We start from the raw sequence: 56265 nt of genomic DNA, 5'->3' as shown, positions 1-56265 counted from the left end.
GGACGGCGTCGTCCCGGCCGGAGCCTCGTTCGAGTCGTTGAGCTTGCCGTCGTCGGTGAGGTCCTTGACCTCGCTCTTGAAGATCTTGAGCGACTGGCCGACGCTGCGGGCCAGGTCGGGCAGCCGGCGCGCCCCGAACAGCAGCAGGATCACGACCACCAGCACGATGATGTGCCAGGGCTTGAGCATGCCCATGAGATTGGCTCCTCGTCCTCGTCAGTCCCACGGTTCGCGGGTCCGTCGAATCCCACCCTACGCGGTCGGGATGGACGCGGAGGTGACCTGCGGGTGACGTCCAGGTGTCCGAGGTGTACCAGGTGCACCAGGTGTCCGAGGTGTCCCGGCGCCGGTCAGGACCGGGCGCGCTGCGCGGCGCGGGCCGCGCGGCGCCCGGCGAGCCAGCCGTCGAGGGACCAGGTCTGCGCGACGGCGCGGTGGCGCGCGCGCCGCGCCTCGGCCCGCTCCGCCCGCGCCAGGCGCAGGTCGGCGACCCGGTCGTGCAGGTCGGTCGGGTCGTCGAACATCGTCGCGCGGATCTCGGGCGCGGCGGCCTCCGCCTCGGCGACCGCCTGGGAGATGCGCGCGGAGGCGGCGTCGAGCGCCGCGGACGCCCGGGACAGCTCGGCCCCGAGCCGCCTCGCCCTGCGCCACAGGTCGCGGCCCAGGAGGGCGGCGCCCACCAGGGTGGCGACCACGAGCACCGACCACACCGCGAACCACATGGCGGTCAGCCTACGGTCTCGTCGCCGCCGGACCCGTCAGCGGCGGGCCCGGCGGTCCGCTCGTCGCCGGCCGGCGGGGCGAGCACCGCCGCCGACACGGCGGCGTAGGCGTCGAGCGCCTCGCGGGCGGCGCCGGCGACGTCCCGGGCGACCTCCGACGGCTCCACCGAGCGCACGTGCGCGGCGTTGGCGAGCAGCAGGCCGCGCAGCCACGCGGGGTTGGTGACGCGCACCCGCACCTCGAACGACCCGTCGGGCAGGTCGCGCACCGACTCGGTGGGCACCTCCTCGGCGACCCAGCGCGCGGGCGAGGCGAGCACCACGGTCGCGGTCGTGGTGGCGGTCGCGGGGTCCGCCACGGACTGGGCGATGTCCAGGCCGACCTCGGGCTCGGCGGCCAGCGCGCGCCCGGCCGCGGACACCGGGGCCTCGAGCACCTCGGCGGCCAGGATGCGGTCCATGCGGAACGTGCGCCGCCCCTGGGCGCGGTGGCACCACGCCACGAGGTAGGAGGACTCGTCCTGGGTGAGCAGCCGCACGGGGTCGACCTCCCGCTCCCCCGTGACGTCCGCGGCGTTGACGTAGCGGATGCGCAGCCGACGCCCCTGGGCCAGCGCGGCGGTCACGGCCCGCAGCACCTCCGGGTCGCCGTCGGGCGCCAGGCGCACGTCCACGGCGTGCGCGGCCTCGCCCGTCGCCGTCGTGAGCTTCTCCAGCGCGGAGGCGACGAGCTCGCGGCGCTCGCGGTCGGCCTGGACGACCGGCGACTCGAGCATCGCTCGCAGCGCGGCCACGAGGGCCACGGCCTCGCGGGTGCCCAGCCGCAGGGGCCGGGTCATGCCGCGGGCGTTGGTCAGGTGCACCATGCCGCGCTCGGCGGCGTCGGCGTCGAAGTCGATGAGGTCGTGGGGCCAGTACCCGGGCGTGCCGGTGACCCACAGCTGGTCGACGTCGTCGCGGATCTGCGCCTCGCTCACCCCGAAGTGCTGCGCGAGCTGCGCCACGGGCACCGGGCCGCGCGCGTCGAGGTAGGCCACGAGGCCCAGCAGCCGCACCAGGCGGTCGTCCGCGCGCTCAGCCACGGTCCTGCTCCTTCCCTGCGCCGGCGCCTGCGTCCGTGGCAGCGTCGCTGTCCGTGGGGGGGTCCGCCAGGGCGGCGGCCGCGTGCAGGCGCCGCAGCACCTCGGTGCGCAGCTCCGGCGGGTCGAGCACGACGACGGCGGAGCCGTAGCCGGCCAGCTCCTCGGCGGCGGTGGTCAGCGACGTGAACGGCACGGCCAGCAGGTCCCGGTCCGGCGGGGGCGGCGGCACCGGCGCGGGCAGGTCCCCGGCCCCCAGCACGCGCGCCCGGGCCCGCACGGCCGAGGCGCGCTCCGGCACGACGGCGAGCACCGCGGTGCGCTCGCGGCCCGTGCGCGCCCCGAGCAGCGCGTCGACGTCGAGGTCCTCGGGGATCTGGAACGCCCCGGCCGCGGCGGTCAGGCGCACGCGCCCCTCGATGCGGGACAGGCGGAACACCCGCGGCGCCTGCCGGCCGCGGTCCCAGCCCACCAGGTACCACCCGCCGCGCCGCGCGGCGATCCGCCACGGCTCCACCTCGCGCGAGCTGATCTGGCCCGTGCTCGCCGCCCGGTACCGGAAGTGCACGGGACGCCGCTCGGTCACGGCGTCGAGCAGCGGCCCGTAGGCGTCGCCCACGGCCCGCACACGCGGGGTCAGGCCGGCCATCGCGTCCGACGCCGCCTCCCCCGCCCCGGCCGCGCGCAGCTTCGTCATCGCACGCGAGATGTCGGTGCGCAGCGTCTTGTCGGACCACAGCTGCGCGGCCAGCGCCAGCACGCCGAGCTCCGCGGGCGTGAGGTCGACCGGCGGCAGCGCGTAGGCGTCGTTGTCGATCCGGTAGCCGACCTCCTCGCTGTGCCCGCCCGGGTCGACAGTCACGATGGGCACGCCCAGCGCGCGCAGCGCGTCCTTGTCGCGCTCGAACATCCGTTCGAAGGCGTCCACGGACGGCGCGTCGCCGTACCCGGCCACCCCGCGGCGGATCTGCTGCTTGGTCATGGCCGCGCTGGTGTTCACCAGGGCGATGACGAGGTTGAGGAGGCGCTCGGCGGGGGGCGTCGACGACGACGCGCCCAGAGCGCCGGAGGGCTGGTCGGAGGGGTTCGCGGGCATCAGGGAACACGGTATCCGCCGGTAGCCTTCCTGGCGTGATCACTTGGCGGACCGGCACCGTGGTGTCGCAGGGCAGGACCTGGGGTGACGGCGCGGCGGGCGCCCGCGAGCTGGAGACGGTGCTCGACGCCGTCCTGCCGGGGCGCGAGACCGCCGGCGCGGAGGGGCTGCGCGTGCGGGCGCTCGCGTACACCGCGCTCGTCGGCGACTACGCCGCCGGCGACCGCCTGCTCCTCAACTGCTCGGCGCTCGCCCGCGGCCTGGGCACCGGGGGCTACGCCCTCGTCGTCGGCCCCGCCGGCGACACCCCCCTGCCGCCCGACCCTCCCGCGGGGCCCGGCCACCTCGTCAAGGCCCGCTACACCCCGCTGCAGGCGATGGTGCTCGGCGTCGACGAGCAGGAGTCCGCCCACCACCACCTGCTGGCCGAGGCCGACGACCTCGACGGCATGCCCGTCGTCGTCGCCGACCTGCACTCCGCCCTGCCGGCCGTCGTCGCCGGCACGCGGCACGCCGCCCACCTCGCCGGGCGGCCCGCGCCCCGGGTCGCCTACGTCATGACCGACGGCGGGGCCCTGCCCGCGGCCTTCTCCCGCACCGTCGCCACCCTGCGCGAGCGCGGCTGGCTCGAGGCCACCGTCACCGTCGGGCAGGCCTTCGGCGGCGACCTCGAGGCCGTCACCGTGCACACCGGCCTCCTCGCCGCCCGCCACGTCGTCGGCGCCGACATCGCCGTCGTCGCCCAGGGACCCGGCAACCTCGGCACCGGCACCCGCTGGGGCTACTCCGGCGTCGCCGCGGGCGAGGCCGTCAACGCCGCCGCCGCCCTGCGCGGCCGGCCCGTCGCCTCCCTGCGCGTCTCCGGCGCCGACCCCCGCGACCGCCACCTCGGCGTCTCCCACCACTCCCTGACCGCCTACGGCCGCGTGGCGCTCGCGGCCGCCGACGTCGTCGTCCCCCGGCCCGCGCCCGAGCTCGAGGGGCTGCCCGGATGGGGCGCCGCCCTCACCACCCGGGTGCGCGACCAGGCCGCGGGCCTCGTCGGCCTCGACCAGGTCCACCGCCTCGTCGAGGTCGCCGCCGGCCCGGACCTCCTGGCCGCCCTGCGCGACTCGCCCGCGCGCCTGTCGACGATGGGCCGCGGCCTCGAGGACGACCCTGCCGCCTTCGTCGCGGCCGCCGTCGCCGGCGTCCACGCCGCGGCGCTCGCGGACGAGGCCCCCGGCGGGCGCTGAGGCGGGCGTCGGCGCAGGCCCCGAGACGGCGCGGTCGCGAACCGCGGCTGCCGGGACCAGGATGGTTCGGTCAGCCGAAGCCGATCGAGGGAGGAATCGATGCCGGTCCCCCGTTACACCGTCCCGTCGCTCACCCCGGAGCAGGGCGGCCAGGTCGCCGAGATCCTGCAGGGCCGCCTGCACTCGCTGAACGACCTGCACCTGACGCTCAAGCACATCCACTGGAACGTGGTGGGCCCGAACTTCATCGGGGTGCACGAGATGCTCGACCCCCAGGTGGACGCCGTCCGGGCGATGGTGGACGAGATCGCCGAGCGCATCGCGACCCTGGGCGTCGCCCCGCAGGGCACCCCGGGCGCGCTGGTCGCCGCACGGACCTGGGAGGACTACCACCTGGGCCGCGCCACCGCGATCGAGCACCTCGGGGCGCTCGACGAGGTCTACCAGGGCGTCATCACCGACCACCGGAAGGCCGCCGCGGACACGGAGGAGCTCGACGCCGTCACCAACGACATGCTGATCGGGCACCTCAGCGACCTCGAGCAGTTCCACTGGTTCGTGCGCGCGCACCTCGAGTCCGCGTCCGGTGAGCTCGCCACGGGCGACGCGACCAGCGAGCTCGAGGCGGCGCGGCGCGCCAAGAAGGCGGGCTGAGCCGCCGCGGCGGGCGCTATCGTCCGGCCATGCCCGACGACGTGCCCGCCGCCTTCACGATCCGCGCGTACGACGTGGGCGACCGCGACGCGGTCGCCCACGTCTGCGTCTGCACCGCCGCGGGCGGCCAGGACGCCCGCGGGCTCTACTCCGACGACGCGCTGATGCCCGACGTGTACGCCCTGCCGTACGTCGAGCACTCCCCTGACCTGGCGTTCGTCGTCACGACGGACGACGCCGGCGACGACGCCGGTGGCCGGGTGGTCGGCTACGTGCTGGGGGTGGCGGACACCGCGGCGTTCGTCGCGTGGTGGGAGCGCGTCTGGACGCCCCGCTTCCGGGCGGCGCACCCCGCCGTCGGCGCCCCGACCGGGCGGAGCCCGAGGTACGCGGAGGCCGACCTGCTGCGCGACGGCGCCGACCCGCAGCGCATGCTCCGGAGCCTCACCGCCGCGGAGCTGCAGGCCTTCCCCGCGCACCTGCACATCGACCTGCTGCCCGAGGCGCAGCGCCAGGGCCTCGGGCGCCGGCTGCTCGACACGCTCCGGCAGGCGCTGGCCGCACGCGGCGTGCCCGGCGTGCACCTCGGGTACGACCCGGCCAACACCTCGGCCCGGGCGTTCTACGACCGCTACGGGTTCGTCGAGCTGCCCTCGCACCGCCCGGACGCCCCGCTGCTGGGGATCGCGACGAGCTGAGGCCCCCGCTCGTCGGGGCTGGTGTTCCCGACCGCGGCGGGACTCCTGTGCGGTGGGATCGCTTGGCACACTATTTATCGCGAGTCAGCGGACGGACGGCCGGGGTCGCCGGAGCGGTCGGCGGCGCGCCCCGCTCAGGAGCCCCCCGCGCCGGCGCCCCCGGTGCCGTGCGTGTCCGCCGCCGGCACGACGTCCCGCCCGGGGGCGGGCACCCCCGCCTCGGTCCACGCCCGGCGCACCTGCTCGAACCGGGTCGGCAGGGGTGGCCGCAGGGCGCCGTAGCGGGCGTTCGTGCGGTACGCGAACCGCCGCCAGGAGAGCACCAGCCCCTGCTTGGTGATGGGCAGCCCGCTGGCGACCGTCGTGCCGTTGTCGTGGGTGTGGTGGACCGTCAGCAGCAGCGCCCGGGGCACCGAGCCCTCGAGCTCCGCGGCGAGCTCCTCGCGGACGTCCATCCAGTGCCGCAGCACCAGCACCACCTCGGGCGGGACCCGGTGCAGGCGCGGCGCGCGGTGCTTGCCGTGCCGCACCAGCACGCTCCCCTCCCCCGGGCGCGGCCCGGCGGGCCCGAGGTCGAGGTCCTCGACCCGCACGCGCAGCAGGTCCCCGTAGCGGGCCCCCGTGGCGCGCACCAGGCCGGCCACCACGGCGAGGCGGACGGTCTCCGGCTTCGACCCCGTCCGCAGCGCCTCGACGCCCAGCTCGCGCCAGACCCACTCCGCCTCGTCGAGCGACACCGGCGGGCGCGGGTACCGGGCGCCGGCGTCGCCGCCAGGGGCGGGCCCCCCGCCCTCCGGGGCCGCCTGCGGGTGCTCGTCGCGCGTCGCCATGGACCCCATTCTGCGCTTGGCACACTTTTTCGTCCAGTGCAGCCCCATGCGGTGCCGCCGCGCCGATAGGCTCGACGGGTGAGCCAGGCAGCCCTCCCGTCGACGATCGCCGCCGCCGTGGACCACGAGCTGGTGATCAAGAAGTCGCGGTTCCTGGCCCACCTCGCGCCGGTGTCCTCCGTGGCGGAGGCCGACGCCGTGGTCGCCCGGGTCCGCAAGGGGTCGTGGGACGCGCGGCACCACTGCGTCGCCCTGGTCGTGGGCCCGCACGCGGAGCAGCAGCGCTCCACGGACGACGGCGAGCCGTCGGGCACGGCCGGCGTGCCGATGCTCGAGGTGCTGCGCCACCGGGCCGTGACCGACGTGGTGGCCGTCGTGACCCGCTACTTCGGCGGCGTCCTGCTCGGTGCCGGCGGGCTCGTGCGCGCCTACTCCTCCGCGGTCTCCGAGACCCTCGACCGGGCGCGGGTCGTGCGCCGGCAGGTGCTCACCGAGGTCATGCTCGAGGTGCCGCACGCCGACGCCGGCCGCCTCGACAACGTGCTGCGGGAATGGGCCGCCCAGCACGGCGCCGTGCTGGGCGGCACCGAGTACGGCGCGGCCGCCCGGTTCACCCTGCTCGTGCCGCCGGACGCGGTGGCGCGGCTCGCCGACGACGTCGCGGCGGCGACGGCGGGCGCGCTGGTGCCGCGGCCCGGTGCGAGCCGCGTCGTCGACGTGCCCGCCTGACCCGCTCCCCAAGTGCCTTGTGGGTACAGGACACGCCGTGCGGATCGCGATCCGCACGGCGTGTCCTGTACCCACAGAGCGAGGGCGTCAGGCCTGGACGCCCTCCCCCGTGACGCGGGCGCCGTCGGGCACGGTCGCCGGCTCGTCGGCGTCCGGCAGGGCGGCGTCGCCCTCGACCACGACGCCGGACCCGAACGTCCAGTCACCCTCGACGGTCAGCGAGCGGGCGCCCACCAGCGACGGGGCGCCGGACGGGAACCGCTCGTCGAACCGCCCGATGGTCTTGTAGGCGCCCGACAGCCTGACCAGCGGCGCGGGCACGCGGGCGACGAGGCGGAAGGCGTCGGTGAGCTCGTAGACGTCGGAGCGCAGCACGAGCAGGTCGTTGGTCGTCTTGACCGGCAGGAACCGCTCGCGGCCCACCTCGATCGCCGTCGCCCCCTCGAACACGGCCACCGCCGCGCCCATGGCGGACTCGATCTGCACGACCTTCGGCGTCGCGGGGTCGGCCGGGTCGGCGGTCTTCTCGTTGCGGATCAGCGGCAGCTCGAGCACGCCGCCGGTACGCTCGAGCTCGGCCGCCAGCGCCTCGAGGTCGAACCAGAGGTTGTTGGTGTGGAAGTACGGGTGCCGCTCGGGGTCGAGCGAGACGTCCAGGTCGTCCGGGTGCGTCTGAGCGGTCTCGCGCTGCACGATCCGCCCGTCGGCCTTGCGCACCACCAGCTGGCCGCCCTTGACGTCGGCCGGGGTCTTGCGGCTCATCTCCGCGGCGTACGGCGCGCCGGACGCGGCGAACCAGCCGGCGATGGCGGCGTCGGGCGCCGCGCCGAGGTTGTCCGAGTTCGACACGCTGGCGTACCGGAAGCCCGCGTCGAGCAGCGCGCGCACGACGCCCGCCGCGTGCAGCGCCGGGTACAGGTCGCCGTGGCCGGGCGGGCACCACTCGAGCTCCGGGTCGTCCGGCCACTCCAGCGGCTCGAGGGTGTCGGCGAGCAGCCGCGGCTCGCGGTTCTGCAGGAAGTCCAGCGGCAGGCCGTCGACGGCGAGGTCGTCGTAGCGGCCGAGCGCCGCCAGCGAGTCGTCCTGGGTGCGGAAGGAGTTCATCAGGATCAGCGGCAGCCGGGCGCCCGTGGCCGCCCGGGCCGCGCGGACCTGGCCCACGAGGACGTCGAGGAACGTGAGCCGCTCGCCGTCGCGCTCGCGCACCGGCAGCAGCGACTTGGCCCTGTCCATGCCCATGGACGTCCCGAGGCCGCCGTTGAGCTTGATGATCGCGGTCTTCGCGAGCGCCGCGGCGGCCTCGTCGGGGTCGATGTCGAGGTCGGCGTGCCGGGGCAGGTCGCGCAGCGGCTCGACGTCGTCCTCCCTGACCAGGCCGCTGGCGCCCGACTCCAGCAGCCGGTAGAAGCGGGAGAAGGTGTCGATCGCGGCGGGCGCGACGCCCGCGTCGGTCATCTTCTGGCGTGCCAGCTCGAGTCCACGGTCGCTCATGTCCCGCACCCTATCGGCGCAGGCCGGGACGCACCGGACGACCGGGCGGCCGGCGCGGGCCGGTGGTGCGCGGCCGGGCGGCGCTCACGCGAACCGGGACGGGTCTCCCGCGCCGACGCGGACCACCTCGGGGTAGCCCTCGGACCAGTCGACCACCGTCGTGGGAGCGGCGAGCACCTCCCCCGCGTCGACGACGGCGTCGAGCACGTGGTCGAGCTCCTCCTTGATCCGCCACCCGTCGGCGAGGGGCTCCTCCTGCCCGGGCAGCAGGAGCGTGGACGACAGCAGCGGCTCGCCCAGCTCCCGCAGCACGGCCTGGGCGACGGCGTTGTCGGTGATGCGCACGCCCACGGTCTTCTTCTTCGGGTGCGCCAGGCGCCGCGGCACCTCCTCGGTGGCGGGCAGGACGAAGGTGTACGGCCCGGGCGTGGCCGCCTTGATCGCGCGGAACGCGGCGGTGTCGAGGCGCACGAGGGGGCCGAGCTGGGCGAAGTCCGCGCACACCAGGGTGAAGTGGTGGCGCGCGTCGAGCCGCCGCACCTGCCGGATCCGGTCGGTGCCGTCGTGGTAGTCCATGCGGCACCCGAGGGCGTAGCCGGAGTCGGTGGGGTACGCCACGAGGGCGCCCTCGCGCAGCATCGCGGTGACCTGGCCGACGGCGCGGGCCTGCGGGTTGACGGGGTGGACGTCGAAGTAGCGGGCCATCTCCCGGAGCCTAGGGGCGGGCGGTCACGCCCGCAGCGCCCGCACCAGCTCGGCCTCGGCGGCGTTGCCGCCGCTGCACACGACGCCCACGGTGCGGCCGGCGAACCGGTCCGGGTGGGCCAGGACGGCCGCGAGCGCCGCGGCGCCGGCGCCCTCCGCGACGGTGCGCGCGCCGGTGAGGTACAGCCGCTGCGCGGCGGCGATCTCGTCGTCGCTCACCAGCAGGAAGTCCGCCAGCGCGGCACGCATCACGTGCTGGGTCAGCGCGAATCCCGTGCCGACCGCCAGGCCCTCGGCCCGCGTGGCGTTGGGCCGGGCGAGCAGCTCGCCCGCGGCCCAGGAGTCGTGCGCGGCCGGCGAGGCCGCCGACTGCACGCCGACGACCTGGACCTGCGGCGCGAGCGCCCGGGCCACCAGGCAGGCGGCCGCCGCGCCCGACCCGCCGCCCACGGGCACCACGAGCACGTCCAGGTCCGGCGCCTGCTGCAGCAGCTCCCACGTGGCCGTGGCGACGCCCGCCACGAGCGCCGGCTCGTTGGCGGCCCCGACCAGCCGCGCGCCCGTCTCCCCCGCCACGGCCTCGGCGCGGACGCGGGCGTCGTCGAACGTCGCCCCGTGCAGCAGCACCCGGGCGCCGAGCGCCCGCACGGCGCGCTCCTTGACGGGGTTGGGCCGCTCGGGCATGACGATCGTGCAACCCGTGCCGGTGCGCCGGGCCGCGTAGGCCAGCGCCTGGGCGTGGTTGCCCGTGGAGTAGGCGACGATGCCCCGCGCCCGCGCCGCGGCGTCGAAGCCGAGCAGCAGGTTGAGGGCGCCGCGGACCTTGAACGCCCCGGTGTGCTGGAGGTTCTCGTGCTTGACGACGACGGCGGTGCCCGCCGTCGCGTCCACCTCCGCGTAGCGGGCGACCGGGGTCCGCACGACGAGGCCCTCGAGCCGGGCCTGCGCCGCAAGGACGTCGCGCAGCGTCGGCGGCCGGAGCCCGGGTGCCGGACCGGGCGACGGGGCGGCGGACGGGGCGACGGAGGAGGCGGAGGAGGAGGCGGCGGCCGGGCCGGGCGACGGGGTGGCGCTGCTCATGTCCTCCACGATCCTCGCGCCCGACCCATAGGTCCAATACCTTTCCTGCGCCGGATGCATCGGCACTGCTGATGGATCGCTAGCCTGGGGGCATGGCAGCCGATCTCGACCTCACCCGCCTGCGCGTCCTGGCGGCCGTGGCGCGCACCGGGTCGGTGACCGCCGCCGCCCGCGAGCTGCACTACGCCCAGCCGTCGGTGAGCCATCACCTGGCCCGGCTCGAGGCCGAGGCCGGGATCCCGCTGCTGCAGCGTGTGGGCCGCGGGGTGCGGCTCACCGAGGCCGGCCGGCTGCTCGCCGCTCGCGCCGACGAGATCCTCGGGCGCGTGGAGGGGGCTCGGCGTGAGCTCGACGCGCTGGCCGGCCTGCGGGCCGGCCGGGCCCGGCTGGCCGCGTTCCCCTCCGCGCTCGCCACCCTCGTGCCCGCGGCGATGGCGGCCCTGGTGCGCGACCACCCGGGGCTGGGCGTCGGCCTGGTCGAGGCGGAGCCGCCCGAGGCGGTGGAGGCGCTGGCCGCCGGCGACGTCGACGTCGCACTCGTCTTCGAGCACACCGACGCCGTGCAGGCCCGCGGCATCGAGGACCTCTCCCGGTTCGAGGTCACCCCCGTGCTCGACGAGCCGGTGCACCTGGTGCGCCCGGCCGCGGGCCTCGCCGGCGGCGGGCGGCCGGCCGACGGGGTGCTCGCCGGCGGGACCCCCGGCGACGGCCGCGCCGCCCTCGCCGCCCTCGCCGACGCCGACTGGATCGCCGGGTGCGCCCGCTGCCGCGCCGACCTCGTCGCCCGCTGCGCCGCCGCCGGGTTCGCCCCGCGCATCGCGTTCGAGACCGACGACTACGTGGCCGTGCAGGCCCTCGTCGCCGCCGGCACCGGGATCAGCCTGCTGCCCGAGCTCGCGGTGCGCGCCCACCGGCACCCCGGCGTCGTCACCGAGCCGCTGCCCGGGGCGACGCGGCGCGTGCTCGCGCTCACCGTCGGGGCGCCCACGCCCCCCGCCCGCGAGCTCGTGGCGCGCCTCGTCGTCGCCGGCGCCCACGCCACCCCCGCGGCGGCCTGACCCCGGCCGCCGTCCCGGCGGCGCGCGCCCGCTCTCACCCGGGGCGGTCCGATCCCGCACCCGGCGGGTGCGCCGCACCGCCCTACCGTGGGTGGCATGCTCCTGGACCGGCCGGCCTGGCCCGTCGCCTGGCTCGCGTGGTGGGCCACCGACGACTACGACGTCGCGCGCGAGGTGCTGCAGCGCGGCGTCGCCGCCCTGCTGCTGCTGGCCTTCGTCCAGGCGCTGCTGCAGTTCCGCCCGCTGCTGGGCGACCACGGCCTGCTGCCGGTGCCCCGCTTCACCGCCCAGGTGCGGTTCTGGGACGCGCCGTCGCTGTTCCACCTGCGCTACAGCGACCGGCTGCTCGTCGTCGTGGCGTGGCTCGGCGTGGCCGGCTCGGCGAGCGTCGTCGTCGGCCTGCCGCAGGCCGGCCCGTGGTGGGTGCCCGCGATCGTCTTCCTCCTGCTGTGGGCCGCCTACCTCTCGATCGTCAACGTGGGACAGCGGTTCTACGGCTTCGGCTGGGAGATGCTGCTGTGCGAGATGGCGTTCCTGGTCGCCTGGCTCGGCGCGCCCGGGGTGCCCGTGGCGCTCGGGGCGGTGCTGGCCGCCCGCTGGCTGCTGTTCCGCCTCGAGCTGGGCGCCGGGCTCATCAAGTGGCGCGGCGACCGCGCCTGGCGCGACCTGACCGCCCTCGACTACCACCACGAGACCCAGCCCATGCCCGGTCCGCTCAGCTGGCACGCCCACCACCTGCCGCGCTGGTGGCACCGCACCGAGGTGGTGGGCAACCACGTCACCCAGCTGCTCGTGCCGTGGCTGCTGTGGCTGCCGCAGCCGCTGCCCTCCGTCGCGGGGATCGTGGTCGTGCTCACCCAGGGCTGGCTGGTGCTGACCGGCAACTTCGCCTGGCTCAACTGGGCGGCGATCGTGCTCGGCGCCGCCATGGTGTCCGACGGCGTGTGGCGGGCGCTGCTCGGCCGGCTGCCGGTCGTGCCCGACGCCGCGGGCTCCGCGGGCGGCGCCGCGGCCCCCGGGCCGGGGGCGGACGTCACCGCCGGCGTGCCGGGCGCCTACGTCGTCGCCGTCTCGCTCGTGCTCCTGGTGCTGCTGGCGCTGTCCGTGCGGCCCGCGCGCAACCTCGCCTCACGACGGCAGAAGATGAACGCCAGCTTCGAGCCGCTGCGCCTGGTCAACGCCTACGGGGCGTTCGGGTCCGTGACGCGGCGCCGCGACGAGGTGGTGGTCGAGGGCTCCGCCGCCGTGCGCCCCGGCCCGGACGACTGGCAGGAGTACGACTTCCGCGGCAAGCCGGGCGACGTGCACCGGCGCCCGCCGCAGGTGGCGCCGTACCACCTGCGGCTGGACTGGCTGATGTGGTTCATCCCGCTCGGCTCGGGCGGCCTGCTGTGGTTCGAGCGGTTCCTGGTCCGGCTGCTCGAGGCCGACCCCGCGACGCTGCGGCTGCTGCGCCGCGACCCGTTCGACGGGCAGCCGCCGCGGTGGGTGCGCGTGCGGCTGTTCCGCTACCGGTTCACCACGCCCGACGAGCGGCGCCGCGGCGGCGGGTGGTGGGTGCGCCACGAGATCACCACGCTCGTCGACCCGGTCAGCCTCGCGACGCTCGGCGCGGCCGCCCGCCGCTGACGACCGGGACGCGTCACACGAGCGAGTCGCGCCACGCGGCGTGCAGCCGCGCGAACCGCCCGTCGAGCGCCACGAGCTCGTCCGGCGTGCCGTCCTCGACCACGCGCCCGTGCTCCATCACCAGCACCCGGTCGGCGATGGCCACCGTGGACAGCCGGTGGGCGATGATGATCGCCGTCCGGTCGGCCAGCAGCGTCTGCAGGCCGCGCTGCACCAGCCGCTCGCCGGGGATGTCGAGCGAGCTGGTGGCCTCGTCGAGGACCAGCACCGCCGGGTCGGCGAGGAACGCCCGCGCGAACGACAGCAGCTGCCGCTGCCCCGCCGAGACCCGGCCGCCGCGCTTGTTGACGTCCGTGTCGTAGCCCTCGGGCAGGGCCGTGACGAACTCGTGCGCGCCGACGGCGCGCGCCGCGGCCTCGACCTGCGCCTGCGAGGCGCCCGGGCGGCCCAGAGCGATGTTGTCCCGCACCGACCCGCTGAACAGGTACGCCTCCTGCGTCACCATGACCACGGCACGGCGCAGGTCCGGCGTCGACAGGTCCCGCACGTCGACGCCGTCGAGCAGCACGCGGCCCTCGCTGGCGTCGTAGAACCGCGTGACGAGCTTGGCGAGCGTCGACTTGCCGGCGCCGGTGGTGCCGACCAGGGCGACGGTCTGCCCGGCCGGGATCGTCAGGTCGAGGTCGGGCAGCACCACGGGCCCGTCGCCGTACCGGAAGGTCACGTGGTCGAGCCGCAGCTCGCCGCGCGCGGCGCGCAGCCCCACGGGCCGCGCGGGCTCGACGACGGTGGGCTCCTCGGCCAGCAGCGCCGACACCTTCTCCAGCGCCGCCGCGGCGGACTGGAAGGCGTTGTAGAACATCCCGACCTGCTGGATCGGCTGGAAGAAGCGCTTGACGTACAGCAGCGCCGCGACCAGCACGCCGACGTCGAGGCTGCCCTCGAGCACCCGCCAGCCGCCGTAGGCCAGCGCCGCGACGACGGTGAGGTTGCCGATGAGCACCAGGCCCGGCTGGAAGCGGCCGTTGAGCGAGAACGTGGCGAGGTTCGCCTCGCGGTAGTCCTCGGCCAGCGCGCCGTAGTCGCGGTCCGTCGTCGCCTCGCGGCGGAAGGCCTGCACGGCGCGCATCCCGGTCATCGTCTCGACGAACTTCACGATGACCCGCGCCGAGGCCGTGCGTTGGCGGCGGTAGAACACCTGCGAGCGCTTCTGGAACCACCGCGTCAGCGCCAGCGCGGGCAGGAACGACACCGCCAGCACCAGGCCGGAGCGCCAGTCCAGCAGCGCCAGGCTCACCGCGGTGAACACCATGACCAGCAGCGACGACACCACGCCGGTCAGGCCGCCGTCGAGCAGCTCGCGCAGCGCCTCGAGGTCCGACGTCTGCCGCGAGATGATCCGGCCCGAGGTGTAGCTCTCGTGGAACTCCAGGCTCAGGCGCTGCGTCTGGCGGAACACCCGCCGGCGCAGCTCCAGCAGCACCGCCTGGGAGATCGCGGCGGCCTGGCGCACGTACGCGCCGTTCGCGAGCCCGCCCACCACCGCGGCGAGCAGGAACAGCCCGCCGTAGACGGCCAGCGGTGCCGGGTCGCCGTCGTCGAGCGCCGGCAGCGCGTGGTCGATCGTCACGGCGACGAGCGCGGGGCCGGCCACCTGGCCGAGCGTCGAGGCCACGACGAGCGCGCCCGCCCAGCCCAGCCGGCCCCGGTGCGGGCGCAGCAGGTCGCCGAGCAGGCGCAGCGACCGCGAGCGCGCCTCCCGGGACTCCTCGCCGGTCAGCGGCGCGTCCGGGGACCCGTCCTGCGGGCCGTCCTGCGGGCCGTCCTGCGGGCCGTCCTTGTGCCCCGTGGCGGTCGTGCTCACAGCCGTGCTCCCGTCGCCTCGTCGTCGAGCGTGGTCTCGCGGGTCGTCGCCGCGTCCCCGCCGTCGCCGTCCACCCCGTCGCCCGGCGCGTCCAGCGCGCCCACGCCGTGCTCGGCGGCGTCGTCCTCGAGGCTGGAGATGACGTAGCGGTAGTGCGGGTCGGTGGCCAGCAGGTGCGAGTGCGTGCCGACGGCGGTGACGCGCCCGTCCCGCAGGACGGCCACGCGGTCGGCCAGCGCCACCGTGGACGGCCGGTGGGCGATGATCAGCGAGGTGGTGCCGGCGAGCACGTCCCGCAGCCGCGCGGTGACCGCCTCCTCCGTCGCGACGTCCAGCGCCGACAGCGGGTCGTCCAGCACCAGCACGCGCGGGCGGGCGGCGATGGCGCGGGCCAGGGCCAGGCGCTGGCGCTGGCCGCCCGACAGCGACAGCCCCTCCTCGCCGATCCGGGTGTCGAGACCGTGCGGCAGGTCGTCGACGAACCCGGCCTGCGCCACCTCCAGCGCCTCGCGCAGCCGCCGCTCGCGCTCCGCCGCGGGCAGCGCGTCGTCGACCCCGAGCAGCACGTTCTCGCGCACCGAGGCGGAGAACAGGGTCGGGTCCTCGAAGGCCACCGCCACGGCGCGGCGCACGTCGGCGCGGCGCATCCGGCGCACGTCGACGCCGTCGAGCTCGACCGCGCCGCCGGTCACGTCGTACAGGCGCGGGACGAGCATGGCGAGCGTGGACTTGCCCGAGCCGGTGAGGCCGACCAGGGCCGTGGTGGTGCCCGCCGGCAGCTCGAGGTCCAGGTGGTCCAGGACGGGCGCGCCGTCGTCGTCGTGGCGGAACGTCACGTCGCGCAGCACGACCCGGCCCGCGGGGCGGTCCGGCACCTGCGGGTCCGGCGGGTCGGTCAGCGGGTTGGCCGTGTCGACGACCTCGAAGAACCGGTCGACGGCGGTGCGCGCGTTGAGGGTCATCGACAGGGTCATGCCCAGGTCGACGACCGGGCCGTTGATCACGGCGGCGGTGGCGAAGAACGCCGTCAGGGCGCCCACGGTGATCTGGTCGGTGTGCGCCAGCCAGGCGCCGAGGACCAGGCAGACCGCCAGGGTCGCCTCGGGGATGAGCGTGAGGGACACGTTGATGCGCGCCTGCTGCCCGGCCTTGGCCAGCTCGGTGCGCCGCAGCTCCTCCGCCTGGCCGGTGAACTGGTCCAGCGCGTCACGGCCGCGGCCGAACGCCTTGAGCACCCGGATGCCGTGCACGGACTCCTCGACGGCGGTGGCGAGGTCGCCCGCCTGGTCCTGGGAGCGGCGCGAGATGGCGCGGAAGCGCCGCGAGAAGCGGAACACGATCACCGTCACGGGGACCGCGCCCACGAGGTACACCAGGCCCAGCCACCCGGTCGTGGCCACGAGCAGCGCCACGCCCACGACGACGGTGGCGGTGCTGACCACCAGCTGCAGCAGGCCGAACACGAGCCACCGGCGCAGCAGGCCGAGGTCGCTCATGGAGCGCGACAGCAGCTGCCCGCCCGCCCAGCGGTCGTGGAACGCCACGGGCAGGTCCTGCAGGTGGCGGAACAGCACGCCGCGCATCACGGCCTCGACCCGCGTCCCGGGGAGCATCACGAGGCTGCGGCGCAGCAGGATGAGCCCGGCCTCGGCGAGGCCCAGGGCCAGCACGAGCGCCAGCGCGGACCACAGCGCCCCGGTGTCGTGGGCCTCGGCCCCCGCGGCGAGCGGCCCGTCGACGACGTGCTGCAGCACGCGCGGGATGGCCAGCGCGGCGAGCGAGGCGCCGAGCGCGGAGACCCCGCCGGCGACCAGGCGCGGCAGCGCGGGCCGGACGAACGGCAGCAGGCGGGCCAGGGCGCGGACCGTGGAGGCGTCGGCGCCGGGCGCGCCCGAACCTCGGAACGATTCGACGGTGGGCCGGGGACTCGGGTCTGCGGTATCCGGTGGCATCCCTCACATTCTGCACCCGACCGCCGACGTCCGTTGCCCGGGTCACACCGGCGACCTCCCCCGGACGCGCGACGGCCCCTCCCGCCGGGTGGCGGGAGGGGCCGTCGCGCGGGCCAGGTCGCGGCCCGGCTGCAGGGCGAGCCGCTGCCGGGGCCGTGGGCCCGGCGGCGGGCTCAGTGCGCCGCGGCGAGCCGGTCGAACGGCAGCGCGTCGAGGTCCAGGCGCGGGTTCTGCTCCTGGGTGGCGACGAGGCGCTGGGCCTCGGCGCGCGACTCCACGGCCGGCATCGCGCCGGGCAGCGGCCGCGCCGCGGACTCGCGCAGCAGGGCCACGGCGACCGCGCCGACGACGGCGGTGCCGACGAGGTACCACGCGGGCGTGAGGCTGTTGCCGGTGGCCTGCAGCAGCGCCTCGATGATCAGCGGCGAGGTGCCGCCGAAGACGGCGACCGCGACGTTGTAGCTCAGGCCCATCGAGCCGTACCGCACCGCGGTGGGGAACTGCGCGGGCAGCGACGAGGCGAGCGTGCCGACCAGGAAGGTCACCGGGACGGCCATGAGGGCCAGGCCGGCGAGCGTCGACCAGACCGAGCCGACCGCCAGCAGCAGGAAGGCCGGGACGGCGAGCACGGCGAGCGCGCCGCTGCCGATCCACAGCACGGGGCGCCGGCCGATGCGGTCGGAGAGGCGCCCGGTGAGCGGGATGCACAGGGCCATGGCGACCAGCACGGGGATGGTCAGCAGCGTGCCGTGCACGGCGTCGTAGCCCAGGGTGTCGGTGAGGTACGTCGGCATGTACGAGGTGAGCGCGTAGCCGGCGGTGTTCGCGGCGGCCACGAGCAGCATCGCCACGAGGATCGGCTTCCACTGCGCGCGCAGCGTGTCCTCGGGGCGGGCCGGCAGCTCGCGCGAGGCCTGCTCGGCGATCTCCTGCGCCTCGCGCTGGGCCTGGAACGCCGGGGTCTCCTCGATGCGCATGCGGAACCAGATCGCGACGGCGCCGAGCGGCCCGGCGATCAGGAACGGGATGCGCCACGCGCCGTCGAGCATGGCCTGCTGGCCGAGCGTGAGCTGCAGCGCCGACACCACGGCCGCACCGATGGCGAAGCCGAGGTAGGAGCCGAGGTCGAGGAACGACGCGAAGTAGCCGCGGCGGCGGTCGGGGGCGTGCTCCGAGACGAAGGTCGTCACGCCGGCGTACTCGCCGCCGGTGGAGAAGCCCTGCAGCAGCTTCAGCACGACGAGCAGGACCGGGGCGACGGCGCCGATCTGCGCGTAGGTGGGCAGCAGGCCGATGGCGAACGTCGAGGCGGCCATCAGCACCAGCGTCACGGCCAGCACCTTCTGGCGCCCGACCCGGTCGCCGATGCGGCCGCAGACGATGCCGCCGAGCGGGCGGGCCACGTACGTGGCGGCGAACACGCCGAGGGAGAACAGCACCTGCACGCCGGAGGCGGCCTCGGGCAGGAACACCGCGCCCATGGTCACGGCGAGGTAGCCGTACACGCCGACGTCGTACCACTCCATGGTGTTGCCGACGACGGTGCCGCCGACGGCGCGGCGGAGCATCGAGCCGTCGACGACGGTGACGTCGTCGACGCGCAGGCGGCGGCGCCGCCCGGGGCGGCCGGCCGGGGTGCGGGCCTCGCGGACGGGGCCGCGGGACGGCCGGCCGTCGGTGAGGCTGGGGTCCGTGACAGAGGTCATGGTTCCTTCCGTGGCGGGTCGGGCGGCGCGTGCTCGCACCACGGACATCCGCACGTGACAGGGGGCGGGCGGGGCCCACCAGGGCACCGACCTCGGACAACGGGCGTCTACGTTACCGTCGCTTGACCGAAGCACCATGAATCGGCCATGGCTGTGACGGTTTTCTGACGCGGTGTCCGGCGCGCTGACCTGCGGCGGAGCGCGCCGGAGGGCCCGGTTCCGTGGCATGGGACACACCGGTCCGGCACGCGCGCTGGGCGGCCCGGTCGCGGCGCCGCGGCCCGTAGGCTCGTGACGTGCACCGACGCATCTCGGCCCCCGCAGGAACGCCCTCCGGACCGCCCGCACCGACCCCCGCCGCGACGCCCGCCGCGACCCCTCCTGCGGCCGCCGCCGCGGGCCTCCCGGCGCCGGCCGGCGGGTGGCCGCCGGCCGCCGTGCTGCGCGCCGCGGCGGGGTGGACGTGGGAGCCCGAGGGCGCCGAGGTCGTGGCCGGCGACGTGCGGGTGGTCCGCTACCCCGAGTGGTTCGCGGCGGGCGTGCTCGCCACGCAGGTCGACTCCGACCGCTCCCCCGCCGATCTCGTCGACGAGGTCGTCGGGCGCACGCGCGCGTGGGGCGCGCGGCGCCTGGGCTGGTGGGTGACCGCCGGCGACCGGCCCGCCGTGGAGGACGAGCTGCGCCGCCGCGGCGCCGTGCACGCGGACACGGTCGCCGTCCTCGCCCTGCCGCTCGCCGGCCCCGCGCACGACCCTGCCGAGGACCTCGCCGACGACGCCGCCGAAGGCCTCGCCGCTACCCTCGCCGCGACCCTCGCCGCGACCCTCGCCGCGACCCTCGCCGCGACCCTCGCCGCGACCCTCGCCGTGCCCGACGGCGTCTCGGCCGAGCTGGTCCGGACCGCCGCCCAGCTGCAGGAGGTGGACGCCGTCAACGTGCCCGTGTGGGACCAGCAGCCCCTCACCCCCGAGCGCCTCGACGCGGACCTCGACGAGGTGCGCCGCGGCCTGGCCGACGGCACCGGGTTCCGGGTGCTCGCGCGCCTCGACGGCCGCGCGGTCGCCACGGGTGGCGTGACGCTGGCCGACCCGCCGGCCGGCTGGCCGCGGCTCGGGCGGGTGGCACGGCTGTGGGGCGCGGCGACCCTGCCCGCGGCGCGCGGGCGCGGCGCGTACCGCGCCGTGCTCGCGGCGCGCCTGGCGCGCGCCCGGGCGCTCGGCGCCTCGATGGCGCTGGTCAAGGGCCGGACGGGCACCTCCGCACCCATCCTGACCCGCGCGGGATTCCGCCGGTACGGCGAGGAGCGCCTCTACCGCCTCACCGTCTGAGCGCCCGGGCCGAGCGCCTCCCCGTCCGGGCGCCTCGCCGTCCGAGCGCCTCGTCCCAGCGCACCGGCGGGCGACGTCCCTACGATGCCCTCATGGAGCTCATCGTGGGTCTCGTGGCGGTCGTCGTCGTGGCGGGCACCGTCACGGCCGGCATGGTGTTCGGACGGGGGCGCCGCAAGGAGCGCCGGCTGGCGCAGGCGGCCGAGCTCGAGCGGCTCGCCACGGAGGCGGGCTCCGCCCTCGTGCGCACGGACGAGCGGGTGCGCCTCGCCGAGGACGAGCTCGGCTTCGCCGTCGCGCAGCTCGGCGAGCGGGAGGCGCAGGACCTCGCGGCCGCGCTGCAGAAGGCCCGGGCCCGGCTGTCCGAGGCGTTCCACCTCAACCAGCTGCTCCACGACCACGTGCCCGACACCGACGCCCAGCGCCGCGAGTGGAACTCGCGGATCATCGACCTGTGCCGCTCGGCGGACGCGGCGGTGAGCGAGCAGACCGCCGCGCTGGCCGAGCGCCGCGCCACGGTGCGGCGCACGCCGACGGCGATCGAGCAGGTGCGCGCGGAGGCCGAGCGGGTCCGCGGCCTGGTCCCGGAGGCCCGCGCCACGCTCGCGGCGCTCACGGAGCGCTACACCGACGCGGCGCTGCAGCCGGTCGCCGCCAACCCGGAGCAGGCCGAGCGGCTGCTGCAGTTCGCCGAGCGCAGCGCCACGGTGGCGGGCAAGAAGCTGGCCGGCGACCGCGGCCGCGACGCCGACGCCGCGGTGCAGGCCGCCGCGGAGACCGTCCGCCGCGCCGAGGGGCTCCTCGAGGCCGTGGAGCAGTTCGAGATGGAGGCGCTGCGCGCCGAGGCGACCCTCGGCGCGATGATCGCCGAGTCCCGCACGGAGCTCGCCGCCGCCCGCGCGCTGCCCGCCACCACGCGCGCCGGGCGGATCGAGGCCGCGATCGCCGGGCTCGAGCAGGCGCTGGCCGAGCTGCCCGCGCCGGGCGAGCGCACGGACCCGATCGGCTCCCTGACCCGCGTGCGCCAGGCCAACACCGCGCTCGACGACGCCGTCGCCGCGCACCAGGAGGCCGGCCGCCGCGCCGAGCAGGTCCGGGCCCAGCTCACGACGGCGCTGGACGACGCCTACCAGCAGATCGGCGCCGCCCGGCAGGTGATCGACGACTACCGCGCCCCCGTGGGGCCCGACGCCCGCACGCGCCTCGCCGAGGCCGAGCGCGAGCTGGCCGAGGCGTCCGGCGAGCGCGACCCCGAGCGGGCGCTCGGCCGCGCCCGCCGGGCCGCGGCGCTGGCCGCCGAGGCGCGCGCGCTCGCGCACCGCGACCTGGCGCGCCAGCAGGGCTATGGCTACGGAGGTGGCTACGGAGGTGGCTACGGAGGTGGCTACGGCGGCTGGCAGGGCGCACCGCGCGGCCGGTCGGGGTCGGGCGACATGCTCGGCGGCATCCTCGGCGGCCTGGTCCTCGGCGGCATGCTCGACGGCATCGGGGACATGTTCGAATGACCCTGCGCCGGGGTCGGTGCGCGCTCAGCGCGCCGCGGCCCGGTGCACGCTCAGCGCGCGGCGGCCCGGTGCACGCTCAGCGCGCGGCGGCCCGCAGCGCGGCGACGTCGACGCCCACGAGCCGCGCCAGCGTCGTCACCACCCCGTGCTCGGCGTTGGACGGCGCGGTGAACCGCGCCCGCTCGAGCACCCGCGGGTGCGCGTCCGCCATCGCGAAGGACAGCTCGGCGGCGTCGAGCATCTCGAGGTCGTTGAGGTAGTCGCCGAACGCGGCGGTCTGCGCCGACGTGATGCCGAGCGCGGCCTGCAGGCCCCGCACCGCGGCGCCCTTGTTCGCGGCGGCGGCCATGACGTCGACCCAGTGCGGGCCCGAGACCACCACCTGGTGGGTGGCGCGGAAGCGCTCCAGGGCCGGCGCCGTGCCCGTCTCGGCGTCGCCGAAGTCGTGGACGGCGATCTTCAGCACGTCGTCCTGCGCGGCCAGCAGGTCGTCGACCTCCGCGAGCTCGGCGTAGTACCGGCGGGCCTCGGCCAGGAACGCCGCGTCGGTGCGCTCCACGTACGCCGAGCGCTTGCCGCACAGCACCACGCCGACGTCGCGGGTGCCCGCGAGCGCCCGCAGCGCGTCGACGGCCTCCACCACGGTGGCACGGTCCAGCGTGACGGAGGCCAGCTCGACCCCGTCGCGCACCACGTACGTGCCGTTCTCGGCGACCACGGGCATGCCGTCGAGCGCGTCGGCGAACGTGCGGGCGAGCGTGGCGTACTGGCGGCCGCTGGCGGGCGCGAGCAGCACGCCGCGCTCGCGCAGCTCGCGCAGGAGCGGCCAGAGCGTGGCCGGCACCTCGCCGTCGGGGTCGAGCAGCGTGCCGTCCATGTCGACGACGGCGAGGCGCAGGTCCGCGGCGGCGGGGACCTCGGCGGTCGGGTCGGCGGGCAGGGCGTCGGGCAGGGCGTCGGTCACCCGCCCATCCTGCCCCGGCCGGCGACCGTCACTCGCCCACGAGCCCGTCGAGCGCCTCGCGCAGCAGGTCGGCGTGCCCGTTGTGCCGCGCGTACTCCTCGACGAGGTGCACGAGGATCCACCGCAGGCTGAACCGGCCGCCCTGGCCGTCGTGGCCGCGGTGGGCCTCGCCCACGGAGAGGGTCTCCAGGCCGTCGGGCCCGGCGAGCGTCGCGTCGAGGACCCGGTCCGACGCCGCGACGGCGTCGTCGAACAGGGTGCGCAGGGCGGCGGGCTCGTCGTGGGCGGCGCTGTGCCACTCCCAGTCGGGGTCGTCGTCCCACGGAGCGGTGTCGAACGGCGGCCGGCGGGCGGCGCCGCGCAGCACGACGCCGGTCCAGTGGTCCTCCACGTAGGCCAGGTGCTTGAGCAGCCCGGCGAGCGTCATGGTGCTGGGCGGCAGCGGCGTGCGCAGCTGCGCGGCGGTGAGGCCCGCCGTCTTCCAGCGCAGGGTGTCGCGGTGGTGGTCGAGGAAGGCGCGCAGGGTCGCGGCCTCGTCGGCGCGCAGGGGCGGCTCGACGCGCGTGGGACCGGGGTCGACCGGCGGGGCGGCGGGCGGCTCGGCGGACGGGTTCGACGGCACGGCCGGACCCTAGCCGACCGGCCGCCGCCGGCCCGGCGCCCGCCGCGCACCCGGCGTGGCCGCCGGGCATCGCGCATGCTGTGGCGCATGCCTCGCCCCACGCAGACGCTCCGCACCCGCGCCGGCGACCTCACCGTCGTCGGGCACGCGACGCCGCCACCCGACGACACGGGACGGGCGGTGGTGCTCGTGCACGGCGTCGGGTCCTCCTCCCGGGCGTTCCGGCGGCTCGCCGAGCAGCTCGCCCCGCACGCGGCCGTGCACGCCCTCGACCTGCCGGGCTTCGGCGACGCGCCCCACCCGGGCCACGACGTGACGATCGCCGAGCACTCCGACCTGGTGGCGCGGTACGTCGCCGAGCACGTGACCGGGGCGGGGCTGCAGCCGCCCGTGGTGGTCGGCCACTCGATGGGCACCCAGGTGGCGGGCGGGCTGCTCGCCGACCATCCCGGTGTCGCGGCCGGGGCCGTGCTGCTCGGGCCGACGGCCGACCCGCGCGCCCGGTCGATCCCCCGGCAGGCCGCCCGCCTGGCGCTGGACGCCCTCGGCGAGCGCCCGCGCGCCATGGGGGTCCTGCTGTACGACGTGCTCGTGCGCTGCGGCCTGCCGTACTACCTCGGCCAGCTGCGGCACGTCGTCAGCCACCGGCTCGAGGACGTGCTGCCGCGGGCCGACGCCCCGGTCGTCGTGGTCCGGGGCCGGCACGACACCGTCGCCCCGGAGGCGTGGGCCGCCCGGCTGGCCGCGCTGGCCCCGCACGGCACGCTGCGCACGGTCCGCGGCGGCCACCACGCCATGGACGCCGACCCGCAGGGCCTGGCCGACGTCGTGCGCGCGACGTGGGAGACGGCGCGGCGGGGCGCGCGATGAGCCCGGAGCGCCGCCGCACGGCCGGCGGCGTCGCGTCCCGGCTGGGGGCGTGGGCGGCGGACTACGCCTACGCCGGGTGGCAGCAGGCGCGCCACCTCGTCGCCCCGCCGGGCCTCCCCGCGGGACCGGGCGGCCGGGCCCCCGTGGTGCTGCTGCCCGGGATCTACGAGACCTGGGAGTTCCTGCTGCCGGTGGCCCGGCCGCTCGCCGCGGCCGGCCACCCGCTGGTCACCGTGCCGGAGCTGCGGTTCAACGGCCGGCCGGTGCCCGAGGCCGCCGACGTCGTCGTGGCCGCGCTCGAGCGGGCCGACGTCCGGGGCGCGGTGCTCGTGGCGCACAGCAAGGGCGGGCTGATCGGCAAGCGCGCCATGCTCTCGGCGGCCGGCTCCCGGGTGGCCGGGATGGTGGCCGTGGCGACGCCGTTCTCCGGCTCGCGGTACGCCCGCTTCATGCTCGGGCGGGCGCTGCGGGCGTTCGACCCGCGCGACCCCGTGCTGCGGGCGTTGGCCGACGAGCTCGCCGTCAACCAGCGCATCACCGCGATCTACCCCCGCTTCGACCCGCACATCCCCGAGACGGGGCACCTGACGGGCGCCACCAACGTCGAGCTCCCGCTCTCGGGCCACTTCCGCCCGCTGGGCCACCCGGTGCTCGTCGAGCACGTGGTGCGCGCGGTGGAGCGGCTGGCCGCGGGCGCCGGCGAACCGGGCGCCGCCCGCTAGGACTCAGCCCGCGCCGCCTCAGCCCGCGCCGCCTCAGCCCGCGCCGCCTCAGCCCGCCAGGTGCCCCCAGCGGGCCGCGAGCTCGCGCCACGGCCCGACGTCGGCCACCGCGCCGTCCTCGAGCACGACCACGCGGTCGGCCCGGGCGAGCGCCGCCCGCTTGGACGTCGCGCCGACGACGGTGGTGCCCCGGGCGCGCAGCGACTCCCACAGCTCCAGCTCCGTGGCCGCGTCCAGCGCGCTGGAGACGTCGTCGGCCAGCAGCAGCTCGGCGTCGGTGGCCAGCGCGCGGGCCAGCGCCAGGCGCTGCACCTGCCCGCCGGACAGCCGCACCCCGCGGTGGCCCACCATCGCGTCGGGGCCGCCGGCGTCGGCGACGTCCGCCGTCAGGCGCGCGGCCTCGACGGGGCCGGCCACCTCGCGGGGGTGGTCGAGCCGGATGTTGTCGGCGAACGTGCCCGACAGCACGCGGGGCACCTGCGCGACGTGCGCGACCCGGCCCGGGCGCAGGAAGGTCTGCGCGTCGGCGACGTCCGTGCCGTTCCAGCGGACGGCGCCGGTGTGCTCCATCAGCCCCGCGAGCGCGGACAGCAGGCTCGACTTGCCGGCCCCGACCCGCCCGAGCAGCAGCACCAGCTCGCCGCGGGCGAGCGTGAGGTCCACGCCCTGCACGCCGACGGTGCCGTCGTCGTGCACGGCCGACATCCCGCGCAGCTCCAGCCGCTCGAGCCGGTCGCGGTGCTCCGGCGTCGGGGCCGGGGCGGCTCCGGTCGCGAGGTCGACGCCCGCGGGCAGCGACGCGAGGTCGGCCCCCGCGGCGAACCCGCTCGTGGCCTGCTGCCACGCGCGGGTGCCGGGCGCCTCGGTGACGACGGCGCCCGCCACCGTGCCGAACCAGCTGAAGCCGCTGACCGCGCCGGCCACCAGCAGCGTGCTGGCCAGGTCCCACATGCCGGTGAGCAGGCCGGCCCAGGCCGCCACGACGCCGACCTGCACCATGACGAGCGGCACGCCGTCGAGCACGGCCTGCACCCGGTGCTCGGACACCGCCGCCTCGACCCGGCCGGAGTCGACCCGCCGCAGGTGGGCGTGCACGTCGGGGGTGCGGGCGGCGAGCTTGACGGTGCGGGCGGCGTCGAGCGCCGAGACCAGCGCCCGACCGAAGCCCGCGCGCGCCGCCGAGGACCGCGACGCCGAGCGGCCGGCCACCGGCCGGCCCAGCAGCGAGCACGCGGCGGAGACGACCAGCACGGCGAGCAGCACGGCGCCGGCCAGCAGCGACCAGCTCAGCAGCGCGGTGACCGCGACGAGCACGAGGCCGTTGACGAGGTCGACCCAGCGGTCGGCGTACCGGGCGAACCGGTCGGCGTCCAGGGCGCGGGCGACGACCTCGCCCGGCGGGGTGCGCCGCAGCCGGTGCTGCCGGGTCTGCCCGACGAGCACGGCCATCCGCACCCGCAGCAGCAGCTCGATCCACCACCGCGGGTAGACCCGGAAGGCGAGCGAGTTGCACAGCGACACGCACAGCAGCAGCGCCACCATGACGGCCACGGGGACCACGGGCGTGCCGCCCGCCTGCAGCCCCTCGACCGTGCGGCCCCAGAGGAACCCGGTGAGGGCGCCCTGGGCGGCGAAGAGGCTGGAGGCGAGGAACAGCGCGCCGCCCAGCAGGCCCCAGCGCGGGCGCACCACGAGGGCGTGCGCGATGCCGCGCGCCAGGCTCGGGCCGGTGCCGGGGTCGGCCAGCCGCGGCGGGGTGCCGGTGCGGCGGCGGGCACCGACCGCGGGCGCGTCGGCGTCGGCCTCGCCGGCGGCGGGGGCGGCGGGGTCCGCCGCGCGCTCGGGTGCACCCTCGGGTGCGCCCGCGTCGGGCGGCCCGGCGGCGACGTCGCGCTGCTCGGCGACGCGGCTGGCCTCCACCAGCGCCCGGAACGGGCCCTCGGCGCGGGCGAGCTGCGCGCGCGGCCCCTGCTGCGCCACGCGCCCGTGGTCGAGCACGACGACCTGGTCGGCGCGCTCGACCGTGCCGAGCCGGTGGGCCACGAGCACGCCGGTGCGGCCGCCGAGCAGGCGCTCGGACGCGGCGACCACGCGCGCCTCGGTGAGCGGGTCCATCCGCGCGGTCGCCTCGTCCAGGACCACCACCTGCACGTCCCGCACGAGCAGCCGCGCGAAGGCGACGAGCTGCTCCTCCCCCGCCGACAGGGACGTGCCACCCGGCCCCAGCAGCGTGTCGAGGCCGTCGGGCAGGCCGGCCACCCAGCCCTCGAGGCGCAGCTCGCGCACGGCGTCCTCGACGTCGGAGCGCGGCACGTCGGCGAACAGGGCGATGTTCTCGGCCAGCGTCCCGGCGAGGATCTCGGTGCGCTGGGTGACGACGCCGACGGCGGCGCGCAGCGCCTGCAGGTCCATGTCCCGCACGTCGACCCCGCCCAGGAAGACGGCGCCGGGCGGCGGCTCGACGGCGCGCGACAGCAGCGACGCCAGCGTGGACTTGCCGGAGCCGGTGCGCCCGACGAGCGCGACGGTCTGCCCGGCGGGCACGTGCAGGTGCACCCCCTGCAGGGCGAACGTGCCCTCGGCGTAGGCGAAGCGCAGGTCGCGCACCTCCAGCGCGAGCGGGCCGCCGGGCACGGGCGCGCCGCCGACGGGCTCCGGCTCGGTCTCGAGCATCTCGCGGATGCGCAGGGTGGCGCCGAGGCCCTCCTGCAGGTCGGGCAGGTTCCGCGCGAGCTGGTCGAACTGCCCGACGAACGCGGCGGTGACGAGGAAGAGGGTCACCAGGCGGGCCACCGGCAGGTCGCCCGCGGCCGCGAGCGCCACGCCGGCCACCGCGACCGCGGCGAGCAGCGCGTGCAGCAGGGTGCCGGCGCGCCGGGTCATGCGCGTCTCGACGACGAGCACGTGGTCCAGCGTGCGGTGCACGGCCGCGGACAGCTCCGCGAGACGCCGCACCGCGAACGCCTGGCCCAGGCTCGTGCGCAGGTCGTCGCGCGCGGCCACGGCCTCCTCGAAGGCGGCGGCGTTGTCGGTCCAGGCGCGCTCCTCGACGACCTTGCGGCGGGCGATCTCGCCCAGCGACGGCCGGACCACGAGCACGGTCACGCCGGCCAGCAGCGGGAACAGCAGCCAGGCGGGCCACCAGGTGACGCCGGCCACCACCCACATCGGCACGCAGCCCACCACGGTGCGGCCCATGCCCCACAGCTGGCGGCGCACGAGCGTGCCGACGGCGTGCGTGTCGTCGTCGACGCGGTCGAGCACCTCGCCGACCGCCTGCTCCGAGAGCGTGCCGAGCGGCTGGTGCAGGGCGGCGCTGAGCAGGTCGCCGCGCAGGCGGCCCTCCGCGCGGTCGACGACGCCGGCCCAGGCGACCTGACCGACGGTGTCGATCGCGGCCGCGCCCACCACGCACAGGGCCAGGAGCGCGACGCCGGCGAGCGTCGCACCCTCGGCGAGCCGGCCCGCCACGACGGTGCCGAGGGCCGCCCCGACGGCCCCGACGGTCAGCGCGACCAGCGCCGCCAGCGCCACGGGGCTGCGCAGCCGGCGCCAGCCGAGGGTGCGGGACGGGTCGTCGGGAGCGGGCGCGAGACGGGACGGGGCGGGACGGGCCGGGGCGTCGATCATGATGGTCGAACCCTAGGCCCGGCGGCTGACCTCGCCGAAGGCCTTTTCCGGCCCGCGCACCCCGGCCCGGCGGACGAGGCCGTTCGGGTCGCACCCCTCCCGCAGGTGCCCGTGCTCGGGTCATGCTGGAGACCTGCGGTGCGCCGGCGCACCGGCGAGGGGGCCTCGTCGGGCCCGGCGGGCGAGGGGTGCGCCGCCGGGACGACGGAGGCCGTGATGCCCGAGACCACCGACGTGCGCGCCCCCGGGCCGGAGGGCGGCCGGCCGCCCGACGTGCCGCCCTCCGACGTGCCGCCGCCGGCCGCGGACCGCGACGTGCTCGGCCCGCTCGCCGAGCACCGCCGCCGGGTCCGCGTCCGCGTGGTCGCTTCCCGCGTGGTCCTCGTGCTGGCGCTGCTGGGTCTGCTGTCGTCCCTCCTGCGCGGCCTGTGGCGGGTGCTCGGCGTGTACCGCGACGTGCTGCCCGGGCTGCTGCCCGGCACCGCCGCCCGCACGCTGGTGGCGGTGTCGGTCCTGCTGCTGCTCGCCGCGCGCGGGCTGCGGCGCGGCAGCGCGCTCGCGTGGGGTGGGACCGTCGGGATGCTCGTGCTGGCCGGCGTGCTGCACCTGCTCAAGGGGCTCGACGTGCTCGAGGCGGTGCTGGTGCTCGGCTGCGCCGCGTGGCTGCTCACCCAGCGCCGCGCCTTCCCGGTCCGCCCCACCCGCCGGTCGGTGCTGGTCGCGGCGCTCGTCGGCGCCGGCGTGCTCGCCCTGCTCGTCGCCGCGGCGCTGGCCGTGCGCCTCTACGTCATGATCCGCGACCCGAGCGTGGGGCAGGTGGCCCGGGTGGAGCGCTGGCTGACGCCGCTCGACTACGTCGGCAGCGCCGCGTTCCTCGTCGTGCTGCTGTGGACCCTGCTCTCGCCGCGCCGGCCGCCCACCCTCACGGACGGCGAGCACCGCGCGGAGCGCGAGCGGGCCCGCCGGATCGTGCAGCGGTACGGCGGCGGCACGCTCGACTACTTCGCGCTGCGGGACGACAAGGACTGGTTCGTCGCGGGCGACACCGTCGTCGCCTACTCCGCGCGCGGCGGCGTGGCGCTGGTCTCCCCCGACCCGATCGGCCCGCCGGGCGAGCGCGAGCTGGCCTGGGCGGACTTCCTCGACCTCGCCGCCGGCTACGGCTGGTCGGTCGCGGTGGTCGGCGCCGGCCCGGCGTGGGTGCCGGTCTACGAGGCCTCGGGGCTGCGCGCCGTCTACCTCGGCGACGAGGCGGTCGTGGACTGCCGCGGGTTCGGCCTGGCCGGGTCGGCGCGCAAGTCGCTGCGCCAGGCGGTCAACCGCGTGGCCCGGGCCGGCTACACGACCACGTTCCACGACCCGGCCCGCCTGGACCCGCCGCTGCGCGAGGCGCTGCTCGCGATGAGCGGCGAGTCGCGCCAGGGCGAGGCGGAGCGCGGCTTCTCCATGACGCTGTCCCGGCTCGCCGACCCGGCGGACACGGGCCTGCTGCTGTCGGTCACCCGCACGGCGGACGGGCGGGTGGACGCCTTCTGCCAGTGGGTGCCCGCACGCGACGTGGGCGGCTGGTCGCTCGACGTGATGCGCCGGCGCACCGACGTCGACGACGTGCCCAACGGTCTCGTGGAGGCCACCGTCGTCGCCACGATCCAGGAGCTGGACCGGCGCGGCGAGCGCGGCCTGGGGCTGAACTTCGCGGTGCTGCGCGAGGTCGTCGAGGGCCGGCGGGACTCCCGGCTCGACGCGCTGGTGCGGCCCGTGCTGCTGCGGCTGGCGCAGGGCACCCAGCTCACCACGCTCGCGTCCTTCAACGACCGGTTCGACCCCGAGTGGCTGCCGCGCTACGTGGTGGTCGACTCCGCGGAGTTCGTCGCCGCCCAGGCCGTGGTGGTCGCCGGCGCCGAGGGCGTCACCGAGCTGCCGGTCGTCGGCAGGTTCCTGCGCGCCGGGGCGCCGCGGTGATCCTGGCGCTCGCCGCCGCCGTGGCGTCGGCCGTCGCGTCGGGGGTCGCGACGGTGATGCAGGCGGTCGCCACGCGGCGGGCCCGCGGCCTGTCGGTGGTGCGCCAGCCGCTGCTGCTCGCGGCGCTCGGGGTCGACGGGGCCGCCTGGCTCCTGTCGCTGGCCGCGCTCGACCGGCTGCCGCTGTTCGTGGTGCAGACCGCGCTCGCCGGGTCGCTCGTCGTCGTCGTGCTGCTCGCCGCGCGCGTGCTCGCCGCGCCGCTGCGCCCGGCCGACGCGGCGGCGGTGGTGGCCGTCGTCGCCGCGCTGGTGGTCCTCGCCGCCGGGGCGGGCGACCAGCCGGCCGTCGCGCCGCCGGCCGGGTTCGCGCCGGCCGTGCTGGTCGCCGGCGGCGTGCTCGCGGTCGCGGTCGGCGCGGCCTACCGGTCGGGGCCGCCGGCCCTGCTCGCCGTCCTCGGCGGGCTGGGCTACTCCGGCGCGGCGGTCGCGGCGCGCGGCAGCCACGCGGCGGGCGACCTGCTGGCGACCGTGCTGCAGCCGTCGGCGGCGGCGGTCGTCGTCTGCGGCGCGGTGGGCACCGTCGCCTACCTGCGCGCGCTCGAGCGCGGCACCGCCGGGCCGGTCGCGGCGGTGGAGGCCGTGGTGGAGGTCGTCGTGCCCGGGACGGTCGGCGTCGCCCTGCTGGGCGACACCGTGCGAGCGGGCTGGGAGGCGCCGGCCCTCGTGGCCGTCGCGGTCGCCGTCGCCGCGTGCGTCGTGCTGGCGACCAGCCCGGCGAACGCCGCCGCGGAGCGGGCGCCGGCGACGGCGTGACGCCCGGGACGGCGCCCGCCACCGCGCGTCACAGCAGGTGCAGGGCCCGGCCCATCGCCAGCGCCTCGCTGCGCCGGGAGACGCCGAGCTTCGCGTACAGGCTCGACACGTGCGTCTTGACCGTGTTCTCCGAGACGTACAGCGCCGTGGCGATGTCGGCGTAGGTGGCCCCGCGGGCGAGCTCCGTCAGCACCTCCCGCTCGCGAGGGCTGAGCACCGGCGTCATCGCGGGGGGCAGCGTCCCGTCCAGCTCGCGCGGGCTCGCCGTGGTCGCGGCGAACTGGGTGCGCACCTCGGCGCGGCCGTCGGCGGCCCGCGCCAGCTCGGCCGCCCAGCCCTCGCTGTGCGCGGGACGCACCACCCGCAGCAGCGGGCCGATCGGCGTGCCGTGCCGCGTCCAGCCGAGGAACGGCGCGGCGTTGCGCCGGGCGGCGGTCTCGGCGACCGCCTGCGCGAGCAGCTCCGCCGCCCGGCCGGTCTCGCCCAGCGCGTCGAGCAGCTGCGCCTGGCAGACGAGGGCGAGGGCCCGGGTCGCCGGCTGGGCGTAGGTCGCGTCGCCGGCCGCCGCCTCGAACGCCTCCGCCGCGCCGCGCAGGTCGCCGTCGCGGTCCGCGCGCAGCCCCTGCACCAGCGCCGCCTCCCCGATCGCCCGCACGCCCAGCAGCTCCGCGTGCAGCCCGTCGAGCGCCTCGCGGTCGGCGGCCAGCACGGCCACCGTCGCGCGCTCCACCGCCAGCGCGACCCGCAGGAAGTCCGGCAGGCGGGGCACGACGCCGGTCCACCCGTCGCCGGGGTGCGTCAGCAGGCGTTGCGCCTCCGCCACCGACCCGCGCGCGAGCGCCAGCCGGGCGTCGCGGACGCGCACCCAGAACCGCACGCACAGGTCGGCGCTGTGCACCCGGTCCTCGACCCGGCGCTCCCAGACCGGCGACGCCGACCGCGACGGCAGGTCGAGCATCCGCGCCAGGACCAGCGCCAGCTCGGCACGGGTCTCGACGATCCCGCGCCCGCGCGGGTCGTGCCGCGCGGTGAGCCGGAGCGTCTCGGCGGCCAGCTCCGTGCAGGCGCTCTCGCGGCCCCGCATGTACTCGGTGAGCGCCAGGTGGCTGAGCGCGCTGATCGCCAGCACGGGCAGGCCGCGGCTGCGCGCGAGGGCCGCGGCCAGGCTGAGGGTGCTCTCGGCGTCGGTGAGCTCCCCGACCCAGTTCTGGGCCACGCCCAGCTCGTGGACCAGGACGACGACGGCGTCCGCGTCGGCGTCCGCCGGCGGTGCGACACGGGCCTCGGCCGCCACGCGCTCGGCGTGGCCGACGGCCGCGTGAAGCGGCTCGAGGCCGAGGAAGGCGCGCCACAGCCGGACGCAGGCGACCCGGGCGTCCTCGGACGTGGGGTCGGCCGCCTGGTCCGCGCCCGTCGCATGGCCGGCGCGCTCCGCGTGCTCCAGCAGCCGGTCGACCCAGTGGCGCGCCCCGTCGACGTCGTCGGCGATCCACCGTTCGAGCGCGATGGCGAACCAGGCGTCCGGGCGCCGGGCCACCACCTCCGGCTCGGCCCGCACGAACGCCGCCAGCGTGCCGTCGCCGTCCCGCAGCACGGCGCGCACGCCGTGGCGGGCCACGACGTCGGCCGCCTCGGACGGCGCGCCCACCCGCACGAGCCGGGCGAAGGCCTCGTCGATCAGCCCGCGTGCCACGTCGAGCCGCACGGCGCGGATCACGGTGGCACGGGCCCGCCGGCCGTCGGGGCCGCCGGCGGCGAGCTCCCGCCGGGCCACCTCCTCCAGGAGCCGGTGGACCCGGTACCGCGGCTCGTCGCCGCCCGCGTCAGTCCCCGGCGCCCGGCCCGGCGCCGCGTCGGTGCGCGGCGCGGCGCGGCCGTCCGCGGTCCCCGCGCGCGAGACGAGCAGGCCGGTGCTGGCGAGCTCGGCCAGCACGTCCCCGGCCGCACGGTCGCGCGCGAGGTGCTCGGCGGTCGCCTGGGTGAAGGCCCGCTCGCCCGCGACGCACATGAGCAGGTGCCGCTGGCGCGGGGTGAGGTCGGCGAAGACCTGGCCCGCCACGCGCCGCGCCAGCTCCTGCGGTGCGCCGCCCGCCTCCCGCGCCGCCGCGCCCGGGTCCGGCGTCGCACCGACGGTGCGCGCCGCGAGCACCGCCGCCGCGCACCAGCCGTCCGCCTGCTCCGCCAGCCGGCGGACGCCGACGGCGTCGTCGGTGCGGGCCAGGGGCGCGATGAGCGCCGCGGCCTCCCGCTCGTCGAGCCGCAGCAGGTCTCCCCGCAGCAGGGTGAACTGGCCGAGCAGCTCGGGCACGAGGCGCGTGAGCGGCAGGTCCCAGCGGCTGAGCAGCAGCAGGCGCAGGGACTCGGGGGCGACGTTGAGGCGCTCGTCGACCGCGCGGAGCGTGGCCGGGGGCAGCTCGTGGGCGTCGTCGACGACGACGAGCGGCGGGTCGCCGCCGGCGCGCGCGGGCCCCTCGGCACCGGCGAGCGCGGCGAGCAGGCGCTCGGGGTCCAGGCCCACGCCGGAGAGCCACCGCTCGCGCGCGGCGGCACGGCCGCTCCGCCGCAGCCAGCCCGCCACCCCGACGGTCTTGCCCGCCCCCGTGGGGGCCACCAGCAGCGTGACGGCGCTCTCGGCCACGGCGTCCTCGAGCCGCCGCTCCAGCCTGCCGCGGGGGACGAAGAGCCGCGGCAGCGGGGGCGGCCCCGCGTCCCGCACGCGCGCAGCCGTCCGGAGCCGCTCCTGGGGCGGATGTGCAGCGTCCATCGGCGGCTCCCCGACCTCGCGATCGCACAGCGTCCCGGGTGCCGCCGGCTCCACCGGACGACACTCCGAGACCTGACAGCGCGCCGTCGCCCGGCGTGCTCCCCCCTTCGTCACAGTACCCCGGCCCAATCACCCGCTCCGGGTGACGGCCGGGCCACGGCGGGGCGCGAGCGTGGGACGTGCGGCGCTCGTCCGAGCCCGCGACCCCGTCCATCGGAGCTGACCATGACCGATGTCATGCGTGAGGGCCGGACGCCCAGCGTCGCCGCGCGGACCGGTGTCGTCCTGGCCGGCAGCCTCATGATCGTCATGGGCGTCTTCCAGGCCCTCCAGGGCCTGATCGCCCTCCTCGACGACACGCTGTTCCTGGTGCTGCCCGAGTACACGTTCGCCTTCGACCTGACCACCTGGGGCTGGGTCCACCTGGTCGTCGGCATCCTGGTCGCCCTGACCGGCGTCTTCCTGCTGTCGCGCAGCGCGGTCGCCGGCGGCGTCGCGATCGGGCTCGCTGCGGTCAGCGCGGTGACGAACTTCCTGTTCATCCCCGTCTACCCGCTGTGGTCGATGCTGGTCGTCGCGCTGGCCGTGTTCGTGATCTGGGCCATCGCCAGGTCCGGCATCTTCGACACCGACCTGTGATCGGCCGCGGCCGGTCGCCGCGCGGCCCGTCCCGCGGCAGCGGTGCCGCGGGACGGCCGCCCACCAGCGGGTCCGGGCGTCCCCTCGACGCGCCCGGACCTCGCCGGCGCCGCCCAGGCCGGTGCCGCTCAGGCCGCAGGCTCGGGCCCGAACAGGTGCCCGAGGCTCGCCAGGCTCTTGGCGGCGTAGGCCTGCCGGCCCGTCGTCAGGCCGTAGGCCAGGTCCTCCAGGGCGCCGCACCGGGCGTAGAACCCGATCCGTGCCGCCAGGCCCGGGTCGCGGGCGCCGTGGTCCACCGGGCCGTAGGCGTCCAGCGCCGCGCGCAGCCCGGCGCGGCCGAGGTCGCGAAGGACCAGCCCGAGGTCGCGGGCCGGGTCGGCGAGCGCGGCGTCGGACCAGTCGAGGACGCCGGTGACCTCCCCCGCGTCGTCGACCAGCACGTGCTCGCTGCCCAGGTCGTGGTGGCACAGCACCCGGCGGGTCGCGGGCGCGGGCGCCGCGGTGGCGAGGAACGCCTCGACCGGCCCCCGGTGCTCCCGCGGCACCCGCCGGGCGGCGAGGGCGTAGGCCGCCTCCGCGTCCTGCCGCCACACCTCCGGCGCCGCGTCGTCCGCGTCCACCACGTCGGCCCACCGCTCGACGGGCTCGGCGTGCAGCACCCGGAGCATGCCGCCCAGCGCCCGCCCCACGGCACCGGCCCGGCGGGAGCCCCCGGGAGCGTGGAGCAGCGGAACGCCCGGCAGCCGCGGGTAGACCAGGCAGGCCCCGCCGTCGTCGTCGAGCAGCTCGGGCGCCGGCACGGGCAGCGGGCTCACCGTGGCGAGCCGGCGCAGGAGCCGGACCTCCCGGCGCATGCGCGCGGTGGCGCCGCCGTCGCGCGCCACCCTGACGACGAGCCGCGCGACGTCGTCCCCGGGGCCTGCCCGCCCGGCGGCCCCGGGGACGACGGCCTCGTAGGCGACGTGGTCCAGGCCCGCGCCGAGGACGCGCAGCTCCCGCGCCGCGTACCCGTGCCGGGCGAGCAGCTCCCGGACGCCGGCGGTGGTCATGCCGCGTCGCGCCCCGCCGGGCTGCGCTCCCCCCGGCCGCGCTCGCCCCGGCCGCCGGCCGCGACCGCCGGCGCGGCGACGCGGGACACCAGGGACAGCAGCCGGTCGCGGGCCGGGGCGGCGGTCGTGGCGGTGCTGACCCGGTTCATCAGCCGCGAGCCGTGGGCGACCCGCCGGGAGGGGCCGCGGCGGGCCCGGTCGTAGCGGCGCAGCCCGTCCGCCACCGTGCCGCCCGCGACCAGCGCCTCGACGAGCGCGGCGGCGTCCAGGAGCGCCTCGCAGGCGCCGCGCCCGAGGTTGGGGGCCATGGCGTGGGCCGCGTCGCCGACCAGCACGTTCCGCCCCGCGACGTAGGACGGCAGGCGGGGCACCTCCAGCAGCTCCCGCCGGTCGACCCGGCGGTCGTCGAGCCGGCCGACGACGGCAGCGACCGCCGGGTGCCAACCCCGGTAGAGGCGCCCGAGCAGCGCGGCGGGGCCCTCGTCCGGCGGGGCGCCGGCCAGCAGCTCGCGCCGCACGCAGGCGAACCAGTTGACGGCGTCGGGGTGCTGCGGCGTGATGCCGAACAGCCGGCCGCGGCCCCAGGTCTCGGTCACCGCGTCCGCGGTGCCGGGCAGCGCGCCCGGCGAGAGGCCGGGCAGGGTGCCCCGGAACGCCACCGTGCCGAGCGGGCGGGGCGCGGGCGCCCCGGGGAACGCGTGCCCACGCACGGCGCTGCGGATGCCGTCGGCGCCGACGACGACGTCGACGTCGGGGTCCCGCAGGTCCGCCGGCGCGGTCACCCCCGCGCCCCACACCACCGTGCCGCTCGGCATGCCGTCGAGGAGCACCTCGTGCAGCGCGGGCCGGGAGATCAGGCGGGCGCCGGCGCCGACGCGTGCCAGCGGCCTCCCGTCGGGGCGCAGGAGGGCGCCGCCCGGCTCGTGCACCGACCGCGCGCGCACCGCGTCGGCCACGCCGACCCGCGCCAGCGCCGCCATCGCCTGCGGCCACATGCCCAGGGCGGTCCCGCTGTCCGGCGGCCCTGCCTCACGCTCGCGGACCTCGACCGCCCAGCCGGCCGCGAGCAGCCCGCGGGCGACAGCCAGCCCGGCGATCCCGCCGCCCACGACGAGTGCCGATCCGTGCACCGTGCCTCCTGAGCTCCTGGTCCCCGCGGCGCGGGGACCGTCCTGCGCCGACCGTAGGCCCCCGGTCGGCTCGTGGGCGGCGACGCCGCCTCGACCGGTCGTGTCGCGTCCGGTCGACGGCCGACGGCGCCCACGGACCCGGCGCCTCACCGGCGCGGGGCCCGGCGGGCCGCCCGGTCGATCGCCCGGTCGATCGCCCGGTCGATCGCCCAAGCGACCGCGCCGGTCAGCACCCCGAGCAGCATGCCGGTCAGCAGGCCGCTGGGGACCGCGGCGGCGCGCAGGAGCAGCGCCTCCACTGTCGAGGGCAGGACGCCCTCGAGGTTGCCGCCGAGCCTCGGCGCGTCCTGCCGGAACACGGACGTCCAGAGGACCTGGTGGGTGATCGTCAGCAGCACGCCGTAGGCGAGCCCGACCGTGGTGAGCGCGAGGAAGGGCCGCGGTGACCGCCACCACAGCACGGTCGCGACCCGCAGGACGAGCGGGACGAGGACCAGGGGCGCGGCGAGCGGGCTGCCCTCGTCGACGACGCCGAGGTCGTGCAGCGGCACGCGGACCGCCGCCACGGCCGCGAGGGCGACGATCAGGGGCACGGGCAGCCCGAGCCGGTGCTGGCCGCGGGTGCCGCGGCGAGGGGTGCGGGCGGTCGTGGGGTCGTGGTGGGTGGTGTCGTGGTGGGTGGTGTCGTGGTTCGTCATGCCGACGACGCTAGGGAGCCGGCCCTGCCGCCCACATCCGCCCGGTGTCGTCACGTGGGGTCGCCTGCCGACGACGCCCTCACCCGCGGCGGGCGATGCCCGGGTCCCCGGGAGGGTGCTTGGGTCGCAGCATGTGCAGATGGATGGCGTACTCGGGCGACCCCGTCCCCGCGGACGCGCTGCTGTTCCGGCCCAAGCACTCCCTGATCGACCAGAGCCTGCACTCCGAGCTCGGGGCGACCACCACGAACGGCGACGGGTTCGGGATCGGCTGGTACTCCTCCGGGAGCGACGAGCCGCTCGTCTTCAAGGAGGTGGACCCGGCCTGGAACAACCGGAACCTCCGCGAGGTGTCGCGCGAGATCAAGGCACGGATGTTCTTCGCGCACATCCGGGCCTCGACCGGGACGGCGGTGCAGCAGACCAACTGCCACCCGTTCCGCCACGGACGGTGGCTCTGGATGCACAACGGCATGATCGCCGGCTTCCACCAGCTCAAGCGGGACCTCGCGATGGCCGTCGACCCGGAGCTGTTCGCGGACATCGAGGGGTCGACCGACTCGGAGATGCTGTTCTTCCTGGCGATGACCTTCGGCCTCCAGGACGACCCGGTCCCCGCGGTCCAGCGCGCGGTCGGCTTCGTCGAGGACACCGCCGCCCGGCACGACGTGGTGAACCCCGTCCAGATGACGGTCGCGACGACCGACGGCGTGTCGATGTGGGCCTTCCGCTACTCGACCGAGGGCCGGTCGCGCTCGCTGTTCTACTCCACGCGGGTGGACAAGCTGCTCGAGCTGCACCCGGAGGTGGAGGTCCTGCGCGAGCTCGGCGCCGAGACCCGGTTCGTGGTGTCCGAGCCGCTGCGGGACCTCGAGGGCGCCTGGAACGGGGTGCCGGAGTCCTCCTGGGGCATGGTCGGCCCCGGCCGCGCGGAGGTCGGCACCTTCCACCCGGTCTCGGCCGCCGCCTGACCGCGCGGGACGCGGCGCGCCCGCGCAGGATGGAGCGTGCTGTCCGTCCCGCGCCCCGTCGCCGCGCCGGCGTGCGAGCCACCCGGCGCGTGGCCGTGGACCGAGCCGGCGAGCACGGTCTCCAGCCTCGCGTTCGTCGCCGCCGGCGCCTGGATCCTCGTCGCCGCCGGGCGCGACGACGGCCGCGTCCCCGCGCGCGCCGCGCTGGGTGCGCTCACGGTGCTGATCGGCGTCGGGTCGGTGGTGCAGCACGGCCCGGCGCCGGCGTGGAACCCCGTCCTGCACGACCCGCCCCTCCTCGGCGCGCTCGCGCTCGTGGCGGCCGACGCCGTCGCGGACCTGCGGGGCCGGCCGGTGAGCGCGTGGTGGTGGCTGGGGCCGACGCTCGCCGACGTCGTCCTGGCGGCGGTCTCGCCCGCCGCGTCGGTGGTGGCCCAGGTGGCGGCGGCCGCCGTCGCCGTCGCCGCGACCCTGCTGCGGGCCTGCGCCCGCCCCGCCCTGCGACGCCGGCTGCTGACCGCCGCGGCGGTGCTGGGCGCGGGCGCGGCGGTCGGCCGGCTGTCGCGCCCGGGCTGGCCGCTGTGCGAGCCGGGCGGCTGGGCCGTGCTGTCCGGCCACGCCGTCTGGCACGTGCTCGCGGCCGGTGCCCTGGTGGTGCTCGCGCCCGCGGTCGGCAGCCGGGTCAGGCCGGGGCCGCCGCCCGGGCGCGGTACCTGACCACGACCGGCACCAGCAGCACCGCGACCGCACCGCCCGCCAGGGCGAGGCCGCCGTAGCCGAGGCCGGCCATCACCAGGCCGGACGCGGCGCCGCCGCCGGCGCCGCCCAGCGCGACGAGCACGTCGATCGTGCCCTGGGCACGAGGCCGCTCGGGGGCCGGGGTGGCGTCCACGACCATCGCGGTGCCGGCGATCAGGCCGAAGTTCCACCCGACGCCGAGCAGCGCCAGCGCGACGGCCAGCAGCCCCAGCGACCCGCCGGGGGCGACCGCGGCGACCGCGCCGGCCGCCAGGAGCGTGACCCCGGCGGCCGCCGCCATCGGGACCCGGCCCACCCGGTCGACGAGCGGGCCCGTGACCAGCGACGGCAGGTACATGCACCCGATGTGCACGCTGATCACCAGCCCGACCGCCGCGAGCCCGTGACCGAGGGTGTGCATGTGCACCGGGGTCATCGTCATGATCCCCACCATCGTCACCTGGGTCAGCACCATGACCACGGCACCGACCGCCGCGCCCGGCGCGAGCCGGGTGCCGGCGAGGGCCGGCGCCGCCGGCGCGGGGCCCTGCGCGTCGAGCGCCGCGGCGACGAGGTACGGGTCCGGGCGCAGCAGCGTCAGCAGCACCGCCGCCGCGGCGAGGTAGGCGCCCGCCGTGAGCAGGAACGGCCCGGCCAGCGGCGGCAGCCCCAGGCCGGCGGCCACCGCGCCCATCGGCTCCACGAGGTTGGGGCCGGCGACCGCGCCGAGCGCCGTCGTGACGAGCGCGACGCTCACCGCGGCGCCGCGCCGGTCCGGCGTCGCGAGGTCGGTGCCCGCGTAGCGCGCCTGCAGGCTCGTGGCGATCCCCGAGCCGTACACGAAGAGCGCCACCATCAGCAGCGGGACGCTGCCGGCCACCGCCGCCGCGACGGCGACCATCGCGCCGACGCCGCCGGCGGCGAAGCCCAGCCCGAGCCCCGTCCGGCGCCCCCACCGCTGCGTCGAGCGCCCGACGAGGAACGCCGCGAGCGCCGACCCCAGCGTGAACGACGCCGCCGCGAGCCCGGACAGCCCGTCGCTGCCGCTCAGCTGCGCGGTGAGCAGGGCGGCCACGGTGACCCCCGCCGCGAACCCCGCCCCGCCCAGCACCTGGCTGACCACGACGACCGCCAGGGTGCGCCGCTGCAGCGACGCGACGAGCGCCGGGTCGGCGGCGTACCGCTCGGCGTCGGCGGCGGACGGACGCGACGGCATGGTGCACCTCGCAGCGGCGGGCACGGCCGCCGCCCCGTGCCGGGCGTCGGTGCCGGCGTGGCGGCGGAGGGCCCGCCCTCGGCACCACGGTAGTCCTCGTCCCCGGTGCCGGTCGCGGCCCCCTCACCCGGTCGCTCCGCCGTCGGAGCGGCCGGTTCCCGCGCTTGGCACACTATTATGGCCCCGGCGTGACGCGCACCGGCACCGGCGGGCGGCGACCGTGCGCCGCGTCAGCCGCGTGCCGCCTCGCCCACCAGCGTCTCGAGCCCGACGCCGGCGTCGGCCAGCCGGTCCGGGTCCGCCCGGTGCCCGACCAGGGCGCGGACCGGCTCGATCGCGTCCCAGTCGTTGACGTGCATCCCGGCCACGACGGTGCCCTCGCGCAGCCAGAAGGCGGTGAACCGCGGCGCGCGGGTGTCGCCGCGCAGCACCACGCGGTCGTACCCGGCGGGCCCGAGCGAGCCGACGTACTCCATCCCGAGGTCGTACTGGTCGGTGTAGAAGTACGGCTGGGCGGTCACCTCGGTCTCGTCGCCGGCGAGGGTGCGCCCGACGGCCGCGCCGTGGTCGATGGCCGTCTGCCAGTGCTCGACGCGGACGCGGCGGCCGAGCACCGGGTGGTCGACCTTCGCGACGTCGCCGATCGCGAAGACGGCCGGGTCGGAGGTGCGCAGGCGAGCGTCGACGAGGACGCCGTCGTCGACGGCCAGGCCGGCCGCCTCGGCGAGCGTCGTCTGCGGCACCGCGCCGATGCCGACCACGACGTGGTCGGCGTCCTGCAGGTCCGCGGCGGTCACCGCGGCGCCGAGGCGCAGGTCGACGCCGTGGGCGCGGTGGACGTCGGCGAAGACCTGTGCGACCTCCGGGCCGAGGACCGCGAGCAGCGGGAGCGGCGCGGTCTCGTGGACGGTGACGTCGGCGCCGGCGGCGCGGGCGGCGGCGGCCACCTCGAGGCCGATCCACCCGCCGCCCACGATCGCGACGCGCGACGCCGCGCCGAGGGAGGCGCGCAGGCGCTGCGCGTCCTCGATGGTCCGCAGGTAGGACACGGGCCGTCCGGACTCGTCCGCGAGGCGCAGGCGCCGGGGCACGGCCCCCGTCGCCAGCACGAGATGGTCGTAGGGCAGCTCCTCGGTCGCGGTGCGGACGCTGCGAGCCGCGCGGTCGATCGCCACGACCGGCTCTCCCAGCCGCAGCTCGACCTCGTTCTCGGCGTACCACTCCGGTTCGTGGAGGTAGACGACCTCGATCGGGTCGTCGCCCAGGAGGTAGCCCTTCGACAGCGGCGGGCGCTCGTACGGCGGGTGCTCCTCGGCCGCGACCACGACGACGCGCCCGTCGTAACCGCTGTCGCGCAGCGAGGTGACCGCGGTGCCGGCGGCGAGCCCGCCGCCCACGACGACGACGCTCATGGCCGCACCCCCCGCCCGCGCACGAGCGCGAGGAACTCGGCCCGCTGGGCCGGGTCGTCGTGCAGCGCGCCCGTGAGCGTCGAGGTCACCGTCCGCGTCCCGGCGGCGCGGGCGCCCCGCAGGCTCATGCACGTGTGCTCCGCCTCGACGACGACGCCCACGCCGCGCGCGTCGAGGCGCCGCTCGAGCTCCGCGGCGACCTGCGTGGTGAGGCGCTCCTGCGTCTGGGCGCGGCGGGCGAAGTGGTCGACGACGCGGGTGAGCTTCGACAGGCCCGCGATGCGGCTGCCCGGGAGGTAGCCGACGTGGGCGACGCCGACGAACGGCAGCATGTGGTGCTCGCAGACGGAGCGGACCGGGATGTCCTCGACGACGACGAGCTCGTCGTAGCCGTCGTCGTTCGGGAACGTCGTGAGCTCGAGCTCCGGCGCGGCGAGCAGCTCCGCCCACGCCTGCGCCATGCGGCGCGGGGTGTCGCGCAGCCCGGCGTCGTCGAGCGACAGGCCGAGGGCGCCGAGCAGGTCGGCCGCCGCCCGCTGGGCGCGCGCGGTGTCGACGGGCCGGCGGTCGTGGACGATCCGCGGCCGCCACACCGCGACGTCGACGGAGCCGTCGACGGAGCCGTCGAGCGGGCCCACCGGCGGGCTGTCCGGCGGGCTGTCCGGCGGGCTGTCCGACGGGCCGTCGAGCAGGGCGGCCATCTCGCTCTCGTACCCGTCCTCGAGCGGGCCCGCCGGCGCCGGCGCGGTGGCCACGTCAGTCATGGTGGCCCCCGGGGCTTCCGAGGTGGTGCGGCCTGACATCCATCGCGAGACCCTTCTCCCGTGGCTGTTCCGGACCCGGGCGGGCCCGTCGCCGCGGCCCGCTCGTCCCCCTCCCTCGACGGTAGGAGCGGCGAGGACTAACGTCAATACTGTTCTCCGATAGAAGGCCGGCCATGGACGAGCAGACCGACGCGACCCGCGCCATCGGCGCGCTGGCGGAGCCCACGCGCGCCGCCGTCTACCGGTACGTCGCGGCGCAGCCCCACGCCGTCGGGCGCGAGGAGGCCGCGGCCGCGGTCGGCGTGCCCGCGCACACCGCGAAGTTCCACCTCGACCGGCTCGCCGCCGACGGGCTCCTCGACGTGGAGTTCCGCCGGCTCGGCGGCCGGTCCGGGCCCGGCGCCGGGCGCCCGGCGAAGCTCTACCGCCGGGCCGACCGGGAGGTGGCGGTCTCCCTGCCGCCGCGCCGGTACGACCTCGTGGGGCACATCCTCGCCGTGGCCGTCGAGCGGGCGCAGGACGGCGTGCCGCTCGCCGAGGCGACGCACGCGGCCGCCGCCCAGGCCGGCCGCGACGCGGGCGCCGCAGCGGCGCGGGCGCCCGACGCGGAGGCGGCGCCGCCCGACGACGACCTCGCCCGCCTGGGCCGGGCCCTCGCGGCCCGCGACTACGAGCCCCACCTGGACGCCGGCGGCGAGCGGCTGCTGCTCGGCAATTGCCCCTTCGACGCGCTCGCGCGCCGGCACACCCCGCTCGTGTGCGGGCTCAACCACGCGTACGTCGCCGGGGTCGCCGAGGGGCTGGGGTGCACGGCGGTCGACGCCCGGCTGGAGCCGGGCGCGGGCCGCTGCTGCGTCGCGGCCTACCGCACCGCCGTCGGCGCGGCCCGCCGCGGCTGACGGAGCCGGCGCCGCTCGACCCGCCGGGCGCACCTGTTGACGGACGAAACGGACACCCTTAGTGTCCTGCTCACCCGGTGGCGGAAAACGTTATCGACGTTCCGTCGCCGTCCCACCATGCAAAGGAGCATGCTTGTGCGTACGTCTCGTCATCTGCTCGCCGGCGCCCTGACGCTCGGCTCCCTGGTCGTCGCCCCGACCGCCGTGATGGCCTCCCCCGCCCCGCCGGCCGACCCCGACGCCTCGCAGCACTCGGCCACCATCGGCAAGGACACGCTGCGCAGCCTGGCCGAGGAGGCCGGGATCGAGATCGGCGTCGCCGTCAACGCCGACCTGCTCGCCGGCAAGGGCAAGTACCGCAACATCGTCAACACCCAGTACTCCAGCGTGACGGCGGAGAACGTCATGAAGTGGGAGTCGCTGGAGCCGGAGCGCGGCGTCTACGACTGGGCCGCGGCGGAGGCGCTGATCGCCAACGCCGAGGCCAACGGCCAGGTCGTGCGCGGGCACACGCTCGTGTGGCACAACCAGAACCCGGCCTGGCTCACGGACGGCGACCTCACCGCCGAGGAGCTGCGCGCGATCCTCGAGGAGCACGTCCGGACGGTCGCGGGCCACTTCGCCGGCGACATCCAGCAGTGGGACGTCGTCAACGAGATCTTCAACGACGACGGCACGTTCCGCGAGACCATCTGGTACCAGGCCTACGAGGAGCTCGGCCTGCCGGGCGAGCAGTACGTCGCCGACGTCTTCCGCTGGGCGCACGAGGCCGACCCCGAGGCCCTGCTCTTCTACAACGACTACAACCTCGAGTTCACGGGCCCCAAGAGCAACGCCGCCTACGCGTTCGTCCAGGAGCTGGTGGCCGACGGCGTCCCGATCGACGGCGTGGGCTTCCAGGGCCACCTGGACACCCAGTACGGCTACCCGGACCTGCGGAACAACCTGCAGCGGTTCGCCGACCTGGGCCTCGAGGTCGCGCTGACCGAGGTGGACATCCGCACGTTCGTCACCCAGAAGCCGAACGGCACCTACACCAACACCCCGGCCGACCCGGCCGAGGCCGCCCAGCAGGTCGAGTGGTGGGCGCAGACGCTCGAGGACTGCCTCACCGTCGAGGCGTGCAACTCCTACACGGTGTGGGGCGTCTCGGACGCCGGCTCGTGGATCCCCGGCTGGTTCACCGGCCAGGGTGCGGGCCTGCTGTACGACACGCACGACAACCCGAAGCCGCAGTACGAGGCGCTGCGCGAGGTCCTGCGCGACGCCGCCTGAGCAGGACGCCGTCGCACCGCTGCGACGCACGAGGGCACGCACGAGGGGCACGTCCGTCCGGGCGCGCCCCTCGTGGCGTCCCGGGCCCCGTCAGGCTCTCGCAGGGCGACGTGCCCGGCTGCCGGGTACCTTCCGATCGTCACTCGAACGGGAACCAGCGAGGCCCAGCCGGACCGGGCGGAGCGGGAGGAGAGATCGTCATGGACGCGAACCAGCGTGAGCCCCTCACCCCTGAGGACCTGGCCGGGGAGGGCGTCGTCGCCCTGCCCGACAAGGAGGTCGTCTCGATCCTCGACCTCGCGGCCGACGTCGACCTGGCCATCGACGGCGCGGCGCCCGTCGACCTGTCGGTGGCGCTCAACGCCAACGTCGTGGCCCCCATCGACGCCGCGGTGAGCACGAACCTGCTCTCCGACGGCTCGACCGCGCAGGCGATGTCCGACCAGGGCGTGCAGGTCGACCAGACCATCGAGGCCGACGCCCAGGCCACGGCCCTGCAGGACAGCACCATCGACCAGAGCGACACCGTCGAGGACGCCGCGGTCCCGGCGGAGGACGCCGGCGAAGTGTCCGCGCTCACGGCGACCACCGACGCCGGGGCGGCCGACGCCGCCGAGGCCGCGGCGAGCGCGCCCGTCGACGGCAGCGTCGTGGTCGACCCGTCCGGCGCCATCGTCGGCACGCTGGACGCGGCGACCGGGAACGTCGTCGCCCCCGACGGCTCGGTCCTTGGCACCCTCAACGAGACCACCGGCGTGGTCGTCGACGCGGCCGGGAACCTGGTGGGGACCGTGACCGAGCTCGTCGACGGTGCCACCGTGCTGGGCGCGGACGGCGAGGTCCTCGGCGTCCTCGACGCCATGACCGGCAACGTCGTCGACGAGGCCGGGGCCGTGGTGGGCGCGGTGAACCCGCTCACGGGCCAGGTGCTCGACGCCGCCGGCAACGTCCTCGGGACGGTCGGCCAGGTGCTCGACGACGTCACCGACACGGCGGCGGGGCTCGACACCGGCGACCTGCTCCAGGGCGACCTGCTCAACGTCGACGTCAACGTCGACCTCGACGCCGACCTCGCCGCGCCGATCAACGGCGCCGTCGCGGCGAACGCCAACGTCGCGGCCCCGATCGACGCCTCGGTGGCGGCGAACGTCCTGTCGGAGAACTCCGAGGCCGTCGCGATCGCGCAGCAGGACGCCATCATCGACCAGTCGGTCACCGGCAGCGCCGAGGCGACCTCCGACCAGGTCTCGGACATCGACCAGGCGTCGGTGGAGCCGGTCGACACCGACACCGCCTCGGCCGACGAGACCGCGCAGGAGCCCGCCGCCACGGAGCCGGCCCCCGCCGCCGGGACGACCAGCCCGGCTGACGACTCCACGTCATGACGACGCTGATCGACGCCCCCGCGCGCGTCGACGGCGTCCAGCTCCTCGGGGAGACGGTGGGGTCCGGCTACCGGACCCCACCAGCCCTGGTGCGGCGGGGGGACGGCCAGGTCCTCCAGCTCACTCCCCTGCTCTACCTCGTGCTGAGCGCCGTCGACGGCCGGCGGAGCTGTGCCGAGATCGCGGCGGCGGTGGGTGCGACGTCCGGCCGCAGCGTCACCGAGGCGGACGTGCGCACGCTGCTGGACCGCCACCTGCGGCCGCTCGGCCTCGTCCTGCGCGCCGACGGCTCCGCACCCGAGCTGCAGCGCTCCGACCCGCTGCTGGGGCTCAAGCCCCGGGTCGCCGTCACCGACCCGGCCACCACCCGCCGACTGACCGACCCCTTCCGGTTCCTCTTCCGGCCCGTGGTGGTCGTGCCCATCGCTCTCGGGTTTCTCGCCGTGGTGCTCTGGGTCTTCTTCGAGCGGGGCCTCGGCGCCTCGGCGTACGAGGCCTTCGAGCGCCCCCACCTGCTGGTGCTGGTCTTCGTGGTCACGGTGATCTCCGGCGGGCTGCACGAGTTCGGGCACGCCGCCGCGAGCCGCTACGGCGGCGCCGTGCCCGGGTCCATGGGCGCCGGCCTCTACCTGGTCTGGCCCGCGTTCTACACCGACGTCACCGACAGCTACCGGCTGGACCGGGCGGGCCGGATCCGCACCGACCTCGGCGGCCTGTACTTCAACGCCGTGGTCGTGGTGCTCACCTTCGTCGCGTGGTGGGCCACCGGCTGGGAGGCCCTGCTCCTGCTGGTCGCGACGCAGATCCTGCAGATGGTGACGCAGCTGCTGCCCCTGCTGCGGTACGACGGGTACCACGTCCTCGCCGACCTGGCGGGCGTGCCCGACCTGTACCACCGCATCAGGCCCACCCTGCTGGGGCTGCTGCCGCACCGCTGGAACGACCCGGAGCAGCGGGTGCTCACCCCTCGGGCGCGCACGCTGATCACGGCGTGGGTGCTGGTCGCCGTGCCGCTGACGGCGCTCATGCTGTTCGCCATGGTGCGGGCCGTGCCCCGCCTGCTGGGCAGCGCCGGTGCCGCCCTGCGGGAGGACGCGTCCGCGCTGGCCGAGGCCACGGGCCGCGGCGACGTCGTCGGCGTCGCCGGCCACGGGCTCGAGGCGCTGGGGGTGGCCCTGCCCGTCGTGGCCTGCGTCCTCGTGCTCGGCCGGCTCGCCTTCCGCCTCGCCCGCGGCCTGGCCCGGTGGGGCCGCGGCTCGGCCCGCAGGCGGGTCGCGGCCGCGGCCCTGGGCGCCGCGCTGATCGGCGGCCTCGCCTGGGCGTGGTGGCCGGGCGGGGGCACCTACCGCCCGATCCAGCCCGACGAGCGCGGCACCATCACCACGCTCCTGACCCAGCACCCGGTGCCGGCCGTCGGGGCGGACGGCGGCGCGCGGGGTGGCACGCAGGGCCCGGGCACCGCGCCGCAGGTCGGTGCCGCGGCGGACGGCGTGCTCTCCGCCGGGCAGCCGCTCGTCGCGGCGTTCCCCGAGGACGGCACCCTGCCCACCCAGGACGACCCCGCGCTCGCCATGGTGCTCGTGCCGGCGGACGGCGGGGCGGACGGCGACGCCCAGGGCGGTGCACCCGAGGACGCCTGGGTCTTCCCCTTCGACGCGCCGCTGCCGCCCGCCGAGGGCGACAACCAGGCCCTCGCCGTCGTGACGGAGGACGGCGCCGTCCGCTACGACGTCGCCTTCGCCCTCGTCTGGGCCGACGGCGACGAGGTCCGCAACGTCAACGAGGCGCACGCCTACGCGTCGTGCTCCGGCTGCGTGGCGGTCGCCGTCGCGTTCCAGGTCGTGCTGATCATGGACGACGCCCAGGTGGTGGTCCCGCAGAACCTCGCCGTCGCGGCGAACTACGACTGCTACGAGTGCATCACCGCCGCCGTCGCGAACCAGCTCGTGCTGTCGGTCCCCGGCGAGCCGGGCGAGGAACAGCTCCGCGCCCTGGGCGCGGTCTGGGACGAGCTCACGCTGTTCGCCCAGGACATCGGGTCGTACTCGATCACCGAGATCGACGAACGGCTCGAGGCCGTCAAGGCCGAGATCACCGGGATCCTCGGGGCCGCGCCGCCGGTGGCACCGGCGCAGGAGCCGTCGGCCGGCCCGTCGCCCGACGGCTCGCCACCCTCCCCCGGCGCGGCCGCGCCATCACCGACGGGCGTGGCGCCGTCCTCCGGCACCCCGACGCCGACCGCCTCCCCCAGCCGGAGCGCGCAGGTCCCGACGCCGACGTCGCGGCCCCTGGCGCCGGCGACCGCGGCCCCGTCGACCCCGGCGCCGTCGGCCAGCACCGCCGAGCCGACGCCGGACGCCGCCGTGACGCCCGAGCCGACGCCGGCCGCGGCTGCCTCGCCGACGACGTGACGCCGGCGGGCTACGCGGTCCGCCGCACTCCCGGGGGGACCCACCGGCCGTCGAGCGCCTGGGGCTCGGGCCAGTACAGCCGCGCCGTGAGGTTGAACGGCCCGGCGGGCGCCGGCAACCAGTTCGACCGCCGCCCCTCCCCGGGGTCGGCGTGCTGGACGTACAGGTCGAGCGACCCGTCCTCGCCGTAGGCCAGGGGGTCCCGGTCGCCGAGGGCGAAACGGCCGAGGGGGTTGGCGACCTGGAAGCCCTCGGTGTCGTAGAGCGTCACGGACCAGAAGGCGTGGGCCGGCGGGAGCTCGGCGGGCTCGAAGTGCAGCACGTAGTCGCCGGTCCCGTCCAGCGGCTCGCCCCGGTCGTCGGTGGAGACCAGCGGGTAGATCGCGTCCTCGACCGGGTTGGCACCCAGACCGATCATCGTGACGATCGCCCGCTTCAGGTAGTCGTTGCCGTACACCCCCATCGTGTCGGTGTTCAGCTGCCAGCCGTTGACCACCCTGGCCATGCGCGGGAGCGCAGCGCTCATCGCCGCCAGCGCGGCCGCGGGCACGTCGTCGAGCAGGCCGTCGGCGGCACGCTCCACGACGGCCGGCGCGGGCTCACCGCCGACGTCGAGACCGATCCGCCGCATCCGGGCCAGCACGGCATGGTCGGTGACGTGGGGCGGCTGCCTCCTGAGCACCTCGGCCGCACGGGCGAAGAACTCGGTACCGGTCATCTGCTCGACCTGCCGCAGCGGCGGCGTCTCCATGTCCACGGCGGGGTCGACCGCGACGGGAGGGGGCTCGACCGGCGAGCCCGACCGGGACAGCGGGGCCACCCGCAGGCCGTCCTGGAACGCGTGCACGCCCGCGTAGTCGGCCGGACCGTTCGTCTGCGTGCGCCCGACGACCCAGACGTACGGCGTCGGGGCGTCGATGCGCACGAGGTCGTGCGGGAGCGTCCCGGTCCAGCCGGGCGGCACGACGACGAACCGTCCGGGCCGGTTGCCGGTCGTGCGGGTGCCGGGGCAGGCGAACACGTCGGTCCACATGTCCAGCATCGGCAGCAGGTAGTAGCGGTCCCCGGCGTCCGGCACCGACACCACGGCCGGCTCGGCGGTCAGATCGAGCCAGGCGGCCGAGTACAGCGTGTCGAAGTTGGGACGGACCACGTCCCGGAAGTCGGCCGTCGGGAACGCCCGGACATGGGTGAACGTCATCATCGGACCGCGGCCGACGGCCGTGCCCGGCTCCGCGTTGGTCGCCTGGCGCCGCGTCGTCTCCATGGTGACCAACGGGTACAGGTACAGGTACGCCTCGAGGGCGATCTGCCGCGCCTGACGGTCGTCCACCACTCCGGAGGTGCCCATCCTGGCTCCTTCTGCAGGGCGTTCGCGGCCCCGGCGCGCGCGGCGCCGGCGGCGTCGAGGAGGCCGGCGTGCTGCGTCCACGACGTCGTGGACGACAGTCGCCGTCACGTCCAGCCTGGAGCGGTTGCCCGGAGGGCACAAGCACCCCGACCGTGTCCCGACCGTGTCCGGGAGGTGCGCTCGCTCATCCCGACCAGGAGCGTGCGGTTGCCGACGGGCACGGCGTCGCCGCCCTCGACGGTCGCCGGGCCCAGTCCTGCTCGGGGTCGCCCCACCACACGGTCGAGCCCTCGTCCCCGGGGTGGAAGGTGTACACGGCCATCATCAGGAGCGACTCGTCCTTGCGCGCCGGCCAGTACAGCGGGTCGAGCGTGACCCCGCCGTAGACCCAGCAGGTCGTGTCCCGGGTGTAGCGGGGCTTGGGCAGTGGTGGCAACAGGTACTCCCGTGCGTCCGGCGTCTCGCGGGCCAGGGCGCCGTAGCCGGTGCGGTAGTCCGCGGGCAGGTCGCCGATGGCCAGCCCGCCGACGAGGAACCGCGCCAGGTCCCGTCGGGCAGCGAGTCGAGGAAGGCTCGTGTCCCCTCCACCGGGCCGAGGCCCACCGGGTCGGGCACGATCGGGCGGTCCAGCAGCCAGGAGCGGGCGGCGGGGATCGCCATGGTCTCGGCCGGCAGGTCGTGCAGCTCGACGACCTCCACGCCGCGGTTCTCGAGCTTGTCGACGAGGTCGCGGTGGTCGCGCTGCGCGGCCTCGACCCACATCACGTCGTCGAAGAGCAGGTCGTCGGAGGTGGTCGGGGTGAGGCGCTCGTGCGCCAGGCCCGGCCGGCAGACCAGGACCTTGCGGAGCCGGCCCGCCTCGGAGTGGACGCCGTGAGCAACGACGGACGAGGCGGCAGGAGCGGTCATGGCGAGGACCTGTCGTCGACGGCGGGCAGGTGGCGTGCGGTGCGGGCTACAGCGAGATCCAGCCGGCTGCGAGCCCGACGACGCCGGCCACGGCGGCGCCGACCACCGCCACGAACAGGGCGAGCTCGGTCGGCGTGAAGACCCGGCGGCCCTGCTCGCGGCGCGTCATGACGAACAGGGCCGGCGCCGGGGCGTAGACGATGAACGAGACGAGCAGCAGGTCGAGACCTGCCGCCACGAGCATGAACACGGTGTAGACGGTGGCCAGCGCCGCGATCACCAGGTCCCCGCGCAGGGTCGAGGCGGGCGCGCCGGCGTAGGTCTCGCGTGACAGCCGCAGCTTGATCGCGTACGCCGCCGCGAGCAGGTACGGGACCAGGCTGGTGACGGCGGTCAGGTCGAGAGCGAAGTCGAAGGCGTCGCCGGAGAAGTAGGTGAGCACCAGGACCGCCTGGGACAGCGCCGTGCTGAGCAGCAGGGCGTTGACCGGCACGTCGCGGTCGGACTGCCGGCCCAGGAAGCGGGGCATGTCGCGGTCCTTGGCCGCGACGAACAGCACCTCGGCCGCCATGAGGCTCCACGCCAGGTAGGCGCCGAGCACGGAGACGATCAGTCCGGCCGCGACGAACGTGCTGCCCCACTCCCCGACGGCCGTGCCGAGCACCCCGGCCATCGACGGCTGGCGCAGCTCGGCGATCCGGCTCATCGGCATGACTCCGTAGGACACGATCGTCACGGACGCGAAGACCGCCAGCACGCACAGGAAGCCGAGGACGGTGGCCCGGCCCACGTCCTCGCGGCGGCGGGCGTACCGCGAGTAGACGCTGGCGCCCTCGACGCCGAGGAACACGAACACCGTGACCAGCATGGTGCCGCGCACCTGGTCGAACAAGGAGCCCGCGTAGTCGGCGCCCCGGAGGTTCTCGGCGAACACGCCGGGGTCGAAGACGAACAGCGCCAGCAGGACGAAGACGAGGATCGGGACGAGCTTGGCGACGGTGACGACCCGGTTGACCGTGGTGGCTTCCTTGATGCCGCGCCGGATCACCAGGAAGAACAGCCACAGGCCGACCGAGGAGACCCCGACGGCGAGCACGGTGCCACCCTCCCCCAGCGCCGGTATCCAGGCGCCGAGCGTGGACATGATCAGCACCCAGTAGGTGACGTTGCCGACGCACGCGCTGGCCCAGTAGCCGGCGGCGGAGAAGAACCCGGTGAAGTTGCCGAACCCTGCCTTGGCGTACGCGTAGACGCCGGCGTCCAGCTCCGGCTTGCGGACCGCGAGCCGCTGGAACACCAGCGCCAGGGTCAGCATGCCGGCCCCGGCGACGGCCCAGGCGATCAGCGCGCCGACGACACCGGTCTCCTGCGCGAAGCGTCGCGGCAGGGAGAACACCCCGGCCCCGACCATCGAGCCCACGACCATCGACGTGAGCGTGAGGCCCGAGACCTTCGTCGCGCTGGTTCGCGTGGTGGTCGTGCCGTCGTGCGTCATGCTCTCGTCCCGTCCTGAGCGGTCGGGCCGCTGGCGTAGCGCTCGCGTGCGCGGCCGAGCGCCTTGACCGGCTCGGTGAGGAGGAGCACGACGACCGCGAGCCCCGCGGAGACCAGCCCCTCGCGCGGCCCGATGGGCGCCGAGCCGAACCACCCGTGCAGGAAGGGCACGTCGACGAAGGCGGCCTGCAGCAGGACGAGCGCGGCGGCGGCGCACCACGCCGCCCGGTCCCCGCGCAGCACCCTCGGCGTCAGGCTCGAGCGGTGCAGGCACCGGCAGCTGGACAGGTACGCGAGCCGGCCGGGCGCGAGCATGGTGACGGCCGTGGTCTGCGGGGACTCGGTGGCGGGGACCGACTCCCCGGCCCCGGGCTCGGCCTGCGTGCCGCTGCGTCTGGTCACGTGGCGACGGCGCGCTGCTCGACGGCGTCCCGACGGCCCGCCCCGGCCGCACCTGGTCCGTGGTCCTCGCTCGACATGCTTTCGCCTCCCCTGGAGCCCAGCTCCTGGTACGGCTCGCCTGCCGGCCGATGCGTCGCATCGTGCGTCGTGCGTGACGGCCGGGTCGACGGCCCGCGAACACCTTCCGCCCCGGCGGCGCTCGCCCGCAAGCTCAGCCCCCCGGCGGCACCAGGCGCTCCCCCACGGTGTGCAGGACGACGACCTCGGGACGCCACGGGACGACCGCGTCGATCTGGTGCCGGAGCGGGTCGACGTCCGGCAGGTCGCCCGGGCTGCGGATCTCGACGACCAGGTCCTGGCCCTGCCACCGCACGTCGTCCACCGTGGCGCCCTCGACCGCGCCGACCCAGGCCTGCGCGGCGTCCTCGCTCTGGCTGAGCCACAGCTGCGCGAGCGCCGCCTGGACGCTGTTCGCGACCATGGGCACGGCCACCACCAGGACGACCGCGAGCGCCGTGAGCACCGCGGCCCGGCGGCGCGGTGCGGGAGCGCCGAGACGGGCGGCGCGGGCGTCCCGCAGGTAGCCGACCCCGGAGAACACCACGGTCGCGGCGACCACCAGCGCGACGGCGTTGGAGACGAACAGCAGCAGCGCGCCGGCGGCGAGCGACGGCTGCCCCTCCCCCAGGCACACCCCGACGACGCCCAGGGGCGGCACGAGCGAGATGGCGATGGCGATGCCGGGCAGCACGTCGCTGACGTCCCGGCGCGCCAGCGCGATCGCGCCGGCGAAACCGGTCGCGAACGCCGCGACCAGGTCGCCGAGCCCCGGCGAGGTCCGGCCCGTGACCTGGGAGTTCGACAGCACGTCCGTCGTCGCGGGCAGGGCGAGGGTGACGAGCGCCCCGAGCGCCACGACGGCCACCGTCCCACCGGCCACGTAGGCGAGCGACCGCAGGAGCACCGGCCGGTCGGCCGCGACGATCCCGAGGCCGAACCCGAGGATCGGGGTCGACAGGGGCGCGATGATCATCGCGCCGATCACCGTCGCCGTGGAGTCGGTGACGACGCCGCAGACGGCGATGACGCCCGAGAGGACGAGCATCGCCCAGAAGGCCGACCGCTTCGCCCGCACGTCGCCGACACCGAGGTCGAGGCGGTCGACGACCTCGGCGAACGGGCGGCGCTGCGCGGCCGGGACGGCCAGCCGCAGCAGGCGGCCGCGCGACGCCGCGTCGTCGTCGGGCGTCGCGTCGCGGTCTCCGCGAGTCGGGGTCGCCATGTCGCCGTCCGGGCGTCGCACGTGCCCTCGGGCCTACCGCGGTGCCGCCGGTGGGTGGTGCGACGTGGCCGGGGTGGCGGTCGGGTGGACGGGCATGGCGGGCTCCTCGGTGCGCGGTACCGCCCAGCGGTGGCGGCCGCCTCCAGCGTCGCGACGGCGGTCGAGCCCGACATCCTCCGGCGCGGGTGACCACCGGGCCACCTCCCTCGAGCACGGGCACCCCCGTGACGACGGCGTCCGCCCGGCATCCGCCCGACCACCGCCGGGCACCTGGCACGCCTCACCCCTCGCGGCGCTACCTGTCGCACGACCGCACCGATAGCCTCGACGCCAAGCGCCCGGGCGCCGGCGAGGCCGGATGCCGCCGCACCGGGCGAGACCCGCAGACAAGGGAGTCAGGCGATGAAGCTCGTGACCGCACCCCTGCTCGTCAAGACCGGCGCCGTCCTGCTGGCGGTGGGCCTGCTCGTCGGATGGTTCGTCCCCAACTTCCTGATCGGTGACTACCCGGTCTGGGTCAGCCGCGAGCCCGGCCTGGAGCTGGTCGCCACCGTGCTGAGCTTCGTCGCCACGCTCGCCACGATGGTCGGCGCCCCGCTGCTCGCCGCCGGGCTGGGCGCGACCGCGGTGATCTCGGCGATCAAGGGCACCGTCCCCGCGTCCAGGGCCGACGACTAGCTGCGATGTCCAGGGAGGTCGGCAGGGTCGTCGAACGGAGGCCGTCAGGCAACGGCGGCGTCCGCAGGTGTCAGCCCGTCGGCCGCACCGTCATGGCGATCAGCCCGAACAGCACGACCGCGATCGCCAGCACGCCGAGGAGCGTTCCCGTCAGCGCAGGCGCGATCCCGGGACGGACCTGCCGTTCGCTGATCCGAAGGCCGACGCAGCCGGTGACGAATGCCGTCACGCCGAGCAGGATCGCCACCACGTCGCCGACGATCGGGACCACCGACGCGGCGATCCCGCCGATCCCGAGGACGAGCGCTGCGTCGGCCTGCCGCGGGCGCCCGTGGCTCTCCGTCTCGTCAGCCACACAAGGCTCCTTCCTTCGACGCACCGGGCCTGCCCATAGTGCACCACCGCGTCGAGCGCACGACTGGATCGTGCGCGCTGTGCGGCACCCGTCCGCTCGGTGCACACGGCGGCGTCGCGGATCGCCCTGGCTGCGCGCGCTCGTGCGTGCCGGGTCGGTGGCGACGTCCTCACCCGCCAGGGGGGATGACCTGGCCGTCTCCGCCGTGTTCGTTGAACGGGGCGGCTCGGGTGCGTCCCCTGCGCTGCCGAGGAGGACCGATGAGCGTCACGACGACCAGGACCGCGAGCACGGCGCCGCGCCGCTTCCGTCTCGACTCGGCGGCCGGGCGCCTCACGCCCGCAGAACGGACCGCCCGGGGAAAAGAAGCCCGGGCCGCGGTCCCGCGGTCGAGCCACGCCGCGTTCGACCCGCAGCCTGACCGGCCGGACCCGATCACCCTGCTCGACGAGCAGGCGGAGAGCCGGCTGCGTGAGCTGGTGCCGGTGCGCTACGGCCGGATGTCGTCTTCGCCGTTCGCCTACTTCCGCGGCGCCGCGCTGCCGATGGCGAGCGACCTGGCGACCACTCCGGTCTCCGGCCTGGCGGTGCAGGCGTGCGGTGACGCGCACCTGTCGAACTTCGGCCTCTTCGGGTCCGCCGAGCGGAACCTGGTCTTCGACCTCAACGACTTCGACGAGACCCTGCCCGGGCCGTGGGAGTGGGACGTCAAGCGGCTCGCGGCCAGCCTGGAGATCGCGGGACGGGAGAACGGCTACTCGCGCAAGCAGCGTCGCGCGATCGTCACCGCCGGCACGGCGAAGTACCGCACCTCGATGCGCGAGTTCGCCACGATGACCAACCTCGCCGTGTGGTACGCCCGCGCGGACGTCGAGCGGATCCGAGCCGAGCACGCCGGCGAGGTCACCGGCAAGCAGCGCAGACGTTTCGACAAGGCGGTCGCCAAGGCTCGCACCAGCGACAGCATCAAGGCCCTGAGCAAGCTCGCCCGGATGGAGCAGGGCCGCTTGAAGATCCTCTCCGACCCGCCGCTGATCGTGCCGTTCACCGAACTGCTCGACGACCAGGACCTGGAAGCGTTCAAGGCCCAGCTCCTAGGCCTCCTCGCCGGCTACCGGCGCACGCTGAGCAGCGACCGCCGGTTCCTGATGGAGCAGTTCGAGTTCCAGGACATGGCCCGCAAGGTGGTCGGCGTCGGCAGCGTCGGCACCCGCGCGTGGATCATCCTCTTCCAGGGCCACAGCGGGTCCGACCCGCTGTTCCTGCAGGTCAAGGAGGCGCAGGAGTCGGTACTGAGCCGCTTCTGCGGCGCCGGCCCCTACCGCAACCAGGGCCAGCGGGTGGTCTCCGGCCAGCGGCTGATGCAGGCCTCGAGCGACATCTTCCTCGGCTGGCAGCACGTCGAGTCCGGGATCGACGGGCAGGCACGGGACTTCTACGTCCGCCAGCTCAAGGACTGGAAGTTCTCCTTCGAGGCAAGCTCAGCACGACCGAGCTCGA

The 56265-nt window shown here is 76.7% G+C and carries 47 protein-coding genes and 2 pseudogenes (2 of these 49 running past the window's edge); 21 read left to right on the top strand and 28 right to left on the bottom strand.

Translation table 11 applies throughout. The features are described 5' to 3' along the window. The 4 genes from tatA to U5M74_RS00775 all read right to left on the bottom strand — a co-directional run. On the bottom strand, positions 1 to 195 hold the 5' portion of the coding sequence (gene tatA / locus U5M74_RS00790; protein ID WP_410905228.1) for a Sec-independent protein translocase subunit TatA. Its footprint begins 123 nt before the window's first position; 195 of the gene's 318 nt are visible here — the first part of the coding sequence; it begins with the start codon at positions 193 to 195; its stop codon lies off the left edge, out of view. 155 nt (positions 196 to 350) lie between these two features. Further along, a complete protein-coding gene (locus U5M74_RS00785) occupies positions 351 to 722 on the bottom strand; it encodes a hypothetical protein (RefSeq protein ID WP_410905226.1) in 372 nt (123 codons plus the stop codon). A 5-nt stretch (positions 723 to 727) separates the two neighbouring features. Continuing rightward, positions 728 to 1804: a helix-turn-helix transcriptional regulator gene (locus U5M74_RS00780; RefSeq protein ID WP_410905224.1), complete on the bottom strand. Its 1077-nt coding sequence runs from the start codon at positions 1802 to 1804 to the stop codon at positions 728 to 730. Beyond that, a complete protein-coding gene (locus U5M74_RS00775) occupies positions 1797 to 2897 on the bottom strand; it encodes a helix-turn-helix transcriptional regulator (RefSeq protein ID WP_410905222.1) in 1101 nt (366 codons plus the stop codon). The genes U5M74_RS00780 and U5M74_RS00775 overlap by 8 nt, the downstream gene beginning before the upstream one ends. A 35-nt stretch (positions 2898 to 2932) precedes the next feature. Here U5M74_RS00775 and U5M74_RS00770 point away from each other — a divergent pair, with 35 nt between their 5' ends. The 3 genes from U5M74_RS00770 (at position 2933) to U5M74_RS00760 (ending at position 5484) form a co-directional block, all read left to right on the top strand. Then, positions 2933 to 4132, top strand: a complete 1200-nt coding sequence (locus U5M74_RS00770) for a DUF3866 family protein (protein WP_410905220.1) — start codon at positions 2933 to 2935, stop codon at positions 4130 to 4132. Positions 4133 to 4231: 99 nt separating this feature from the next. Next, positions 4232 to 4786 carry a Dps family protein gene (locus tag U5M74_RS00765; protein WP_410905218.1) on the top strand — a complete coding sequence of 185 codons (555 nt, stop codon included), beginning with the start codon at positions 4232 to 4234 and terminating at the stop codon, positions 4784 to 4786. A gap of 29 nt (positions 4787 to 4815) precedes the next feature. Then, positions 4816 to 5484: a GNAT family N-acetyltransferase gene (locus tag U5M74_RS00760; RefSeq protein ID WP_410905216.1), complete on the top strand. Its 669-nt coding sequence runs from the start codon at positions 4816 to 4818 to the stop codon at positions 5482 to 5484. A gap of 134 nt (positions 5485 to 5618) precedes the next feature. Here U5M74_RS00760 and U5M74_RS00755 read toward each other — a convergent pair whose 3' ends face one another. Beyond that, positions 5619 to 6314 carry a hypothetical protein gene (locus U5M74_RS00755; RefSeq protein WP_410905214.1) on the bottom strand — a complete coding sequence of 232 codons (696 nt, stop codon included), beginning with the start codon at positions 6312 to 6314 and terminating at the stop codon, positions 5619 to 5621. A gap of 78 nt (positions 6315 to 6392) precedes the next feature. On the opposite strand from U5M74_RS00755, the gene U5M74_RS00750 reads away from it, so the two are divergent. Beyond that, positions 6393 to 7043 (top strand): IMPACT family protein, encoded by a 651-nt coding sequence (locus U5M74_RS00750; RefSeq protein WP_410905212.1) that lies wholly within the window; start codon positions 6393 to 6395, stop codon positions 7041 to 7043. A gap of 87 nt (positions 7044 to 7130) precedes the next feature. Here the strand turns inward: U5M74_RS00750 and U5M74_RS00745 are convergent, their stop codons facing one another. The 3 genes from U5M74_RS00745 to U5M74_RS00735 form a co-directional block, all read right to left on the bottom strand. Continuing rightward, entirely contained in the window at positions 7131 to 8534 is a 1404-nt protein-coding gene (locus U5M74_RS00745) for a UTP--glucose-1-phosphate uridylyltransferase (RefSeq protein ID WP_410905210.1), read from the bottom strand. An 84-nt stretch (positions 8535 to 8618) separates the two neighbouring features. Continuing rightward, entirely contained in the window at positions 8619 to 9239 is a 621-nt protein-coding gene (locus U5M74_RS00740) for an L-threonylcarbamoyladenylate synthase (RefSeq protein ID WP_410905208.1), read from the bottom strand. A 24-nt stretch (positions 9240 to 9263) separates the two neighbouring features. Continuing rightward, complete coding sequence (locus tag U5M74_RS00735) at positions 9264 to 10319, bottom strand: threonine/serine dehydratase (RefSeq protein ID WP_410905206.1); 1056 nt, start codon at positions 10317 to 10319, stop codon at positions 9264 to 9266. 92 nt (positions 10320 to 10411) lie between these two features. Between U5M74_RS00735 and U5M74_RS00730 the strand changes: the two genes are divergently transcribed. Both U5M74_RS00730 and U5M74_RS00725 read left to right on the top strand, forming a co-directional pair. Then, positions 10412 to 11377 (top strand): LysR family transcriptional regulator, encoded by a 966-nt coding sequence (locus tag U5M74_RS00730; RefSeq protein WP_410905204.1) that lies wholly within the window; start codon positions 10412 to 10414, stop codon positions 11375 to 11377. 96 nt (positions 11378 to 11473) lie between these two features. Continuing rightward, complete coding sequence (locus tag U5M74_RS00725; protein WP_410905202.1) at positions 11474 to 13006, top strand: lipase maturation factor family protein; 1533 nt, start codon at positions 11474 to 11476, stop codon at positions 13004 to 13006. A gap of 13 nt (positions 13007 to 13019) precedes the next feature. Here the strand turns inward: U5M74_RS00725 and U5M74_RS00720 are convergent, their stop codons facing one another. The 3 genes from U5M74_RS00720 to U5M74_RS00710 form a co-directional block, all read right to left on the bottom strand. Then, positions 13020 to 14870 carry an ABC transporter ATP-binding protein gene (locus tag U5M74_RS00720; protein ID WP_410905200.1) on the bottom strand — a complete coding sequence of 617 codons (1851 nt, stop codon included), beginning with the start codon at positions 14868 to 14870 and terminating at the stop codon, positions 13020 to 13022. After that, the gene (locus U5M74_RS00715) at positions 14867 to 16822 is read right to left on the bottom strand and encodes an ABC transporter ATP-binding protein (RefSeq protein WP_410905198.1); all 1956 of its coding nucleotides are present in this window, start codon (positions 16820 to 16822) and stop codon (positions 14867 to 14869) included. The genes U5M74_RS00720 and U5M74_RS00715 overlap by 4 nt, the downstream gene beginning before the upstream one ends. 173 nt (positions 16823 to 16995) lie before the next feature. Next, positions 16996 to 18528, bottom strand: a complete 1533-nt coding sequence (locus tag U5M74_RS00710; RefSeq protein WP_410905196.1) for an MFS transporter — start codon at positions 18526 to 18528, stop codon at positions 16996 to 16998. Positions 18529 to 18824: 296 nt separating this feature from the next. On the opposite strand from U5M74_RS00710, the gene U5M74_RS00705 reads away from it, so the two are divergent. Next, complete coding sequence (locus tag U5M74_RS00705; protein ID WP_410905195.1) at positions 18825 to 19856, top strand: GNAT family N-acetyltransferase; 1032 nt, start codon at positions 18825 to 18827, stop codon at positions 19854 to 19856. A 92-nt stretch (positions 19857 to 19948) separates the two neighbouring features. Continuing rightward, on the top strand, positions 19949 to 21361 hold the full coding sequence (locus tag U5M74_RS00700; RefSeq protein WP_410905193.1) for a hypothetical protein: 1413 nt from the start codon (positions 19949 to 19951) through the stop codon (positions 21359 to 21361). 76 nt (positions 21362 to 21437) lie between these two features. Here the strand turns inward: U5M74_RS00700 and U5M74_RS00695 are convergent, their stop codons facing one another. Then, complete coding sequence (locus U5M74_RS00695) at positions 21438 to 22238, bottom strand: Cof-type HAD-IIB family hydrolase (RefSeq protein WP_410905766.1); 801 nt, start codon at positions 22236 to 22238, stop codon at positions 21438 to 21440. A 115-nt stretch (positions 22239 to 22353) separates the two neighbouring features. After that, positions 22354 to 22947 (bottom strand): DinB family protein, encoded by a 594-nt coding sequence (locus U5M74_RS00690; RefSeq protein ID WP_410905191.1) that lies wholly within the window; start codon positions 22945 to 22947, stop codon positions 22354 to 22356. A gap of 87 nt (positions 22948 to 23034) precedes the next feature. Between U5M74_RS00690 and U5M74_RS00685 the strand changes: the two genes are divergently transcribed. Beyond that, positions 23035 to 23817, top strand: a complete 783-nt coding sequence (locus U5M74_RS00685; protein ID WP_410905189.1) for an alpha/beta fold hydrolase — start codon at positions 23035 to 23037, stop codon at positions 23815 to 23817. Continuing rightward, complete coding sequence (locus U5M74_RS00680) at positions 23814 to 24539, top strand: esterase/lipase family protein (RefSeq protein WP_410905187.1); 726 nt, start codon at positions 23814 to 23816, stop codon at positions 24537 to 24539. Before U5M74_RS00685 ends, U5M74_RS00680 begins: the two co-directional genes overlap by 4 nt. Positions 24540 to 24587: 48 nt before the next feature. On the opposite strand, the gene U5M74_RS00675 is transcribed toward U5M74_RS00680, so the two are convergent. Further along, the gene (locus U5M74_RS00675; RefSeq protein WP_410905185.1) at positions 24588 to 28169 is read right to left on the bottom strand and encodes an ATP-binding cassette domain-containing protein; all 3582 of its coding nucleotides are present in this window, start codon (positions 28167 to 28169) and stop codon (positions 24588 to 24590) included. Positions 28170 to 28385: 216 nt separating this feature from the next. On the opposite strand from U5M74_RS00675, the gene U5M74_RS00670 reads away from it, so the two are divergent. Both U5M74_RS00670 and U5M74_RS00665 read left to right on the top strand, forming a co-directional pair. Continuing rightward, positions 28386 to 30131 carry a bifunctional lysylphosphatidylglycerol flippase/synthetase MprF gene (locus U5M74_RS00670; protein WP_410905183.1) on the top strand — a complete coding sequence of 582 codons (1746 nt, stop codon included), beginning with the start codon at positions 28386 to 28388 and terminating at the stop codon, positions 30129 to 30131. Next, on the top strand, positions 30128 to 30943 hold the full coding sequence (locus tag U5M74_RS00665) for a hypothetical protein (protein ID WP_410905181.1): 816 nt from the start codon (positions 30128 to 30130) through the stop codon (positions 30941 to 30943). Before U5M74_RS00670 ends, U5M74_RS00665 begins: the two co-directional genes overlap by 4 nt. A gap of 28 nt (positions 30944 to 30971) precedes the next feature. Here U5M74_RS00665 and U5M74_RS00660 read toward each other — a convergent pair whose 3' ends face one another. After that, on the bottom strand, positions 30972 to 33707 hold the full coding sequence (locus U5M74_RS00660) for a LuxR C-terminal-related transcriptional regulator (RefSeq protein ID WP_410905179.1): 2736 nt from the start codon (positions 33705 to 33707) through the stop codon (positions 30972 to 30974). A 225-nt stretch (positions 33708 to 33932) separates the two neighbouring features. Between U5M74_RS00660 and U5M74_RS00655 the strand changes: the two genes are divergently transcribed. Further along, positions 33933 to 34346, top strand: a complete 414-nt coding sequence (locus U5M74_RS00655; RefSeq protein ID WP_410905177.1) for a hypothetical protein — start codon at positions 33933 to 33935, stop codon at positions 34344 to 34346. Positions 34347 to 34474: 128 nt separating this feature from the next. Here U5M74_RS00655 and U5M74_RS00650 read toward each other — a convergent pair whose 3' ends face one another. The 3 genes from U5M74_RS00650 to U5M74_RS00640 all read right to left on the bottom strand — a co-directional run bounded on the left by U5M74_RS00650 (position 34475) and on the right by U5M74_RS00640 (position 37223). Beyond that, positions 34475 to 35395 carry an aminoglycoside phosphotransferase family protein gene (locus tag U5M74_RS00650; RefSeq protein ID WP_410905175.1) on the bottom strand — a complete coding sequence of 307 codons (921 nt, stop codon included), beginning with the start codon at positions 35393 to 35395 and terminating at the stop codon, positions 34475 to 34477. Continuing rightward, positions 35392 to 36525 (bottom strand): FAD-dependent monooxygenase, encoded by a 1134-nt coding sequence (locus tag U5M74_RS00645; RefSeq protein ID WP_410905173.1) that lies wholly within the window; start codon positions 36523 to 36525, stop codon positions 35392 to 35394. The genes U5M74_RS00650 and U5M74_RS00645 overlap by 4 nt, the downstream gene beginning before the upstream one ends. 146 nt (positions 36526 to 36671) lie before the next feature. Continuing rightward, positions 36672 to 37223, bottom strand: coding sequence for a hypothetical protein (locus tag U5M74_RS00640; protein WP_410905171.1), 552 nt, complete (start codon positions 37221 to 37223; stop codon positions 36672 to 36674). A 131-nt stretch (positions 37224 to 37354) separates the two neighbouring features. Here U5M74_RS00640 and U5M74_RS00635 point away from each other — a divergent pair, with 131 nt between their 5' ends. Both U5M74_RS00635 and U5M74_RS00630 read left to right on the top strand, forming a co-directional pair. Next, on the top strand, positions 37355 to 38194 hold the full coding sequence (locus U5M74_RS00635; RefSeq protein WP_410905169.1) for a class II glutamine amidotransferase: 840 nt from the start codon (positions 37355 to 37357) through the stop codon (positions 38192 to 38194). A gap of 36 nt (positions 38195 to 38230) precedes the next feature. Continuing rightward, positions 38231 to 38911 carry a hypothetical protein gene (locus tag U5M74_RS00630; RefSeq protein ID WP_410905167.1) on the top strand — a complete coding sequence of 227 codons (681 nt, stop codon included), beginning with the start codon at positions 38231 to 38233 and terminating at the stop codon, positions 38909 to 38911. Here the strand turns inward: U5M74_RS00630 and U5M74_RS00625 are convergent. The 3 genes from U5M74_RS00625 to folE all read right to left on the bottom strand — a co-directional run bounded on the left by U5M74_RS00625 (position 38877) and on the right by folE (position 42153). Further along, a complete protein-coding gene (locus U5M74_RS00625) occupies positions 38877 to 40148 on the bottom strand; it encodes an MFS transporter (RefSeq protein WP_410905165.1) in 1272 nt (423 codons plus the stop codon). The genes U5M74_RS00630 and U5M74_RS00625 overlap by 35 nt on opposite strands. Positions 40149 to 40378: 230 nt before the next feature. Next, positions 40379 to 41560 (bottom strand): NAD(P)/FAD-dependent oxidoreductase, encoded by a 1182-nt coding sequence (locus U5M74_RS00620; protein WP_410905163.1) that lies wholly within the window; start codon positions 41558 to 41560, stop codon positions 40379 to 40381. Next, complete coding sequence (folE, locus tag U5M74_RS00615) at positions 41557 to 42153, bottom strand: GTP cyclohydrolase I (RefSeq protein WP_410905764.1); 597 nt, start codon at positions 42151 to 42153, stop codon at positions 41557 to 41559. Before folE ends, U5M74_RS00620 begins: the two co-directional genes overlap by 4 nt. 344 nt (positions 42154 to 42497) lie before the next feature. Between folE and U5M74_RS00610 the strand changes: the two genes are divergently transcribed. The 4 genes from U5M74_RS00610 to U5M74_RS00595 all read left to right on the top strand — a co-directional run bounded on the left by U5M74_RS00610 (position 42498) and on the right by U5M74_RS00595 (position 48294). After that, positions 42498 to 43223, top strand: a complete 726-nt coding sequence (locus U5M74_RS00610) for a helix-turn-helix transcriptional regulator (protein ID WP_410905161.1) — start codon at positions 42498 to 42500, stop codon at positions 43221 to 43223. Between the two features lie 129 nt (positions 43224 to 43352). After that, positions 43353 to 44498, top strand: coding sequence for an endo-1,4-beta-xylanase (locus U5M74_RS00605; RefSeq protein WP_410905159.1), 1146 nt, complete (start codon positions 43353 to 43355; stop codon positions 44496 to 44498). 200 nt (positions 44499 to 44698) lie between these two features. Further along, positions 44699 to 45883: a hypothetical protein gene (locus U5M74_RS00600; protein WP_410905157.1), complete on the top strand. Its 1185-nt coding sequence runs from the start codon at positions 44699 to 44701 to the stop codon at positions 45881 to 45883. Further along, on the top strand, positions 45880 to 48294 hold the full coding sequence (locus U5M74_RS00595) for a hypothetical protein (RefSeq protein WP_410905155.1): 2415 nt from the start codon (positions 45880 to 45882) through the stop codon (positions 48292 to 48294). Before U5M74_RS00600 ends, U5M74_RS00595 begins: the two co-directional genes overlap by 4 nt. Positions 48295 to 48304: 10 nt before the next feature. Here the strand turns inward: U5M74_RS00595 and U5M74_RS00590 are convergent, their stop codons facing one another. From U5M74_RS00590 to U5M74_RS00565, 6 genes and pseudogenes are all read right to left on the bottom strand, one after another. Then, complete coding sequence (locus tag U5M74_RS00590; RefSeq protein ID WP_410905153.1) at positions 48305 to 49645, bottom strand: DUF1254 domain-containing protein; 1341 nt, start codon at positions 49643 to 49645, stop codon at positions 48305 to 48307. Positions 49646 to 49749: 104 nt separating this feature from the next. Beyond that, positions 49750 to 50150 (bottom strand): annotated as a pseudogene (locus U5M74_RS00585) (arginine deiminase family protein). A 113-nt stretch (positions 50151 to 50263) separates the two neighbouring features. Then, a pseudogene (locus U5M74_RS00580) lies at positions 50264 to 50407 on the bottom strand (arginine deiminase family protein); the annotation flags it as partial. Between the two features lie 193 nt (positions 50408 to 50600). After that, entirely contained in the window at positions 50601 to 52049 is a 1449-nt protein-coding gene (locus U5M74_RS00575; RefSeq protein ID WP_410905151.1) for a basic amino acid/polyamine antiporter, read from the bottom strand. Beyond that, on the bottom strand, positions 52046 to 52450 hold the full coding sequence (locus U5M74_RS00570; protein ID WP_410905149.1) for a cation transporting ATPase C-terminal domain-containing protein: 405 nt from the start codon (positions 52448 to 52450) through the stop codon (positions 52046 to 52048). The genes U5M74_RS00575 and U5M74_RS00570 overlap by 4 nt, the downstream gene beginning before the upstream one ends. 211 nt (positions 52451 to 52661) lie before the next feature. Then, a complete protein-coding gene (locus tag U5M74_RS00565; protein ID WP_410905148.1) occupies positions 52662 to 53732 on the bottom strand; it encodes a DUF389 domain-containing protein in 1071 nt (356 codons plus the stop codon). Between the two features lie 402 nt (positions 53733 to 54134). Between U5M74_RS00565 and U5M74_RS00560 the strand changes: the two genes are divergently transcribed. Beyond that, positions 54135 to 54410, top strand: a complete 276-nt coding sequence (locus tag U5M74_RS00560) for a hypothetical protein (protein ID WP_410905146.1) — start codon at positions 54135 to 54137, stop codon at positions 54408 to 54410. Positions 54411 to 54480: 70 nt separating this feature from the next. Here U5M74_RS00560 and U5M74_RS00555 read toward each other — a convergent pair whose 3' ends face one another. Further along, positions 54481 to 54765 (bottom strand): hypothetical protein, encoded by a 285-nt coding sequence (locus U5M74_RS00555; RefSeq protein ID WP_410905144.1) that lies wholly within the window; start codon positions 54763 to 54765, stop codon positions 54481 to 54483. Between the two features lie 260 nt (positions 54766 to 55025). On the opposite strand from U5M74_RS00555, the gene U5M74_RS00550 reads away from it, so the two are divergent. Then, positions 55026 to 56265: the 5' portion of a DUF2252 domain-containing protein gene (locus tag U5M74_RS00550; RefSeq protein ID WP_410905143.1), read on the top strand. The gene runs 218 nt beyond the window's last position; the window shows 1240 of its 1458 coding nt (coding positions 1–1240); its start codon is at positions 55026 to 55028; its stop codon lies beyond the right edge, outside the window.

The sequence above is a fragment of the Puerhibacterium sp. TATVAM-FAB25 genome (assembly GCF_046535855.1).
Lineage (GTDB): Bacteria > Actinomycetota > Actinomycetes > Actinomycetales > Cellulomonadaceae > Puerhibacterium > Puerhibacterium variabilis_A.
This window is presented reverse-complemented; position numbering and strand designations above follow the sequence as displayed.

Coding starts and splice junctions, on each gene's coding strand:
- U5M74_RS00785 (WP_410905226.1), bottom strand. CDS start 722: ATGTGGTTCGCGGTGTGGTCGGTGCTCGTGGTCGCCACCCTGGTGGGC.
- U5M74_RS00775 (WP_410905222.1), bottom strand. CDS start 2,897: ATGCCCGCGAACCCCTCCGACCAGCCCTCCGGCGCTCTGGGCGCGTCG.
- U5M74_RS00765 (WP_410905218.1), top strand. CDS start 4,232: ATGCCGGTCCCCCGTTACACCGTCCCGTCGCTCACCCCGGAGCAGGGC.
- U5M74_RS00760 (WP_410905216.1), top strand. CDS start 4,816: ATGCCCGACGACGTGCCCGCCGCCTTCACGATCCGCGCGTACGACGTG.
- U5M74_RS00755 (WP_410905214.1), bottom strand. CDS start 6,314: ATGGCGACGCGCGACGAGCACCCGCAGGCGGCCCCGGAGGGCGGGGGG.
- U5M74_RS00745 (WP_410905210.1), bottom strand. CDS start 8,534: ATGAGCGACCGTGGACTCGAGCTGGCACGCCAGAAGATGACCGACGCG.
- U5M74_RS00740 (WP_410905208.1), bottom strand. CDS start 9,239: ATGGCCCGCTACTTCGACGTCCACCCCGTCAACCCGCAGGCCCGCGCC.
- U5M74_RS00735 (WP_410905206.1), bottom strand. CDS start 10,319: ATGAGCAGCGCCACCCCGTCGCCCGGCCCGGCCGCCGCCTCCTCCTCC.
- U5M74_RS00730 (WP_410905204.1), top strand. CDS start 10,412: ATGGCAGCCGATCTCGACCTCACCCGCCTGCGCGTCCTGGCGGCCGTG.
- U5M74_RS00725 (WP_410905202.1), top strand. CDS start 11,474: ATGCTCCTGGACCGGCCGGCCTGGCCCGTCGCCTGGCTCGCGTGGTGG.
- U5M74_RS00715 (WP_410905198.1), bottom strand. CDS start 16,822: ATGCCACCGGATACCGCAGACCCGAGTCCCCGGCCCACCGTCGAATCG.
- U5M74_RS00710 (WP_410905196.1), bottom strand. CDS start 18,528: ATGACCTCTGTCACGGACCCCAGCCTCACCGACGGCCGGCCGTCCCGC.
- U5M74_RS00700 (WP_410905193.1), top strand. CDS start 19,949: ATGGAGCTCATCGTGGGTCTCGTGGCGGTCGTCGTCGTGGCGGGCACC.
- U5M74_RS00695 (WP_410905766.1), bottom strand. CDS start 22,238: ATGGACGGCACGCTGCTCGACCCCGACGGCGAGGTGCCGGCCACGCTC.
- U5M74_RS00685 (WP_410905189.1), top strand. CDS start 23,035: ATGCCTCGCCCCACGCAGACGCTCCGCACCCGCGCCGGCGACCTCACC.
- U5M74_RS00680 (WP_410905187.1), top strand. CDS start 23,814: ATGAGCCCGGAGCGCCGCCGCACGGCCGGCGGCGTCGCGTCCCGGCTG.
- U5M74_RS00675 (WP_410905185.1), bottom strand. CDS start 28,169: ATGATCGACGCCCCGGCCCGTCCCGCCCCGTCCCGTCTCGCGCCCGCT.
- U5M74_RS00670 (WP_410905183.1), top strand. CDS start 28,386: ATGCCCGAGACCACCGACGTGCGCGCCCCCGGGCCGGAGGGCGGCCGG.
- U5M74_RS00660 (WP_410905179.1), bottom strand. CDS start 33,707: ATGGACGCTGCACATCCGCCCCAGGAGCGGCTCCGGACGGCTGCGCGC.
- U5M74_RS00655 (WP_410905177.1), top strand. CDS start 33,933: ATGACCGATGTCATGCGTGAGGGCCGGACGCCCAGCGTCGCCGCGCGG.
- U5M74_RS00650 (WP_410905175.1), bottom strand. CDS start 35,395: ATGACCACCGCCGGCGTCCGGGAGCTGCTCGCCCGGCACGGGTACGCG.
- U5M74_RS00640 (WP_410905171.1), bottom strand. CDS start 37,223: ATGACGAACCACGACACCACCCACCACGACACCACCCACCACGACCCC.
- U5M74_RS00635 (WP_410905169.1), top strand. CDS start 37,355: ATGTGCAGATGGATGGCGTACTCGGGCGACCCCGTCCCCGCGGACGCG.
- U5M74_RS00625 (WP_410905165.1), bottom strand. CDS start 40,148: ATGCCGTCGCGTCCGTCCGCCGCCGACGCCGAGCGGTACGCCGCCGAC.
- U5M74_RS00620 (WP_410905163.1), bottom strand. CDS start 41,560: ATGAGCGTCGTCGTCGTGGGCGGCGGGCTCGCCGCCGGCACCGCGGTC.
- U5M74_RS00610 (WP_410905161.1), top strand. CDS start 42,498: ATGGACGAGCAGACCGACGCGACCCGCGCCATCGGCGCGCTGGCGGAG.
- U5M74_RS00605 (WP_410905159.1), top strand. CDS start 43,353: ATGCTTGTGCGTACGTCTCGTCATCTGCTCGCCGGCGCCCTGACGCTC.
- U5M74_RS00600 (WP_410905157.1), top strand. CDS start 44,699: ATGGACGCGAACCAGCGTGAGCCCCTCACCCCTGAGGACCTGGCCGGG.
- U5M74_RS00595 (WP_410905155.1), top strand. CDS start 45,880: ATGACGACGCTGATCGACGCCCCCGCGCGCGTCGACGGCGTCCAGCTC.
- U5M74_RS00590 (WP_410905153.1), bottom strand. CDS start 49,645: ATGGGCACCTCCGGAGTGGTGGACGACCGTCAGGCGCGGCAGATCGCC.
- U5M74_RS00575 (WP_410905151.1), bottom strand. CDS start 52,049: ATGACGCACGACGGCACGACCACCACGCGAACCAGCGCGACGAAGGTC.
- U5M74_RS00565 (WP_410905148.1), bottom strand. CDS start 53,732: ATGGCGACCCCGACTCGCGGAGACCGCGACGCGACGCCCGACGACGAC.
- U5M74_RS00560 (WP_410905146.1), top strand. CDS start 54,135: ATGAAGCTCGTGACCGCACCCCTGCTCGTCAAGACCGGCGCCGTCCTG.